This is a genomic window from Winslowiella toletana (genome assembly GCF_032164335.1).
Lineage (GTDB): Bacteria > Pseudomonadota > Gammaproteobacteria > Enterobacterales > Enterobacteriaceae > Erwinia > Erwinia toletana_A.
Genome location: NZ_CP134152.1, coordinates 1,209,134 through 1,265,098 on the forward strand (window position 1 = coordinate 1,209,134; position 55,965 = coordinate 1,265,098).

A 55,965-nucleotide genomic window follows, 5' to 3' on the forward strand; every position below is an offset into this window, starting at 1 on the left:
CTTCACTTTAGCGACCCACTGCTCAAATGCCGCATTGTCAGCAGTTGCGATGGCTTTAAACTTCATGCCAGAGAAGCCTTTACCACTAAAGTTGGAAGAGATGCCGTCAAACGTGCCGGGTTCATTCGCAATCAAGTGCAGTTTAGTCTGCATACCCGCCATAGCGTAAATCTGGCTACCAAGGGTAGGAATGAAGAAGGAGTTCATCACGGAATTAGAGGTGATCTTAAAGTTCACTGGCGTGTTCGCCGGGAAGGCGATCTGGTTTACGGTTGCAATACCCTGCTCAGGGTAGATAAACAGCCATTTCCAGTCCAGCGCCACCACATCAATTTCGATAGGCTTGACATCAGAGACCAGCGGTTTGCTTGGTTCCAGCGCGTGGGTTGATTTCCACGTCAGAATACCAAGGAACACGATGATCAGGATCGGCACAGTCCAGACTACGGCTTCCACTTTATTCGAGTGTGACCAGTTAGGGCTGTATTTTGCCTTGGTGTTGGACTCCCGATATTTCCAGGCGAACACCACTGCCATTAAGACTGCCGGAATAACGACGATCAACATCAAACCGAAAGCGGTCAGTATCAGCGAACGTTGCTCCAATGCAATCTGTCCTTTGGGATTTAACAATGCACTATCACAGCCACTTAACAATAAAGTGCCTGCAATTAATGACAAAATCCCCAAACTTTTATTGTATTTCATGAGTCTCATTTAACGACCTCAATGACAAGGGCTCTATTGTCGTTTAAGTGTGGCGGCATTTTACGGCAAGGTTTCGGCACTGTAAACCAGCTTAAGATTGTGTCAGGCCAGTGTTGACACCTTTTGCTAAGGGTGTCACAGATGTTACTCATAATGACAAAATATTAACGACCACAATGAGTTGGCGCTAATATAACAGAAATGGCTTATTTTTTCTGAGGAAAAAACCGTGGCGATATAACCATCGAATTTACTACTCAAATATTTAACAAATCTGTATCATTTGGGTGATATTAAATATACAAAAATAATAACGTACCGGTTTTTAATATAGTACAAAAAACAACATAGTTGCCGACGTCTTTTTTTTAAAAATAACCTGAACGGGGTAAATGATTTACAGCGGAAATTTTGTCTCGCTGGTGAAAAGATGAACGGCCCGTCATGTGGTAACAGGCCGAAATTTTCACTCAGTGGTTTTACGTTGTGCCAGATAATCCAGCAGCGAGCCGATAACAATGCCGGTCAGCGCCAGCACCATAGCCAGTTCAAACAGTGAAGTCAGTAAGCCACCACTCACCTCCCATCCCAACGCGTCGATAGCCAACAGCAGCAACCAGCCCGCCAGTATTACGCAGCCAGCGGTCAGCGCGCGTAGCGCCCAGCGATAACCACTGCGGAACGCCGTACGTGGCATAAAGCTGTCGGTAGCCTGAGTATATTCCAGCGTGCGTTTGCAACCGGCCAGCAGCAGCAGCCCGGGAAGCGCGGCGACCACCGAAAAGGCATAAAACGTCGGCCAGCCCCAAAGCTCGACAAACCATCCGGCAACCGGACCAACATACACCCGACCAACGGCCGACAGCGCAGAGAGCAGCGCAAATTGGGTAGCAGAAAAGGATTTGTTGCAGAGTGTCATCAGCAGCGCAACAAAAGCGGCGGTGCCCATGCCGCCACAAAGATTCTCAACAAATACCGCACTGGCCATGCTGAGCATCTGTTTATCAGTGACCGACAGTATCCAGTAGCCGAGATTTGAAACCGCCTGCAAAATACCAAAGATCATCAAGGCGCGAAACAGCGTCAGGCGCTGCATCAATACGCCGCCGTACAGGGCACCGATGATTGTCGCCAGCAGGCCAAGGGTTTTGTTAACCAGCCCGACCTCTCCGGCGTCAAAACCAACGCCGCGAATCAGGAAAGTGGTAGTCAGGCTGGCAGCAAACGCATCGCCGAGCTTGTACAACACAATTAAGGAAAGAATCAGCCAGGCATTGTTGCGGTTAAAAAAGTCGCGCAGCGGTTCCATGACGGCCTGTTCCAGGCTGCGCGGCTTGGGAATGGCATCCGTCGGTTCGCTGGCGCACAGCGTCGCAATCACTCCGGGCACCATCATCAGCGCCATCAGCCAGTAGGTCGCCTGCCAGCCGAGATAGCGATCGGCCAGCCACAGTGCCAGCCCGCCCGATACCAGCATTGCCAGCCGATAGCCTAAAACCGTAATCGCCGCGCCGCTGCCGCGCTCTTCCGCTGGCAGCACATCGGTTTTCCACGCGTCAAAAACAATATCCTGCGATGCCGAGCAGAAGGCGACCAGCACCGCCAGGGCAGCCAGCATCGTCAGATTGCGCGACGGCTCCATAAAGCCCATCGCCACTATGCCGGCAATTAACAGCAGCTGCGAGATCAATAACCAGCCGCGACGACGCCCGAGGAATGGCGGCGTGTAACGGTCCATCATCGGCGACCAGAGGAACTTGAATACATACGCCTGGCCGACCAGTGAGAAGAAACCAATGGTTTTCAGGTCGACATTCTCAACGGTCATCCACGCCTGCAGCGTGCCGGAGGTTAATGCAAGAGGTAAACCGGAAGCGAAGCCTAACAACAGCAGAAGGGCGGCGTTACGTTGAGTGAAAATGCGAAGGTAGTTATTGCCCATAAAATCTCGGTATCACATAACGGTCGGGCTATCGGAAACGCCGCAGAACATTATCATTACGGGCGGCGAAAAATACCGCCCGTGCATAGAATATCCGTCAGGGTGGCGTTTGCACCACCCGCAGCAACTTAACGTGCGTTTTGCTTAATAAAGGTATGGATGCTGGTGTCTTGCGCCATATCAGAAATCACGTCGCCAAGGGTTGCGTTAACCGCTTTAGTGATTTTTTCATTGTTAGCGCTGAAAGCGCCTTCAACACTGTAGGTCTGACGATAGTTTTTCACCTGCTTATTACCGTTTTTCGCCGTGGCGATAATAGAGATATCAGCTTTGGTGGTAATGCTGTAACGCACGCTGCCCTGAGTGACATCGGCATACAGATTGTTAACCACAATTTGCAGATCCACCGCGCCGTTCGGTCCAATCATATAGCCACGGGCGCCCATTTGTTTCTCAAGCACTTCCTGCAGCAGGAAGCGCAGATCGCGCGAAGGCGTCAGGGTAACCAGCTGGCCATCGCGATTCACTTTTGCCAGTGCCTGGTCGCTACGTTGATCGGCACCGTTGATGCTGACCGTGATGCCGGTCAGGCTTGGATCCTGCTGTGGCAGATCGATCTTAGGTGAAACGTTTAATGTATTGCTGTTGTTGGCACAGCCAGCCAGAATAAATACGGCCAGCAGCGGAAATAATAATTTTTTTAACATGCGTATTTTCTCATTCGCGTAAGTTGTATTGCTGACAAAACGTCGGCCATCATATCATTGGCAGGCGTGGAGGGAAGCCCTGAGAGGGCGTAAATTCATCAGCTTGCGGTAATTTAGGACTCCGCGAAGGGCAAGTGGTTCAGCGAAGCGCTGTTGATGACAACCTGAGAAAAGAACAGCTTGAGAAATTTTCTTCGCGAAACCGCGGGTTGGATTAAAAACCGACTATTATTTAAAGAGATGGGGCGCAGCTCGCTGCCGTAGAGGAGTGTAGTTATGATTCGCGGACAAATAGAAGAAAAGTTACGCACGGCGTTTAATCCGGTTCATCTGGAGGTCAACGACGAAAGTTACCGTCATAACGTGCCAGCTGGTTCGGAAAGTCACTTCAAAGTGATCATTGTCAGTGACAGTTTCACGAACCAACGTTTCCTGATGCGGCATCGTGCCATTTATGGTGTGTTAGCCGATGAGTTAGCAGGTAGTGTGCACGCGCTGGCGCTGCATACTTACACCGTTAAAGAGTGGGAAGGGTTGCAGGATACTGTACCCGCATCACCAAATTGTCGTGGTGCCGGTACCCTGGCCTGATTTCAGGGATGTTAATTAAAGAAAACGGCCTGCGGGCCGTTTTGTCGTTTTGTGCCGCATTATCTGTCCGCGTAAATAACGGGGCAATATTTTGCGATTTGTAGCGGAATTTGTAAAAAACGGTGGGTTTGGGGCGATTTTGCGTTCTCGACTCAGTCCGGCGATGCCGCTATAATGCTGCGTCTATTTTTCCGGAATGTCTTCGGGACGCTTCTGGTAACAGGGAATTCGGTTCTGACAACAGAGGCCGTCCCGGTTGTTAGAGAGCGCACACTATCGCCTGATGCGGTTTGTGTGCTGTCTGAAGTTGACCGAGCACGTGATTTTTTTTGAGGTAACAAGATGCAAGTTTCAGTAGAAACCACTCAGGGCCTGGGCCGTCGCGTTACGATTACTGTCGCTGCTGACAGCATCGAGAGCGCTGTTAAAAAAGAGCTGGTCGACGTGGCTAAAAAAGTACGTATCGATGGCTTCCGTAAAGGCAAAGTACCGATGACCGTTGTTGCACAGCGTTACGGTGCTTCTGTTCGTCAGGACGTGCTGGGCGAACTGATGCAGCGCAACTTTGTTGACGCGATCATCAAAGAAAAAATTAATCCGGCTGGCGCACCTAACTACGTGCCAGGCGAGTACAAAACGGGTGAAGACTTCACTTTTGCGGTTGAATTCGAAGTCTATCCGGAAGTTGAGCTGAAAGGTCTGGACGCAATCGAAGTTGAAAAACCGGTTGTTGAAGTGACCGATGCTGACGTCGATACCATGCTGGACACCCTGCGTAAGCAGCAGGCGACCTGGAAAGAGACCGATGCTGCTGCGACTGCTGAAGATCGCGCAACTATCGATTTCACCGGTTCTGTCGACGGCGAAGAGTTCGAAGGCGGCAAAGCGTCTGACTTCGTACTGGCAATGGGCCAGGGTCGTATGATCCCAGGTTTCGAAGAAGGTGTTGTTGGCCATAAAGCTGGCGAAGAGTTCACCATCGACGTTAACTTCCCGGACGATTACCACGCTGAAAACCTGAAAGGTAAAGCAGCGAAGTTCGACATCGTGCTGAAAAAAGTTGAAGAGCGCGAGCTGCCAGAATTCACCGAAGAGTTCATCAAGCGTTTCGGCGTTGAAGATGGCTCCGTTGAAGGTCTGCGTGCCGAAGTGCGTAAAAACATGGAGCGCGAGCTGAAAGGCGCAGTGCGTAACCGTGTGAAAACTCAGGCAATCGACGGTCTGGTTAACGCAAATGAAATCGACGTTCCGGCAGCACTGATTGACAGCGAAATCGACGTTCTGCGTCGTCAGGCTGCTCAGCGTTTCGGTGGTAACGAGAAACAAGCGTTTGAATTGCCACGTGAACTGTTCGAAGAGCAGGCAAAACGTCGCGTAGTGGTTGGTTTACTGCTGGGTGAAGTGATTCGTACCCATGAGCTGAAAGCTGACGAAGATCGCGTTAAAGCGCTGATCGAAGAGATGGCTTCTGCGTATGAAGATCCGCAGGAAGTTATCGAGTTCTACAGCAAAAACAATGAGCTGATGAACAACATGCGTAACGTTGCTCTGGAAGAACAAGCGGTTGAAGCGGTTCTGGCTAAAGCAAAAGTGACTGAAAAAGCGACTGGCTTCCAGGATCTGATGAATCAGACTGCTTCTGCCTGATCGGATTTTTCTGTCAGATAAATCAAGCCCGCAGCCGCAAGGTCGCGGGCTTTTTCTTGATCATTTTCTATCAAACGTCACCTTTTAACAGTTATTTGCTTAATTATGCGACGAATTATCGTCTATGCTGTTTTTCCTGGTTAGCGATTGACGAAAACGTTGTTATGCTTGAAATACCAGGGCAGCATCCCCAGATAGTTTATGCATATACCCGTTATTGAATGCTGGCTGATTGACCGTCCGGATGGCGTCGGCGAGTGAACCTCGGGAATCTTCGTATTCCCCGACTCACTCTAGTAGAATCGGTACAGAGTGTTGCCAAATGAAATTTATCCAGGAGACGGTAATGTCATACAGTGGCGAACGTGAACAAACTGCACCTCATATGGCTTTGGTGCCAATGGTGGTTGAACAAACTTCGCGCGGAGAGCGATCTTACGACATCTTTTCGCGCCTGCTGAAAGAGCGCATTATTTTCCTTACCGGTCAGGTTGAGGATCATATGGCAAATCTGATTGTGGCGCAGATGCTGTTTCTTGAAGCGGAAAATCCGGAAAAAGACATCCATCTCTACATCAACTCTCCTGGTGGCGTAATTACCGCAGGTATGTCGATTTACGACACCATGAAATTCATCAAGCCGGATGTCAGCACTATTTGTATGGGCCAGGCCTGTTCCATGGGCGCGTTCCTGCTGACTGCGGGCACTAAAGGTAAGCGTTACTGCCTGCCAAACTCGCGCGTAATGATTCACCAGCCGTTAGGTGGTTATCAGGGCCAGGCGACCGATATTGAGATTCATGCGCGTGAAATTCTGAAAGTGAAACAGCGCATGAACCAGTTAATGGCTGAACATACGGGTAAATCTCTTGAAGAAATAGAGAGAGACACTGAACGCGATCGTTTCCTCTCCGCGAGTGAAGCTGTAGAGTATGGTTTAGTCGATTCCATCCTGACGCATCGCGAATAAGGCTCAAATCCGCTGTTCGGACTATAGTTAGTGAGTCCAGCGCCGAGAGTTGCACTATCGAGGGCAGCGCCAGGCGTTGTCATCGCCGCAAAGCATGCGGACGAATAAATGAAGAGGTTAACTGATGACAGATAAGCGCAAAGACGGTTCAGGAAAGCTGCTGTACTGCTCTTTTTGCGGCAAAAGCCAGCATGAAGTGCGCAAGCTGATTGCCGGGCCGTCAGTGTATATCTGCGATGAGTGTGTCGATCTGTGTAATGACATCATTCGCGAAGAGATTAAAGAAGTGGCCCCGCACCGCGAGCGCAGTGCGCTGCCGACGCCGCACGAAATCCGCCATCACCTCGATGATTATGTTATCGGTCAGGAGAAGGCGAAAAAGGTGCTGGCCGTTGCGGTCTACAACCACTACAAGCGCCTGCGCAATGGCGATACCAGCAATGGTATTGAGTTGGGCAAGAGTAACATTCTGCTGATCGGTCCTACTGGTAGCGGTAAAACGCTGCTGGCAGAAACCTTAGCGCGTCTGTTGGATGTGCCATTTACTATGGCCGATGCCACCACCCTGACCGAAGCCGGTTATGTGGGTGAGGATGTCGAAAACATCATTCAGAAACTGTTGCAGAAGTGCGACTACGACGTGCAGAAAGCCCAGCGCGGCATCGTTTACATCGATGAGATTGATAAAATCTCACGTAAGTCGGATAACCCGTCAATTACGCGTGATGTTTCCGGTGAGGGCGTGCAGCAGGCATTGCTGAAGCTGATCGAAGGTACGGTTGCCGCGGTGCCGCCGCAGGGCGGGCGTAAACATCCGCAGCAGGAGTTCCTGCAGGTCGACACCTCGAAGATCCTGTTTATCTGTGGCGGTGCGTTTGCCGGCCTGGATAAAGTGATTTCGCAGCGTGTTGAAACCGGCTCCGGTATTGGTTTCGGTGCGACGGTAAAAGGTAAATCGCAGAAAGCGTCTGAAGGCCAGCTGCTTGAGCAGGTGGAACCGGAAGATCTGATCAAGTTTGGTCTGATTCCTGAGTTTATTGGTCGTCTGCCTGTTGTGGCAACGCTGAATGAGCTGAGTGAAGAAGCGTTGATCCAGATTCTGCGTGAGCCGAAGAATGCGCTGACTAAACAGTACCAGGCGTTGTTTAACCTGGAAGGCGTGGAGCTGGAATTCCGTGACGAGGCGTTAACGGCGATTGCCAAAAAAGCCATGTCGCGTAAAACCGGTGCGCGTGGTCTGCGTTCTATCGTCGAGGGTGCGCTGCTGAACACCATGTACGATTTGCCTTCAATGGATGACGTGGAGAAAGTGGTGATTGATGAATCAGTGATCGATGAGCAAACCGATCCGATGCTGATTTACGGTAAGCCTGAAGCACAACAAGCTTCTGGCGAATAAATAACCAAATCAATCCAGACAGTTATCTAAAAAGGGGAAAATTCTTTCCCCTTTTATTTTTCTCTCCAGCTTTACGTTGAATGTCTGACATTCATCCCCATATACTCAAATACCTGTGGGTTGACCGCACTTTTACTGCATTATGCGGTTCCCATCACCCTGGCGGACATTAAACTAAGAGAGAGCTCTATGAATCCTGAGCGTTCTGAACGCATTGAAATCCCTGTGTTGCCTCTGCGCGACGTAGTGGTTTATCCGCACATGGTAATTCCGTTGTTTGTTGGTCGGGAAAAATCGATTCGGTGCCTCGAAGCCGCCATGGATCACGATAAAAAGATCATGCTGGTTGCACAGAAAGAGGCTTCAACGGATGAACCTGGCATTAACGATCTCTTCTCGGTAGGGACCGTTGCCTCAATATTGCAAATGCTGAAGTTGCCAGATGGCACGGTAAAAGTGCTGGTGGAAGGCTTACAGCGTGCGCATATCACTACCCTGGCTGATAACGGCGACCACTTTACTGCACAGGCGGAATATCTGGTTTCACCAGAAATCGAAGAGCGTGAGCAGGAAGTGCTGGTACGCACCGCGATTAATCAGTTTGAAGGCTACATCAAACTGAACAAAAAAATTCCACCAGAAGTGCTGACGTCGCTGAACAGCATCGATGACGCCGCACGTCTGGCCGATACCGTTGCTGCGCATATGCCACTGAAGCTGGCGGATAAACAGTCGGTGCTGGAGATGTCAGACGTTAACGAACGTCTGGAATATCTGATGGCGATGATGGAATCTGAAATTGACCTGTTGCAGGTAGAAAAACGCATCCGCAACCGCGTCAAAAAACAGATGGAAAAAAGTCAGCGCGAGTACTATCTGAATGAGCAGATGAAGGCGATTCAGAAAGAACTGGGCGAAATGGATGACGCACCTGACGAAAATGAAGCCCTGAAGCGCAAAATCGATGCGGCAAAAATGCCAAAAGAAGCGCGCGAAAAAACCGAAGCTGAGCTGCAGAAGCTGAAAATGATGTCGCCGATGTCAGCAGAAGCGACCGTGGTGCGCGGTTACATTGACTGGATGGTTCAGGTTCCGTGGAACGCCCGCAGCAAGGTGAAGAAAGACCTGCTTAAAGCGCAGGAAACGCTGGATACCGACCACTTTGGTCTCGAGCGCGTCAAAGACCGCATTCTGGAATATTTAGCGGTACAGAGTCGCGTCAGCAAGATTAAAGGGCCGATTCTGTGTCTGGTAGGGCCGCCGGGTGTTGGTAAAACCTCACTGGGCCAGTCGATTGCCAAAGCCACCGGACGTAAATACGTGCGCATGGCGTTGGGTGGCGTGCGTGACGAAGCGGAAATCCGTGGTCACCGCCGTACCTATATCGGCTCTATGCCGGGCAAACTGATTCAGAAAATGGCGAAAGTCGGCGTTAAAAACCCGCTTTTCCTGTTGGATGAGATCGACAAAATGTCGTCAGATATGCGTGGCGACCCGGCTTCTGCACTGCTGGAAGTGTTAGATCCGGAGCAGAACATCGCGTTTAACGATCACTATCTGGAAGTGGATTACGATCTCTCCGATGTGATGTTTGTCGCGACGTCAAACTCCATGAACATTCCGGCTCCGCTGCTTGACCGTATGGAAGTGATTCGTCTGTCGGGTTATACCGAAGATGAAAAACTGAACATCGCTAAACAGCACCTGCTGCCAAAGCAGATTGAGCGTAACGCGCTGAAGAAAAATGAAATTTCGGTGGACGACAGCGCTATCGTCGGCATTATCCGCTACTACACCCGTGAAGCCGGGGTGCGTAGCCTGGAGCGTGAACTGTCGAAACTGTGTCGTAAAGCGGTGAAAGCGCTGCTGATGGACAAAGCTGTCAAACACATCGAAATCAACGGCGATAACCTCAAAGATTTCCTTGGCGTGCAGCGCTTTGACTATGGCCGCGCAGAAAGTGAAAACCGCGTTGGTCAGGTGACTGGACTGGCGTGGACCGAAGTCGGCGGCGATCTGCTGACCATCGAAACCGCCTGTGTTCCGGGTAAAGGCAAGCTGACTTACACCGGTTCACTCGGTGAAGTGATGCAGGAGTCGATCCAGGCAGCGTTAACCGTGGTACGCGCACGTGCGGAGAAACTGGGTATCAACGGTGACTTCTACGAAAAACGTGATATCCACGTGCACGTGCCAGAAGGCGCTACGCCAAAAGATGGCCCGAGCGCGGGTATTGCAATGTGTACCGCGCTGGTTTCCTGCCTGACCGGTAATCCGGTTCGTGCCGATGTGGCGATGACCGGTGAGATCACGCTGCGTGGTCAGGTTCTGCCGATTGGTGGCCTGAAAGAGAAACTGCTGGCGGCACACCGTGGTGGTATCAAAACCGTGCTGATTCCTGATGAGAACAAACGCGATCTGGAAGAGATTCCTGATAACGTGATTGCCGATCTGGAAATTCATCCGGTGAAGCGCATTGAGGAAGTGCTGGCGCTGGCGTTGCAAAATGCCCCATACGGCATGCAGGTTGCGACTGTAAAATAGTGATTTAAGACAAAAAGCGTCAAAAAGTGCAGCTGGTAAGTCAAATCGGGCTTGCCAGCTTTTTTTTGACTCGCTAATTTAGAGGGCTGCTGAGATGAAACTGTTAATGATTAAATATTGTTTCAGCACTTCAGGCTTGATATAACTTGCTGCGCGATCGTGCAGGGCGGGATGCTCGGGTACGATGTGAATAATAAAGAGGGGATGAATAGAGTGAATAAGTCACAGTTGATCGACAAAATTGCTGCGAATGCTGACATTTCCAAAGCAGCAGCTGGACGTGTATTAGATGCTTTTATGGTTTCCATTTCCGATTCTCTGAAAGCAGGTGAAGAAGTGGCGCTGGTTGGTTTTGGTACTTTCTCTGTTCGCGAGCGTTCAGAGCGTACTGGCCGTAACCCTCAGACGGGTAAAGAGATCACCATCCCAGCGGGTAAAGTTCCTGGCTTCCGTGCCGGTAAAGCGCTGAAAGACGCGGTAAACTGATAGCAGTTAATCCTACATTGAAGCAATTTCTTCGGTGGATTGAGGACTGACAAAGCGTTCTCATGTAACATAAGGGCACATCAGGCAATTGATGTGCCTTTTTTTATCGTTATCTGTGACAAACGCTGTTTGCGCGTGTCAAAACCTGGCCGAATGCTGCAGGCCTGAAGTGCAGCAGCGTCGAATTCCCGCGAGGATGCGGGATGAAAACGTAGGGTTTACATTCACACTACAGCGGAGTGTTGGCATACCATGATGGACAATTTACGCGCGGCGTCGAACCATGTCGTGCTCAAAATTATTTTGGGACTGATTATCCTGTCATTCGTGCTGACCGGGGTCGGCGACTTTTTGATTGGCGGTAACGGAGACTACGCAGCAAAAGTTAACGGTCAGGAGATCAGCCGGTCGCAATTAGAGCGAGCTTTTTCCACTGAGCGTAGCCGTCAGCAGCAGATGCTGGGCGAGCAGTTCTCTCAGCTGGCCAGTAACGAAGGCTATATGCAGCAGATGCGTCAGCAGGCGTTGTCTCAGCTGATTGATGAAGTGCTGCTGGGCCAGTACGCCAAAGATCTGAAACTGGGCATCAGTGATGACCAGATCAAACAGGCAATCTTCGAACAGCCAGCATTCCAGACCGATGGCAAATTTGATAATGCCAAATATCAGGCGCTGATCGGCAATATGGGCTTCAGCCCCGATCAATATGCCGAAGCACTGCGTAAGCAGCTGACCAGTCAGCAACTGGTGACGGCAGTGGCCGGTACCGACTTTATGCTGCAAGGTGAGTCAGACGCGCTGGCAGCATTAGTTTCACAAGAGCGCCTGGTGCGTACTGCGACTATCGACGTCAATAAGCTGGCGGCGCAGCAGACCGTCAGCGACGAAGAGAGCAAAAACTACTACCAGCAGAATCAAAACAGCTTTATGGCGCCAGAGCAGTTCCGTGTCAGCTATATCAAGCTGGATGCGGCAAGCATGCAGCAGCCGGCCAGCGACAGCGAAATTCAGAGCTGGTATGAAGATAATAAAGCTGACTATGGCCAACCGCAGCGTAATCGCTACAGCATCATTCAGACCAAAACCGAAGCAGAAGCGCAGGCGGTTCTCGATCAGCTGAAGCAGGGCGGTGACTTTGCTGCTCTGGCGAAAGAAAAATCAGTCGATCCGATCTCTGCACGCAAAGGCGGTGATATGGGCTGGCTGGAGCCTTCTACCACGCCTGATGAGCTGAAAGACGCTAACCTGACCAGCAAAGGCCAGCTCTCTGGAGTGATCAACTCTTCTGTTGGTTTCCTGGTGGCGCGTCTTGACGATATTCAGCCAGAGAAGATTAAACCGCTGTCTGAAGTCCGTGATGCTATCGCTGATAAAGTGAAGCAGGAAAAAGCTATCGACGCGTATTACAAACTGCAGCAGAAAGTCAGTGACGCAGCGAGTAATGATAACGAGTCACTGGCCAGCGCAGAAGAGGCGGCGGGTGTGAAGGCGGTTGAGACCAGCTGGTTTGGTAAAGACAATCTGCCAGCCGAGCTGAACTTCAAACCGGTAGAGCAGGCGATCTTCAACGGCGGCTTAGTTGGAGAAGGCGGCGCGCCGGGCAGCAACTCCGACATCATTACCGTTGATGGCGATCGTGCATTTGTTCTGCGCACCACCGAACATAAAGCCGAAGCGGTGAAACCGTTTGCTGAGGTTCAGGCGCAGATTGTTGATACCGTTAAGCACAATAAAGCGGTTAAGCAGGCGAAAGCGGATGCTGACAAAATCATTGCCGAGCTGAAAGCGGGCAAACAGGATGCGCTGAAAGCGGCAGGCCTGAGCTTTGGTGAAAGCAAAACCCTGACGCGTAACGGTCAGGACGCAATCACTCAGGCGGTGTTTGCGCTGCCGGAGCCGACGAAAGACCATGCCTCTTATGGCATCAGCGAAGATATGCAGGGCAATGTTGTGCTGCTGTCACTGGATAAAGTGCAGGCTGGCAGCATGCCGGAAGAGCAGAAGAAAGCAATGATCGAGGGCATGACCCAGAACAATGCGCAAATCGCTTTTGAAGCACTGCTGAGCAACCTGCGTAAAGACGCCAAAATTAAGTATGGCGCTGCTGCACAGGCACAGTAATCCTCGCAATTAAAATGCAACCCGTTGCAACAGAAAAGGCCGCTTATGCGGCCTTTTCCATTTTGGTTTTTTGCCGTTTGTTTCCTGCTAAGTAAACCACGTATGTTAGCCGTGCTGTCAAACACACGGAGGAATTACAGCATGAACAACAAATCACTTAATGCACTCTGTCTCTCGCTGGCGCTGCTGTTCGGTAGTGGAGTTGCGGTGGCCAGCGCGCAGCACGCCAGTTCACTGGGCGAGCCGCAAGCGCAGACCGAAGCAGAGGCTGCTACAGCCAGTTCCGCGGAAGCCATCAGTATCAACAATGCCAGCGCAGAACAGCTGGCTGCGGCAATGAATGGTGTGGGCATTAAGAAAGCAGAATCGATAGTCAGCTACCGCGAAAAATATGGCCCGTTCAGTGCAGTAGAACAGCTGAAAGAGGTGCCGGGTATCGGTAATGCACTGGTAGAGCGTAATCTGGCCCGGCTGAAATTGTGATCGCGCTCTCAGCCAGGCATGTTGCTGTCGAAAGCGGGAAACCAGGCTGCTAACCTGTAAGAGGTCATACCAGTCGGTATGGCCTTTTCTTCTGGCGGGGCGACAACGTTATGCAGACAACAATTAAAGTGCGCGGTTATCATCTGGATGTTTATCAGCATGTCAACAATGCGCGCTACCTGGAGTTTCTTGAAGAAGCGCGCTGGGAGTGGCTGGAGCGCAAACAGGCTTTTCAGTGGCTCAGCGACAACCATCTGGCGTTTATTGCGGTCAATATCAATATTAATTATCGTCGTCCGGCGGTACTGGGTGACGTACTGACTATCGACAGTCAGCTGCTGGAGCTGAAGGGCAAAAGCGGGGTGATGAGCCAAAAAGTATTGCTGGCCGACGGGACGCTGGTAGCGGATGCTGCGCTGACATTCGTATGTGTTGATCTGCGCACGCAAAAAGCGCTGCCGCTTGAAGAGGACATGAAAGCGCGGCTGCAGTCAATGTTAACAGAAGTGTAGTGGCGCGCCACTCGGCAGACCATCAGCAAGGGAGCCGAAAACGGCTCCCCATAATACCGGAAGCAAAATTAAATCAGGCCGGTTTTTTGCTGCATACTGGCCATCACTGTGGCGGCGTCAGCCTGATACTCTTTCAGGCCATTGGCACGCAAATGACAGGCGGCACATTCGCCACAGCCATCACCCTTAATGCCGTTATAGCAGGTCAGCGTCTGCTGGCGCACCAGCGGCAACTGCTGCCAGTAATCGGCCAGCGCCCAGGTTTCGGCTTTATTCAGCCACATCAGCGGCGTTTCAAAACGCACGCTGCGAGCCATACCCAGTTCGACGGCATGATTCAGCGCTTTAACAAATTCATCTCGGCAGTCGGGATAACCCGAAAAGTCGGTTTCACAGACGCCGGTGATCACCGCTTCTGCTTCTACCTGATAAGCATAAATTGATGCCAGCGTCAGAAACAGAATGTTGCGTCCCGGTACAAAGGTGCTGGGTAAACCGCCGGCATCCGGATCGAAGGCGGGAACCGGAATGTTATCACGCGTCAGGCTACTGACCGCCAGTTCATTCAGCAGGGTGACATCCAGCACCTTATGCGCCCGCGCACCCAGCTGCAGAGAGAGCGCCTGCGCAACCTCGATCTCTTCGCGATGGCGCTGACCATAATCAAAAGTGACGCAATGCACTTCGTCATATTGTTTGAGGGCCTGAATCAGGCAGGTTGTTGAATCCTGACCGCCGCTAAAAACCACTATTGCACGTTTCATAGTTGTCCTGAATATCGGGTTAAGCGCCTATGGTACTGCCTGCGGCACTCTCACTCAATCATCACCGGTGGGGGTATCCAGGCGCGGGTAAAATCAAACCAGCCCCAGCTGTTAAGATAAATTCCTTCTACGCCGGGCGGTGCGCTGACCTGATAGCGATAATTAAACAGCGGCGTGATAACCGCATCGCTCATCAGCTGCTGAAAAGTGTGTTGCAGGCCGTCAAAGCGATCGGATTCCTGCGCCAGCGCCTGGATCTGATCGAGGCTGGCGATCAACCTGCGATACTGTTCTGCGTCCAGAATGGCGGGCCAGAGTGAATCAAGGCGTAACCAGCTTTCCAGCGTAAATTGCGGCGCGTCGCCAATCAGGCGATCGCCCATGATCAGATCGGCGCTGGGCAGATCGTTGTAATTTTTCCAGCTTTTACCCGGATGAAAATGCAGCTGCAGCTGACAATCATGCATTGCCAACAGTTGCTGTAACTGATGCGCCATCGCATCCAGCTCCACCGGCAGGTGATAGTGGAGTTGCAGGATCGCCGGTAGCGAAATATGCGGATTCTCCGGCCAGCATGGTAGTGGCCAGCCCGGCAGCAATTCGCGACCCGGAGTAATCAGTCCCTCTTCCAGCGGCAGCCTGGCAACCATCTCCGCCTGCTGGATCAAATGCATCAGTTTTGCCGCCTGGGCAGGGCTCAACGCATCGCTTTGCCTGATCGCCAGATAACAGAAGCCGAGACTGATGCTGTTACTGACCGGGCGTAGCCGCGACAACTCATGCTGTGCGCCAATGGCAATCTGCACCGGATGGCGACAGCTGGTGCCCAGCTGGCTGTCGAACAGCTGTGGCGTAATCCAGTACTCAATCGCCTGCATCAGCGGATGTTGCAGGTGATACCAGCCGTGGCTTTCGATCCGCACCAGCGTTGGCGAAAAATGGCTGAGACGATACGGCCCGGCCCCCAACTTTTCATCCTGTGGATGGGGTAACAGACAGCTCACACTGGCCAGGCGGTGTGCCAGCCAGTTGTCAGGACAGTGCAGTTCAAAGCGCAGGCAGAGTGCATGCGCCAGCGTGATGCTTTTGACACTGGCAAGCAGTTTACTGCCGGTTTCACTTTGCAGAATGCGTTGCAGTTGCTGCTGTAACTGACCGGCATCGATCGCTTCGCCGCTGTGCCAGTGCAGCTGCGGGCGCAAAAAGAAAAACCACTCTTTCTGATTGTCACCGCACACCCAGTGATGTGCCAGATCGGCCACCGGCTGGTGGTCGGCAAAGCGGGTGAGTCCGGCATAAATATGCCGCGCCAGATGCTGCTCGGCACGTCCGTCAAGGCTTAGCGGCTGAATATCATCCAGTGGGCGGTAGTAGGGGATACGCAGCGTCGGTGCGTCATTCTGCCACTGTCCGCCCATAAACGGCTGCAACAGATGAGCAAGCTGCTCTGGTGCCAGTTGCACTAATTGCAGCGCATGCTGCGTTTGACCGCCATCCAGTTGCTGCTGTAGCAACGCGCTGCGTAACTGCTCAGGATTTTGCAGAAAGCGCAGCGTGCCGCGTTTACCGCGGCCGGATTGTGCCTGCCAGTCAAGCCATTCATTCTGTTGCCACTGGCGCAACAGAGTACGAACATGGCGCTCACTGCAAAAGCAACGTTCAGCCATCTCGGCCACGCTGGTTTGCTGTACCGCGCCCCGACTGTGTTGCCACAGTCTGGTAAACTGATTCAGACGATTGAGCTGGCGCATAATGAAACCCGGAAGTGATTTCACAAAGTATTCACTATTAGTTCCGTAAATACCAGGTGATACTCTACGATGATTATTTAATCGTTAGCAGGAGATGAGATGTCACGTTTAGCCGCTTTTGATATGGATGGCACCTTATTATTGCCTAACCACCAGTTAGGGGAAGAAACGCTGGCGGCACTGCGTGCGCTGCAGCAGAAAAAGGTGGTGCTGGCTTTCGCTACCGGCAGGCATCTGCTTGAAATGAAGATTCTGGCCGCCGATCTGGCTCTTGATGCCTGGCTTATCACCGGCAATGGCACACGTATCAACGGACTACAGGGCGAGCAATTGTTCGGCTGCGATTTGCCCGCGGAGATTGCGCACCTGGTGACCCACACCCAGTGGGACACCACGGCCACTCTGCATCTGTTTAATGATGATGGCTGGTTTACCGGCGCGGAGCTGCCGGAAATATTACAGGCGCATCTGCTGAGTGGCTTCAGTTATCAGCTGGGTGATGTACGCAATATTCCGGCCGATAAAGTAACTAAAATCTGCTTTATCGCTGAGCATGACGAGCTGTGCCGCCTCGAGATCCAGCTGCGCGAAGCGCTGGGCGATCGTGCGCATTTGTGTTTTTCGGCCTGGGAGTGTCTGGAAGTGCTGCCGCTTAACTGTAATAAAGGCACCGCGCTTAATTTTCTCAGCAACCATTTGGGGCTGACAATGGCCGACTGCATGGCTTTTGGTGATGCGATGAACGATCGGGAAATGCTGGAGAGCGTCGGGCGCGGATTTATTATGGGCAATGCAATGCATCAACTGAAAAACGAACTGCCGCATTTACCGGTGATCGGGCATTGTGCGACGCAGGGGGTATCACATTATCTGAATCACTGGCTGACAACTCCGGATCTCAGTTATACCCCGCGCTCCTGACGCGACAGCAACCCATCCCGCCAGTGTTAACTATCGCGAGCCGGTCACTTCGCACTGTTCGGCTTTTTTTCGCCCGGCATCACCTTAATGATTACGTAACATAATGATTAATTGAATTTAATTTTACTGGCTTCGCTTTGCTGTGGCTGAGATAACCTCAATCTTCTCAGGCTATTTTCAATGGAGCGAAATATGAACCCTTGTCGGGTGGGATTTAATGGCCAGCGTCTGGACCCAATCAGCGGAGCCAGCCATTTAGGTAACGGTTATCGCGCTTATCATCCCTCGCTGATGCGATTTAATCGCCCGGATGGCTGGGCGCCCTTTGGCGCTGGCGGCATCAATCCTTATCTCTACTGTGACGGCGATCCGCTGAATCGCGTTGACCCGTCGGGGCACGCAAGCTGGCTGGCTGGCCTGGGGATCGGACTGGGAATTTTGGGCATTGTCGCTGCGCTGTTAACCGGCGGTGCCGCTATCGCCGTAGCCGGAAGTCTCAGTGCGGCAATCGGCAGCGCCTCGCCGCTGTCATTGCTCAGCGGAATTGCAGGGCTGGTGGCAGATGTCAGCGGCATCGCCAGCACCGCCACCGCACACAGCAACCGCAGAGCGTCAACGGCGCTAAGCTGGATCTCTCTTGCAGCCGGAATGCTTTCCCTCGGGATGGGGCTGGCATCTATGGCCTGGCGAAGAGTGAATTCAGCAGTCAGACAACTGGGCAACTTGAGTTCAGCGAGATCCACATGGGGAAATGTCGACGATATAGAAAATATTCAGATGCTGGGAGTAGGAAGCTCAACTCGCCCCTCGAGGATCACAGACATCTATTACAGCTTTGATGACGTTAAAAAAGGCTCCCGACGTCTGAATATTGTTGCGCATGGCCGGTTTGAACAAAGTTTAAATTACGCGACCGTTGGATTCAGTCAGGTATCCACCCGCTATACCGGTGCAAGCTTTGCAGCTTATCTGTCGGATATGGGCATCAACTTCTCTGATTATGCTGACGGCGGCGTAAGACAGATCGTTTGCTATTCCGCGGATGGCGCTGACAGCTTTGCCGCCAGCTTTGCCCGGCAGTCGGGTTTATCGGTAAAAGCATTCAGCGGGCCGGTAACCACAGAAGGTGAATTGCAATCCATGGTCAATGCGCATGCGTCACCCACCCACCTTGAAAAGATGTTTAACGGTAATTTACTGGTAGCGGAAGAATCTTTAAATGAGGGGCTTGTCGAGCTGGAATCGAGAGATAATTTATTCCGTGTCATCAAAGAGAACCGGGGGATCAGCGGCGGGTATAATCCGCTGACCACTCGTCCGGCAAAAAGCTAACGGTCAGACGTTGCCGCTTGATAACGCCGCCTGCCAACTGCTGATATCACCGATATTGTCAGCCACCCATTTGGCGTTGTAGTAACTGTCGAGATAGCGTTCACCGCTGTCACACAGCAGAGTAACAATCGCCCCCTGACGCCCTTGCTCACGCATCTGTCGGGCGACCTGCAAGGCACCCCAAACGTTGGTGCCGGTGGACGCGCCGACTTTGCGGCCAAGCTGTTTTTCCATCCACAGCATGGTTGCGATGCTGGCGCCATCCGGCACCTTCAGCATGCTGTCAATTACGTCGGGAATAAACGACGGCTCGACGCGTGGGCGGCCAATCCCTTCAATTTTGCTGCCCACCGCGCTACGCAGGGCAGCATCACGCTGACGCCAGTAGTCATAAAATACTGAATTTTCAGGGTCGACCACCATCAATTGGGTATCATGACCCTGGTAACGTAAATAGCGGCCAATGGTGGCTGAAGTACCGCCGGTTCCGGCACTCATTACAATGGTATCAGGAATCGGGAAAGGCTCGCTGGACATCTGGCGGAAGATGCTTTCCGCGATATTGTTATTGCCACGCCAGTCGGTGGCACGCTCGGCATAGGTAAACTGATCCATAAAGTGACCATCGAGATCGCGCGCCAGCCGTTCTGATTCAGCATACAGCTGACAAGGATCGCTGACGAAATGACACTGCCCGCCATAAAAGGCAATCTGCTCAACTTTACGTCTGGCGGTGCTGGCCGGCATCACGGCAATAAAAGGTAACCCCAACAGCCGGGCAAAATAAGCTTCCGACACGGCGGTACTGCCCGATGATGCCTCGATAATCGGACGATCCTGTTTTATCCAGCCATTACTCAGGCCATACAAAAACAGGGAGCGTGCCAGCCGATGTTTCAGGCTGCCGGTCGGATGGGTGCTTTCATCTTTCAGATACAGCCAGATGCCAGGATAATCAGCCAGTGCCAGGCGGATCAGATGAGTATCGGCAGATCGCTGAAAGTCAGCGTTGATTTCTTTGATGGCGTGTTTGGTCCACTGGCTGTTCATGGGCTGGCTCCTGAAAATGATGAACAGAGAGTAAGGCATTTCCGGGAAAAAAGGTTTGCCTTCTTTCCTGTATAATCGCCAGATTAGAGAAATATTTTCTCCTGGATGGCCGTATGTTAGATAAAACTGACCGTAAACTGCTGGCGTTATTGCAGAATGACTGCACGTTGTCCTTACAGGCGCTGGCCGACGCGGTGAATCTCACCACCACACCGTGCTGGAAACGGCTGAAAAAGCTGGAAGATGACGGCATTATCCGTGGCCGGGTAGCGCTGCTTGACGGTGAAAAACTCGGGCTGTCGCTGACGGCGTTTATGCTGATTAAAACGCATCAGCACAGCAGCGAGTGGTATCAGCAGTTTGTTGATGTGGTACAGAGCATGCCAGAAGTCATGGCGTTTTATCGCATGGCCGGTGAGTATGATTATCTGCTGCGAATCCAGGTGGCTGACATGAAACGCTACGATGCGTTTTACAAACGTTTAGTGAACGGCATTCCAGGCTTAATCGATGTCACTTCGAGTTTTGCCATGGAAGAGATAAAATACACTACGGCATTGCCGGTAAATCCATAATCTGATGCGGTATCACCGCTTTCTCCAACCCCAGGAATTATTGCGTGCGATTGTTTAGCCAATTAAGTTGGTATTTTGCCCGGGAATGGCGTCGTTATCTCGGCGCGGTTTCATTGCTGATTGTGATAGCAATTTTGCAACTGCTGCCACCAAAAGTGGTGGGGGAGATTGTCGACGGCGTGACGCAACAGCAGATGAGCGCCGGGCAAATTATGATGTGGATCGGCTTGATGCTGGTAACCGCGCTGGTGGTCTATCTGCTGCGTTACGTCTGGCGCGTGCTGCTGTTCGGTGCCTCTTATCAACTGGCGGTGGAGCTGCGCGAAGATTTCTATCGTCAGCTGAGCCGGCAGCACCCTGAATTTTATCTGCGCCACCGCACCGGTGATCTGATTGCCCGCGCCACCAATGACGTCGACCGGGTGGTATTTGCCGCCGGCGAAGGAGTACTGACGCTGGTGGACTCTCTGGTGATGGGGCTGGCGGTGCTGATCGTAATGAGCACGCAAATCAGCTGGCAACTGACGCTGCTGGCGCTGTTACCAATGCCGGTAATGGCGCTGGTGATTAAACGCTACGGCGATCAGCTGCATAACCGCTTCAAACTGGCACAGGCTGCGTTCTCCTCATTGAATAACCAGACTCAGGAAAGCCTGACCAGTATCCGCATGATCAAAGCTTTTGGTCTGGAAGACCATCAGTCTGCCCAGTTTGCCGATATCGCCCGTGATACCGGCGAGAAAAACATGCGCGTCGCGCGCGTGGATGCGCGTTTTGATCCCACTATTTATATCGCAATCGGCATGTCTAACCTGCTGGCGATTGGCGGCGGCAGCTGGCTGGTATGGCATGGGGACATGACGCTGGGCCAGTTGACCAGTTTTGTGATGTATCTCGGCCTGATGATCTGGCCAATGCTGGCGCTGGCGTGGATGTTTAATATTGTCGAGCGCGGCAGCGCGGCGTGGAGCCGCATTCGCGCGCTGTTATCAGAAGCGCCAGCGGTCGCCGACGGCGATAAAACGCTGCCGGAAGGGCGCGGTATGTTGCAGGTGGCGATCCGTGAATTTAGCTGGCCGGGCAGTCAGCAGGCCGCGTTACGCAATGTGAATTTCAACCTGAAGCCGGGGCAGATGTTAGGGCTGTGCGGCCCGACCGGTTCCGGTAAAAGCACCTTGCTGAGTCTGATTCAGCGCCATTTCGATATTGCGCAGGGCGATATTCGCTATCACGGTATTCCGCTGACTCAGCTACGCATTGACAGCTGGCGTGGGCGACTGGCGGTGGTCAATCAGACGCCGTTCCTGTTTTCTGATAGCGTCGCCAATAATATTGCGCTGGGTCGTCCGGGGGCGACGCAGAGCGAAATTGAAGAGGCGGCGCGTCTCGCCAGCGTGCATGACGATATTTTGCGGCTGCCGCAGGGTTATGAAACTGAGGTGGGCGAGCGCGGTGTGATGCTGTCCGGCGGACAAAAACAGCGTATTTCTATCGCGCGCGCGCTGCTGCTTAACGCCGAAATCTTGCTGCTGGATGATGCACTGTCGGCGGTGGATGGTCGCACTGAGCATCAGATTCTGCATAATCTGCGCAGCTGGGGTGAAGGACGCACGGTGATTATCAGTGCCCATCGCCTGTCAGCTCTGACCGAGGCCAGTGAAATTCTGGTGATGCAGCACGGCGTGGTGGCGCAGCGCGGTAGCCATGAGCAGTTAACGGAACAGTCGGGCTGGTACAGCGATATGTATCGTTATCAGCAGCTGGAAGCGGCGCTTGATGAAGATGAGAATGAGAAGGGCGTGCCACATGAATAGTTTGCCGCAGATTTGGCCTACCTTAAAGCGCCTGCTCTCCTACGGTAAACCCTGGCGTAAATCGCTGGGTATTGCGGTAGTGCTGTTATGGATCGCGGCGGCGGCGGAAGTGATGGGACCGATCCTGATCAGCTACTTTATCGATAATATGGTGGCGAAACACCATATGCCGCTGGGGATCGCGCTCGGACTGGTGGTCGGTTACATCTTGCTGCAGGTGCTGGCGGCCTCACTGCATTACGCTCAGTCACTGCTGTTCAGTGAGGCGGCGGTCGGTGTGGTGCAACGCCTGCGCAGTGATGTGATGGATGCGGCGCTGCGTCAGCCACTCAGCGCGTTCGATACTCAACCGGTTGGGCAAATTATTTCGCGTGTGACCAATGACACCGAAGTGGTGCGCGATCTGTATGTCACCGTGGTGGCGACGGTACTGCGTGCCGCGGCGCTGATTGGTGCCATGCTGGTGGCGATGTTCAGCCTTGACTGGCGCATGGCGCTGGTGGCAATCACGATTTTCCCGGCGGTAATCACCGTAATGCTGATTTATCAGCGCTACAGCACGCCAATCGTGCGTCGGGTACGCAGCTATCTGGCGGATATTAACAACGGCTTTAATGAAGTAATTAACGGTATGAGCGTTATTCAGCAGTTTCGCCAGCAGGCTCGCTTTGGCGAGCGCATGGGCGAAGCCAGCCGTTCACACTATCTGGCGCGGATGCAAACGCTGCGGCTTGATGGCTTTTTACTGCGTCCGTTACTCAGCCTGTTCTCGGCTCTGATACTGTGCGGCCTGATGATGCTGTTTGGCTTCTCTTCGGTCGGCAGTATTGAGGTTGGCGTGCTGTATGCCTTTATTAACTACCTTGGACGACTCAACGAGCCGCTGATTGAGCTGACCACGCAACAATCAATGTTGCAGCAAGCGGTGGTCGCCGGCGAGCGTATTTTTGAACTGATGGATGCGCCGCGCCAGCAATACGGTCACGACCGGCGGCCGCTGACCAGCGGCCGCATTGAGGTTGACCAGCTCAGCTTTGCCTATCGCGACGATCGTAATGTACTCAGTGACATTAATTTGCAGGTGCCTGCGCGCGATTTTGTCGCGCTGGTCGGGCATACCGGCAGCGGCAAGAGCACGCTGGCTAATTTACTGATGGGTTATTATCCGCTGAAGCAGGGCGAAATTCGCCTCGATGGCCGCCCGTTGAGCAGCCTCAGCCACCAGACGCTACGTCAGGGCGTGGCGATGGTACAGCAGGATCCGGTGGTGCTGGCGGATACCTTTTTTGCCAATGTCACGCTGGGGCGCGATATCAGCGAGCAGCAGGTGTGGCAGGCACTTGAGACCGTACAGCTGGCCGAACTGGCGCGCGGCCTGGCCGAGGGGATCCATACCCGGCTGGGCGAGCAGGGTAATAATTTGTCAGTCGGCCAGAAACAGCTGCTGGCCATGGCGCGTGTGCTGGTGGCGGCACCGCAGATTCTGATTCTGGATGAAGCGACTGCCAATATTGATTCGGGTACTGAGCAGGCGATTCAGCGCGCGCTGCGGGCGATTCGTCAGCACACCACGCTGGTGGTGATTGCCCATCGCCTGTCCACCATTATCGAAGCCGATACCATTCTGGTGCTGCATCGCGGCCAGGCAGTCGAGCAGGGTAATCACCGCGAATTACTGGCGCAGCAGGGGCGTTACTGGCAAATGTATCAGTTGCAGCTGGCCGGCGATGAACTTAACTCGGGCATCACGGCCGAAGCCTGAGGACTGATTGCACCTTTTTTGCGCAATTTTTTCGGCATGTTTCACCTTGATGCACTTTCCTGAACAGCTGACGCACCGAAATGGTGCGTTTTGTCCTTATTGCCCGCCAGTACGCTGCGGCGCTTCCCATCCTGATGCCCGGTATTACCCGGTTGCAGACCGTCTTATTCGCTGAAATTTCCCGGTTTTTAATTTATGGCACAGCCTTTGCTTTATACATCCCGGGTTGGGTGTAACTGACATTTTCCAATAGCTGGAGGGGATCGTATGAAGCTGGTTACCGTGGTAATCAAACCGTTCAAACTGGAAGACGTGCGTGAAGCACTGTCCTCTATCGGCATTCAGGGCCTGACCGTCACCGAGGTGAAAGGTTTTGGTCGCCAGAAAGGTCATGCAGAACTCTATCGCGGTGCTGAGTACAGCGTGAACTTCCTGCCAAAAGTAAAAATTGATGTGGCTATCGCCGACGATCAGATCGATGAAGTGATCGACGTGATTAGCAAAGCCGCTTACACCGGCAAAATTGGCGACGGTAAGATCTTCGTTGCAGAACTGCAGCGTGTCATCCGTATTCGTACCGGTGAAACTGACGAAGCCGCGCTGTAATTTCGGGGTCTGAACTGTGATGGGATGGAATAAAATGAAAAAAGTACTGACGACGTTGGGTTTGGCAAGCCTGGCACTGTTACCATCGCTCGCGATGGCTGCACCTGCCGTTGCAGATAAAGCTGATAACGCCTTTATGATGATTTGCACCGCGCTGGTGCTGTTTATGTCTATACCAGGTATTGCATTGTTTTACGGCGGTCTGATTCGCGGTAAAAACGTGCTGTCGATGTTGACGCAGGTGGCGGTTACTTTTTCGCTGGTTTGCGTGCTGTGGATGCTGTATGGCTACTCGCTGGCGTTCAGCGAAGGTAATGCTTTCTTCGGTGGTTTCAGCATGGCAATGCTGAAAAATATCGAACTGACGGCCTTGTCGGGTTCCTTCTATCAGTATATTCACGTGGCGTTTCAGTGTTCATTCGCTTGTATTACCGTGGGGCTGATTGTTGGTGCCATCGCCGAGCGTATTCGCTTCTCGGCGGTACTGATCTTTGTGGTGATTTGGCTGACGCTGGCTTATTTGCCGGTGGCGCATATGGTGTGGGGCGGTGGTTTCCTGGCACAGGATGGCGCGCTGGACTTCGCCGGTGGGACAGTGGTGCACATCAATGCCGCGGTTGCCGGTCTGGTTGGCGCTTACCTGCTGGGCAAACGTGCTGGCTTCGGTAAAGAAGCTTTCAAACCACACAACCTGCCGATGGTATTTATCGGTACGGCGATTCTGTATGTTGGCTGGTTTGGTTTCAACGCCGGTTCGGCAAGCTCTGCCAACGAAATCGCCGCGCTGGCGTTCCTCAATACCGTAATGGCAACAGCGGGCGCGGTACTGGCGTGGACCTTTGGCGAGTGGATGTTCCGCGGTAAGCCTTCACTGCTGGGTGCTTGTTCAGGCGTCATTGCCGGTCTGGTCGCAATAACGCCAGCCTGCGGTTATGTCGGCGTCGGGGGTGCTCTGATTATTGGTATCGCCGGTGGTATCGCTGGCCTGTGGGGTGTCACCATCCTGAAGAAATGGCTGCGCGTTGACGATCCCTGCGATGTGTTCGGTGTGCACGGCGTTTGTGGTATTGTCGGCTGCATCCTGACCGGTGTGTTCGCCTCTACCTCACTGGGCGGCGTTGGCTACGCAGAGGGCGTGACCATGGGCCACCAGGTGCTGATTCAGTTGCTGAGTGTGGTAGTGACGATTGTCTGGACCGCAGTGGTTGCCTTTATCGGCTTCAAAATTGCCGACATGATTGTTGGCCTGCGTGTACCGGAAGAGCAGGAGCGTGAAGGTCTGGACGTTAACAGCCACGGCGAGAATGCTTACAACCACTAAGCGTAATGGCTGACTAAGAAAAGCAGTGCAATAAAAAACAGAAGAAAAAAAAGGGGCGATGTCACTGACATCGCCCCTTACTATTTGCCTCCGGCCAGCTTAACTGCGATGACGCATAACCCCTTCCTGCACCGTCGATGCCACCAGCGTGCCATCCTGAGTATAGAATTCACCGCGTACAAAGCCGCGAGCGCCTGAAGCTGAGGTGCTGACTACGTTATACAGCAGCCACTGATTCAGATCGAAAGGGCGGTGGAACCACATCGAGTGGTCGATGGTTGCCACCTGCATTCCCGACTCAAGGAACCCCTTACCATGTGGCTGTAATGCCACCGGCAAAAAGTTGAAATCCGAAGCATAACCCAGCAGATACTGATGAATACGGATATCCTCGGGCATCTGACCATTTGCGCGAAACCACACCTGACGTTCAGGCAGATCCACATGCCCTTGCAGCGGGTTGTGAAACTTCACCGGGCGAATTTCCAGTGGTTTTTCAGCAAGAAATTTTTCGCGCGCCTTTTCCGGAATAAATTCCGCCAGCTGTATGGCGATATCGGTCTCTGAGGGCAGATTTTCCGGCCCCGGAACCTGCGGCATGCTGTTTTGATGTTCGTAACCGCTTTCCGGCGACTGGAATGAAGCGGTCATATAGAAAATCGGCTGGCCATTCTGAATCGCGCTGACGCGGCGCGCGCTGAAGCTATTGCCGTCACGCAGGGTTTCGACATCGTAGATTATCGGCTTCTGGCTGTCGCCGGGGCGTAAGAAATAGCTGTGAAAAGAGTGGATCATCCGGTCGGCAGGCACCATCTGTTTAGCCGCGTACAGCGCCTGGCCGACAACCTGGCCTCCAAAGACCTGGCGCAGGCCTAAGTCCTCGCTCTGACCACGAAACAGGCCTTCTTCTAATTTTTCTAATTTGAGCAGATCTAACAGGTTTTGCAGTGCCTGGCTCATAGCAACATCCTCGAAAATGGTTCAGCAGTTAGTTTGCGAGATCCGACCAGTTACCGTCAACTGCGTTCAAAGCTAATGCGCTGTTTTTTGCATTTCACGCTGATGAAACTGCTGTCCCAGGCAAAAATCAGTAAGTTGTGCCAGAATTAACTCTGTGACGCTGTTAATAGCGTAGTTTCCGGCAGGTTTACCGGCAAACATTGATCATAAGGAGCAGAAATCAATGAAACTTTGGCATGTAATGAGTGGCGCTGCGCTGGCTGTGGCACTGGCTGGTTGTGCAGATAAAAGCAATGATATTCCTACTCCAACGCTGGGATCGCCGACGGCTGGGCAGCAGGCGGCCATAGCGCAACCAAATGTCAGCGGCTCGGTGTATATCCGCCAGCGCATTGCCTTGCCACCTGACGCGGTACTGACGGTAACGCTGTCAGACGCTTCACTGGCTGACGCGCCGTCTAAAGTGCTGGCGCAGCGTGCGGTTCGTACCGATGGCAAACAGTCGCCATTCCAGTTCGTGCTACCGTTTAATCCGGCAGATATCCAGCCTAACGCGCGTATCCTGTTAAGTGCCGCAGTGACAATTGATGGCAAATTGGCATTTATTACCGATACGGTTAAACCGGTTATTAACGGTGGTGGAACCAAAGCGGAGCTGATTATGGTGCCGGTGCCGTCAGTGGCGATGCCAACCCAAAACGGCGCGACCCGCACGGTACCGTCAACTTCACCAACGCAGGTGACGCCTTCAACTTCAGTACCGGCTCCGACAATGTACTGATAATTCTTGTGGGCAGTGAGAACATTACTGCGGTGTAGTCATTTGCAAGGGAGCCGTTTTCGGCTCCCGTCTTAACTTAAAGTTTCCAGCGGTAATCTGCCAGTGACACTTTCCCGTCGTTGCTGACTTCAACCCCTTCGGCCTCCAGCGCATCACGCTGGCGACTGAGATCGTCACCCACCAAAGATATCTCACCCTTACGATTGATAACCCGATGCCAGGGAAGTTTGCTGCCCTGCGGCAGACGGCGCAGCACGCCGCCTACTTGTCTGGCGGCACGCGGTGAGCCGGCCAGACGGGCGATTTCACCATAAGTGGTGACGCAGCCGAAGGGAATCGATGCCACTATCTGCCAGACACGTTGTTGAAAGCTGTCATTGTCGAACATGCGAATTATCCGAAGGAATAATTACAAAACCTTAATCGATAACTTATGGATACTAAAGCAATTTTAATCAGCGAGCCCGGCAGCCTGCGGCAGCATTGCTGCGATAATCGCCAGTATGATCAATTAACCGTCAAAGTCGGCTGCGGATATTTTAGGCAGTAACCGGCAGTGCAACGCCGTTAAATTTGACTAAAATGCATCAGTTGTTCAAGAAAGCAACGGTCGCCTGGGGTTCGCTTGCAATTGATGAAGGCATCATTGATAATGCCTGCGCTCTGAACGTTAGAGCCGTCAATGGAGGCCCTGTTGGTGCTCCCGCAACGCTAACTTGTGAACTCGGTCAGATCCGGAAGGAAGCAGCCGCAGCAGGTAACGCGTGTGCCGGGATGTCGCTGGCAGGGCCTCCACCAATTTCAGCCCTTCGCATTACTTTTCCCGTCACAATATTTAAAGTTGCCTTTAACGTACATATTTCCAGACTGATACCGGAATTTTATCGTACAGCTTATTCATGGTCAATTCAGCCAGTCGATGGTCCGCCGCAGAATTAAACACTTCTAATTCATCATCAGATAATTCGTACTTATTTTTTTCAATTACGCGCTCAAGAGTATCAATTGAACGACAACGTCTTAAACGCATCAGATAATCAGTTTTGGTCAGAATTTTGTCTGTCATTGTTAAACCGTAGTAAAAATAATGGGTTGCTAAAATGAATGGCTAGCTGATAAAGGTCGCTGAGCGCATTCTTCGATGAAGATGTTAAAAAGTCGCCGGGCTGATTTCTGCCAACGTTGAAGATCCTGCACATTAATACCGTAGTTACTAAAAAGCATAAATGTGTCATCAAGATATTCATCAATTTGAGCAATCAGATCCGTATCTTCAACGTGTTTAATTTTGTAATTCATGGTGAAAGAAGCGATATGCTCAATCAATTCGTTAAGTTGTAAATTGACGGCTGACGTCGGGTCGTTGACCCACCCATGGTGACTGTCGCCCAGGGTTGCCATACTCTCGTCATACAGATTTTCACACAAGAATTTCAATTGAGCAATATCATGCCTTTTCGGTGAGTATTCGTCCATCTCTTTCCCCTCCATAGCGAATGACAAAAGCCGTTACTTGGGCTGAGCTGAAGGTATGCGGCCTGGAAGCGATTATAAAAAAATACTTTATAAACGGACATATTGAATATAACGCAGATTAATTAATATTGCCTGAGGATATTACCAAAAATTACAATTCATCGGCGGTTGTTGGATAGTGGTTGTCAATCAGTTCAAAAACCAGATGGCCCGGAATAATCTGGAAACAGACGCTTTCAGCAACGGTCTGGCCAGCATCAATATCTAAACAGGCATTGAATATGTTCCATGTAAACTGATAACGCATCTTATAACGCAAACTTTCCAGTGGATCGACTGAAATAATTTTCAGGCTGTCGGGAACAAAACGCGCATCTTGCGAATACCAGGTTAAATCGCCAACTAACTGTGGTTGTATTTTGAGAATATTCTGTTGAATGACTTGCATCAATAATAGCGGGTTAACTTCATCCTGCGAATAATTGCACGGGATCAATTTGCGCATTTTTCCCTCATTAAGTTAATTTCACCTTAATGTTTATCATTGTGCCGCGCAGCCGATAAAGCAAGATGCAAAAAAAGATAATTATCTATCGTTATGATTTTTATGTGATTTATCTTGAAAGGTCAAGGCTTTTTCTCTGATAGCTTAAAGCATGAATATTAATTTATTTTACCAGATAAGCAAACCGTGCTGAATATCGCTGGCGTAACACCTCGAAACAGTTTTTTTGCCGTGTATAAATAACCGCCCGGAAGATTTAATGTTATGTTATAACATAATAAATCTGTCGGATCATCGTCATGCCTTACTCTTTTACCACCAAACCCACGCTGTTTACCCGCTCTGCGGCAGTCAGGCTGTTACTGAGTCTGATACCCATTGCCTTGCTGTGCGCGGCACTGGGCTGGGCAATGTCACAATGATTAGCCTGGATAAGTTACAGGCGGGATACCGGCATCAGTCGGTGACACCGCCGATCAGTGGACGCTTTTTACCGGGATCGATGACTGCGCTGGTTGGTGCCAACGGCTGTGGTAAGTCGACGTTACTGAAGACTCTGGCGGGGTTACTGCCGCCGGTGAACGGCTCATATCAGTTATCGCTGCCGCCCTCTGCCGTTGGCTGGCTACCGCAGCAGACGGAAATCGAACGCCAGTTCCCGATCACCGTGTTTGATCTGGTGGCGATGGGGTGCTGGCAGCGCACCGGCTGGTTTGGCTGCATTGGCCGTCAGCTGCGTCAGGAGATTATGCAAACGTTGCGTAAGGTGAGAATGGACGATTTTGCCGATGCGCAACCCGGAATGCTGTCTGGTGGCCAGTTACAGCGGGTGCTGTTTGCGCGTTTACTGATGCAACAGGCTTCTCTGCTGCTGCTGGACGAGCCGTTTACCGGCATTGACAGCCAGACCATTGCATTGCTGCTGGACTTACTGGCCGATCGCCATCGTCAGGGCTGCACCTTAATCGTGGTGCTGCACGATATGAGCATGGTCGATACCTGGTTTCCGCAAGTTCTGCGTTTACAGGACGATGCTGCCGAATGGCGTTCGCGCGACGTGCAGGCCGCGTCGCTGCGCCAGATGGGAGAGCGATAATGGTTATCTCGCTGCTGCAACCTTTTATCGAATTTGGTTTTATGCGCCGGGCGTTAGTGGCCTGTATTGCGTTATCGATTAGCGCCACTCCGCTAGGGGTATTTTTACTGCTGCGGCGTATGAGCCTGGTTGGCGACGCGTTATCACATGCGGTGTTGCCGGGTGCGGCGATTGGCTACCTGATTTCCGGCCTATCGCTGGTAGCGATGGGCGTGGGCGGTTTTATCGCCGGGTTGTCGGTGGCACTGCTTTCCGGCGCAGTCAGCCGCTTAACCCCGTTGCGTGAAGACGCCAGCTTTGCCGGTTTTTATCTGGGTTCGCTGGCTTTAGGCGTCACGCTGGTGTCGCTGCGCGGATCGAGTGTCGATCTGCTGCACGTGCTCTTTGGATCGCTTTTGGCGGTTGATAATCAATCGATCCTGCTGGTAGGTAGCATTGCCGCGATTACCCTGATGGCACTGGCCTTGATCTATCGTCCACTGGTTATCGATGCCTTCGATGCCAGTTTTCTGCGTGCGCAAAGCCGCTGGAGCTCACCGCTGGTCAACGGCATTTTTCTGATACTGGTGGTGATGAATCTGGTGGCCGGATTTCAGGTGCTCGGTACTTTGATGTCGGTTGGACTGATGATGTTGCCCGCTACCAGCGCCCGCTTCTGGAGTATTCGCCTGCCGGGAATGCTGACCGCCGCAATAATTCTGGCGGTGATCGCCAGCTTCAGTGGCCTGTTTGCTTCATTTTATCTCTCACTGCCTGCCGGTCCGGCGGTGGTGCTGAGTGCCGCAATACTGTTTTTTATCTCAATTTTATTGGGGCCATGCGGTGGTCTGCTCAGCAGCCGCCGCTTTTTAACGACAGGCAAGGAGAAAGTATGAAGAAGTTATCATTGGCGCTGGCGGTTGCGGCACTGCTCAGCAGCCCGCTGGCGCTGGCGAAAACGGTAGAAACCGTTGCCAGTTTTACCGTGTTAGCCGACATCGTGCAGCAGGTTGGCGGCGAACACGTCCGGGTAAGAAGTCTGGTTGGACCGAACGGCGATCCGCACAGCTTTGAGCCAACGCCACAGGACAGCCAGGCTTTATCAAAAGCGCAGGTAGTCTTTGTCAGCGGCCTCGGGCTGGAAGGCTGGATGGATCGACTGGTCAGCGCCTCAGGTTATCAGGGCAAAGTCGTGGTTGCATCTCAGGGTATTGATACGCGCAAAATGACAGAAGATGGGCACACTATTACCGATCCACATGCGTGGAACAGCATGCACAACGGCACGGTGTATGCTACTAACGTGATGAATGCGCTGATCGCTGCCGATCCAGATAATGCGGACTACTTCCGTCAGCACGGTGCGGCCTATATCAGCCAGCTCAACCAGCTGGATAGCTGGGCGGAACAGACCTTTGACGCGATTCCTGAGGCGAAACGTCAGGTGCTGACCAGTCACGATGCGTTCGGCTATTTTGGTCAGCGTTATGGCGTACGTTTTCTTGCGCCGGTTGGTTTTTCTACCGAGTCGGAAGCCAGTGCTGGCGATGTGGCGGCGTTAATTAAGCAGCTTAAAACCGGGGATATTCATCGCTACTTTATTGAGAACCAGACCGATCCGCGGCTGGTTAAGCAGATTGCCTCTGCCACCGGCGCACAGCCGGGCGGGGAACTGTATCCTGAAGCGTTATCAGAAAAAGATGGGCCAGCAGCCAGCTATATTGCGGCATTTAAGCACAACGTTGAGGCGATGGCAGGCAGTATGAAGTAATAAAAAAGGGCCGGATGGGAAGTCCGGCCCAAAAGGACAACATGACACAACAACACTATCGTTTTTTCTTTCTGCCCTGAACCGCTTTAAAGCGTGGGTTAGTTTTGCAAATCACATAGATGCGACCGTGGCGACGCACTACCTTGCAGTCTTTATGGCGCTTTTTGGCTGAACGTAATGAACTCAGTACCTGCATGAGACAGTTCCTTATTTATTGCTGTTACCAAGAAAACTGCCAAAACGCTTATTAAAGCGAGCTGCGCTGCCTTCCTTGTTGAACTCTTTCTGCTTGCCGGTGTAATACGCATGGGAAGCGGAGGAGACATCAAGCGTTACGTAAGGATAAGTTGCCCCTTCGAACTCGACGGTGCGGTCGGTTTTGATGGTCGATCCTACTTTGAAGTAATGATCGGCACTGGTGTCATGAAAAATCACCGGGCGATAGTGGGGATGGATATCAGCTTTCATGGTTGCTCCAAAATGGTATGTTATAACATAACAATTATTATGCGCGTCGCTTAGCTGAAATGCAACCCGATCCGCAGGCAAAAAAAAGAGGCCGCATTTGCGGCCTCTTTCAGTCACTGAGAAAACTTAGTGATCTTGTGATTTATGCTCGACAGGATGTCCGTGCTCAACTTCTTCTTTGTGTTTACTGAAGCGGCGACGAACCACGACAAAGAACACCGGTACGAAGAAGATTGCCAGCACCGTCGCGGTGACCATGCCGCCCATTACGCCAGTACCTACGGCGTTCTGAGAGCCGGAACCCGCACCGGTACTGATGGTCAGAGGCAGTACCCCGAGGATAAACGCCAGTGAGGTCATCAGAATTGGACGTAAACGCATACGAACTGCATCCAGCGTCGCTTCTACCAGACCTTTGCCTTCTTTCTCCATCAGATCTTTGGCGAATTCTACGATCAATATCGCATTCTTCGCCGACAAGCCAATGGTTGTCAGCAGGCCTACCACAAAGTAAACGTCATTACTGAGACCACGCAGGGTGGTAAACAGCAGCGCACCGATAACCCCGAGTGGCACTACCAGCATGACTGAGAACGGAATTGACCAGCTTTCATACAATGCCGCCAGACAGAGGAATACCACAATCAGCGAGATGGCATACAGGGCAGGGGCCTGGTTACCGGACAGACGTTCCTGATAGGACATACCCGTCCAGTCATAGCCGATACCGGTTGGCAGCTTAGACGCCAGCTCTTCCATCAGATTCATCGCGTCACCAGAGCTTTTGCCCGGTGCAGCCTGGCCAAGAATCTCCATGGATGGCAGACCGTTATAGCGTTCCAGACGCGGCGAGCCATATTCCCACTTCGCCGAAGAGAAGGCGCTGAATGAAACCATGCCACCGCTGCTGTTACGCACATACCAGTCACCAATGTCGCTTGGCAGCATACGGTAAGGCGCTTCACCCATTACGTAAACTTTCTTCACGCGACCGCGGTCGATAAAGTCGTTAACGTAACTTCCGCCCCAGGATGCACCCAGCGTGGTGTTGATATCAGAGATAGAAACACCTAATGCCTGTGCTTTCTCCTGGTCGATATTCAGCTTGAACTGTGGCGTATCTTCCAGACCGTTTGGACGCACACCCACCAGCTCATCGCTGTGTTGCGCGACCATACCCAGTAACTGATTACGCGCCTGAGTAAGTTTTTCGTGACCCAGGTTAGCCTGATCGATCAGCTGGAAGTCAAAACCGGTTGCCGTACCCAGCTCGACAATTGCCGGCAGGTTAAACGGAATGACCATCGCATCTTTAATTGACGAGAGGGCACCCATTGCACGTCCGATAATCGCCGGGACTTTGTTTTCTGAACCAGAACGTTCATCCCACGGTTTCAGACTGACGAAGGCAATACCGGTGTTCTGACCACGACCTGCAAAGCCAAAGCCGTTAACGGTAAACACGGATTGTACGGTGGCTTTTTCTTTTTCCAGGTAGTAATCAGTGATCTGATCCAGCACCTTCTGAGTACGTTCCTGAGTCGCACCCGCTGGCAGCTGAGCCATGGTCAGAAATACCCCCTGGTCCTCTTCCGGCAGGAACGAGCTTGGCAGGCGCAAGAACAGAAACGCCATGCCGACTACGATCAGCAGGTAGATAACCAGATAACGACCGGTACTGCGAATGATATGGCCCACACTATCGGTGTAGTGATTGGTGCTCTTATCAAACATGCGGTTAAACCAGCCGAAGAAGCCAGTGGTCTTACCGTGGTCGCCTTTTTTAACCGGCTTCAGCATGGTGGCACAAAGTGCCGGAGTCAGGATCAGTGCAACAACGACCGACAGAACCATCGCCGAGACGATAGTGATCGAGAACTGACGATAGATAACACCGGTCGAGCCGCCAAAGAACGCCATCGGAATAAATACCGCTGACAGCACCAGCGCAATACCCACCAACGCGCCCTGAATCTGGCCCATTGATTTACGCGTGGCTTCTTTCGGTGGCAGTCCTTCTTCCACCATCACGCGTTCGACGTTCTCCACCACCACGATGGCGTCATCCACCAATAGCCCGATTGCCAGCACCAGACCAAACATCGTCAGGGTGTTTATCGAATAGCCAAAGGCGTTAATGATGGCAAATGTACCCAGCAGAACTACCGGCACCGCAATCGTTGGGATCAGGGTTGCGCGGAAGTTTTGCAGGAACAGGTACATGACCAGGAACACCAGCACGATAGCTTCAACGAGGGTTTTCACCACTTCATTGATAGAGATCTTAACAAACGGCGTGGTGTCGTACGGGTAAACCACCTGTAGACCAGACGGGAAGAACGGTTCCAGTTCAGCCAGCTGCGCTTTTACCGCGGCAGCGGTATCCAGTGCGTTAGCACCGGTCGCCAGTTTAATCCCCAGACCGGAGGCCGGCTGGCCATTAAAACGGGCAATGATCTCGTAGTTTTCACCGCCGAGTTCGATTTTCGCAACGTCACTCAGGCGAACCTGAGAACCATCCTCGTTGACTTTCAGCAAGATTTTGCCGAACTCATCGGTTGAGGTCAGACGGGTCTGCGCGATAATCGAGGCGTTAAGCTGCTGGCCTTTCACCGGTGGCGTACCACCAAGCTGGCCGGCTGCAACCTGTGAGTTCTGGTTGTTAATAGCGCTAATCACATCAACCGGAGTTAATGCATAGTTGTTCAGCTTGTGCGGATCCATCCAGATACGCATCGCATACTGCGCACCAAACAGCTGAGTATCACCAACGCCGTTAACACGACTGATAGGATCTTTAATGTTGGAGCCAACGTAGTCCGAAATATCGTTCTGCGTCATGCTGCCGTTAGTGTTGATGAAACCTGCCACCATCAAGAAGCTGCTGGACGATTTCTGAACCCTGATCCCCTGTTGCTGAACTTCCTGCGGCAGCAACGGCGTTGCCAACTGCAGTTTGTTCTGCACCTGAACCTGAGCGATATCCGGATCGGTTCCCGATTCAAAGGTAATCGTCAGCGTAACCGTACCTGAGGAGTCACTACTGGAACTCATATACATCTGGCCATCAAGGCCATTCATATTCTGTTCGATTACCTGTGTGACCGAGTCCTGCAAGGTTTTCGCATCCGCACCTGGGTAGGTTGCTGTGATCTCAATCGCAGGTGGAGCAACATTAGGATATTGCTCAATCGGCAGTTTGAGAATCGACAGCGCACCCGCCAGCATAATGATGATGGCGATGACCCATGCAAATATGGGGCGATCGATAAAGAACTTAGCCATGTATCAGCGGCTCCTGTTTAAGACTTGCCTGGTTCAGACTGCTGCTGCGAATCTTGTTTCTTCGCCTCGTCTGAACTCATTTCTTGCGGAGTCACCTTAGCGCCGGGTTTCGCACGCTGAATGCCGGTAACAATCACGCGATCGCCATCCTTCAGGCCTGCAGTCACTAACCACATATTGCCAATCGCCTTCTCAGCGGTCAGCTTGCGCTCTTCCACTTTATTGTCTGCACCAACGATCATCGCGGTAGCTTCACCGGTTGGCGTCCGCGTTACACCTTGCTGTGGAACCAGCAGGGCATTTGGATTGGTACCTTCATCCAGACGTGCACGAACGAACATACCCGGCAGCAAACTTTTGTCAGGGTTAGGGAACATAGCGCGCAGCATAATCGAGCCGGTGGTCTCATCCACGGTAACATCAGAGAATTCTAATGTTCCCGCCTGCGGGTGAGTATTACCATCCTGCGTTAACAGTTTGACGCTGGCTTTGCCGTCAGTCTGTTTCAGTTTGCCGGATTGCAGCTCTTCACGCAGGCGCAGGAAATCACCGCTGGATTGCGTCACATCGACATAGATCGGGTCGAGTTGTTGCACGGTTGCCAGTGCGGTAGTCTGACCGCTCTGCACCAGTGCACCTTCCGTCACTGTCGATTTACCAATGCGTCCGCTAATTGGCGAAGTCACTTTGGTATAGGCGAGATTGATACGCGCGCTTTCGACATTGGCTTTAGCAGCCTGAACTGCGGCAGCAGTCTGGCTCTGGGTCGCAATCGCCTGGTCGTAATCCTGCTGACTGATGTATTTGGTGCCGAGCAGTGGCTTATAGCGTTTCACCGTTACAGCGGCGATTTGCGCGTTTGCCTGAGCCTGCGCGAGGTCGCCCTTAGCGCTGTCATAGGCAGCCTGATAGGTAGCCGGATCGATCTGATACAGCGATTCCCCGGCTTTAATCTCACTTCCCTCAACGAAATTCCGTTTCAAAATAATGCCCGAAACCTGCGGGCGCACTTCTGCAATACGGTAAGATGAGGTTCTTCCCGGTAGGTCAGTAGTAATGGTCAACGGTTCACTTTTCAGGGTGACGATGCCAACTTCTGGTGCTTGTTGCTGGCCGGCTTCCTGGGATTTATTTTCATCACATCCTGTTAGCACTAAGCTGCCTGATAGCATCAGGACGGCCGCCAGAGGCGTTAACCCTCTGTTTTTGTTCATAAATAAACCTCGAGTGTCCGATATCGATTGTTCAATGGATCACAAACCGTTAAACCCATTGCTGCGTTTAAATTATGGTCGTGCTATGTTACATACATTCGCAAATGTATGTAAATCTAACCTTTTGTAAATACCCCACTTATGGCACGAAAAACCAAAGAACAAGCCCTTGAAACGCGGGGCCAAATCATTGATGCGGCAATTGCCCGGTTCTCTGAACATGGTGTCTCTGCAACGTCACTGGCAGATATTGCTCATGCTGCCGGCGTGACACGTGGTGCGATTTACTGGCATTTCAAAAACAAAGCCGACTTACTGAATGAGATTTGGGCGCAGTCTGAGTCCGGAATGGAGGACTTAGAACATGAGTATCAAATAAAATACCCAGGTGATCCACTATCAGTTATGCGCGCAATGCTTAACTATGTCTTTGAGGCAACAGCACGCGACCAGCGCAGAAGGTCACTTATGGAAATCATTTTCCACAAGTGTGAGTTTGTCGGTGAAATGACAACTCTGCAAATGGTGCAGCAAAATTTATATCTGGAATGCTACGAAAAAATTGAAGAAGTCCTGCGCGACTGCATCGGACACCAGCAGTTACCGGCTGACCTTGATACCCGACGCGCGGCGGTAATCATTCGCGGCTACGTCAGCGGTATTATGGAAAACTGGCTGTTTATGCCGGAGAGTTTCGATCTGGCGGCGGATGCGCCACTTTTAGTGGAAACCCTAATCGAAATGCTGACCAGCAGCCCGTCGCTCCGTCAGCCTGCCAATGGCAAATAATCTATGCCTGCGCCAGCTTATTTTCGAAATCGCGTCTGATGATCTCCAGTGCCGCCAGCACCGTTTGCGGTGCCACCTGGTTCTCTTCCAGCAGCATAATCAGATCGACTGCCAGTTTGACCTCATCGGGGGCATTTTCTAAAGACATCCTTCACTCCGTTAAATTCGTAATTTTTTAACCACCAGTAGCATCAGCAGTGAGCCGAGCAGGGCGAACAACAGCGCCCGTGGGTGCAGTTGAGTCAGTGAGCCCCAGCTGAAGTAGCTGCTGATATAGCCGCCAATCAATCCACCGATCATCGCCAGCACCAGCGTCGGAATTAATCCCCCCGGTCGGCCAGGGAAAAATTTACGCACCACAAAACCGGCGAGCAGGCCGATAATAATCCAGCTGACAATTCCCATTGTGCTTCCCCCGATGTCACCAGGCTGTGATTATAGTTAAAAACCCTGTTCACGTTGAGCAATCTCCTGCTCAATCTGCTTCAGCGCCGCACGGCAGCGCTGTAAACGCGCTTCCAGCGCCACCATCTCCTGCTGAATTTTTTGCTGTTGCAGCAGCGTTTCCTGTTGCCCAAGTTGGCGCTCGCGTTCCATCAGCATTGCCAGCAGACGCCGCTCAAATTCATGATGGTCGGCCAGTTTCTGATGCAATTTTTCCGCCGGGCTTTGCTTCACGCCCTCCTGGCTGCGCAGCGTCTGCGTGGCAACCTCACGCTGTAGCGCGCCAGTTTGCAGCACCACCCGTTCTGCCAGCCAGCTGAGACGCTCAGGCTGGGTTCCGGCCACGCACTGTTTTAATTGTGCCAGCGTTTGCTGCACTTCCTGTAGATAATCCCCAAGGCGCGTGCTCTTGCAATAAAACAGCTGATTGTCGAAGCGAGCCCGGCGAGTGCGACGCTCCGCCAGTGGCGAGATGCTACGCGCCAACTGATTGAGCCGCGCATCCAGCTGTTGCAGTAAAAGGGTGGTTTTCATTAAGGTTTCCGGTCACTGTGGTAAAATAATCGCAGTTCGACGTATTCAGGTCACTCTATGCAGCGCATCTTACTCTTGATCATCGGCTGGCTGGCAATTGCGCTCGGCACGCTTGGCGTTATTTTGCCGCTATTACCGACTACGCCGTTTATTCTACTGGCGGCATGGTGTTTTGCACGTTCTTCTCCGCGCTTTCACCACTGGTTACTATATCGCTCATGGTTTGGCGGCTATATTCGTCACTGGCAACAACATCGCGCCCTACCGCCCAAGGCAAAAGGCCGGGCGATACTGTTTATTGTGATTACCTTTGCCGTTTCACTGTGGCTGGTAAAACTGCTGTGGTTACGTGTTCTGCTGGCACTCATGCTCTGCGGATTAATCTGGTTTATGCTGCGCCTGCCGGTGGTTGCGTCAGAGCAAGAAAATCGCTGATGTGGCGGATGATGGTTGCAATTATCCGGCACTTTGCTTAGATTTGAACGTTTTCGTGCGCGGCTCCCCTGTTTGACCCGATCTCTCTCTGCGGCTGTAGACTGCCAGAGAGGTCCGGAGCTGCGCGAGTCAGATTCGTTTTTACCAGGCATAACATTATGACCGCGACTGCGCAGCAGCTTGAATTCCTTAAAGACAGTATCAAAAGCATCCCGGACTATCCTAAGCCGGGCATCCTCTTTCGTGATGTAACCAGCCTGCTGGAAGACCCGAAAGCGTATGCCATCTGCATTGAACTGTTAGTTGATCGCTATCGCAATACTGGCATCACCAAGGTGGTGGGCACCGAAGCGCGTGGTTTCCTGTTTGGTGCACCCGTCGCGCTGGGGCTGGGCGTTGGTTTTGTACCGGTGCGTAAACCGGGCAAATTGCCACGCAAAACCTTCAGTGAAAGCTACGAGCTGGAATACGGCACCGACAGCCTTGAACTGCATTGCGACGCGATTGGCGCCGGCGATGTCGTGCTGGTGGTTGATGACCTGCTGGCAACTGGCGGCACGCTGGAAGCCACGGTGAAACTGATCCGCCGCGCCGGTGGTGAAGTGAAAAACGCCGCTTTTGTGATCAACCTGTTTGATCTGACCGGTGAAGCGCGCCTGAAAGCGATGGGCGTTGACTGCTATAGCTTAGTCAATTTCCCCGGCCACTAAGATCCCAGATACTTCAGGCGGCAGTGGCGTTGGCTGCCGCTCGAATGATATTGGGCATTCTGTACCTACCATCTTCAGCCTCGCTGTAAAACTGCGGCTGTGTTAGCATTAACCTCTGTTTCACTGACAAATTCTGCGAATTAATGAGCTATCAGGTACTTGCCCGCAAGTGGCGTCCACAAGCGTTTACTGATGTTGTCGGTCAGGAGCATGTCCTGACAGCGCTGGCAAATGGCCTGTCGCTCGGCCGCATCCATCACGCTTATCTTTTTTCCGGCACCCGCGGTGTGGGAAAGACCACCATTGCGCGCCTGCTGGCGAAAGGACTGAACTGTGAAACCGGCATTACTGCCACCCCCTGCGGCCAGTGCGATAACTGCCGTGAAATTGAGCAGGGGCGCTTTGTCGATCTGATCGAGATCGATGCGGCTTCACGCACCAAAGTTGAAGACACCCGCGATCTGCTGGACAACGTCCAGTACGCTCCGGCACGCGGGCGTTTTAAAGTTTACCTGATTGACGAAGTGCACATGCTGTCGCGGCACAGTTTCAACGCCCTGTTGAAAACGCTGGAAGAGCCGCCGTCACACGTCAAATTCCTGCTTGCCACGACCGATCCGCAAAAGCTGCCGGTGACTATTCTGTCACGCTGTCTGCAGTTCCATCTGAAAGCATTGGATGTCGAGCAAATTCGCGGCCAGCTGGAGCATGTATTAAAACAGGAAGCGATACCGGCGGAAAACCGTGCTCTGCAGCTGCTGGCGCGTGCCGCCGATGGCAGTATGCGTGATGCGCTCAGCCTGGCCGATCAGGCGATCGCCATGGGACTGGGGCAGGTCAGTACCGAGACGGTTAACGCCATGCTTGGCACGCTCGATGACGAACAGCCACTGGCACTGATTGAAGCGTTAGTGGATGCTGAAGGTCAGCAGATGATGGCGCTGCTGAACCAGGCTGCGTCACGCGGCGTAGAATGGGAAGCGTTGCTGGTTGAAATGTTGCGTCTGCTGCACCGTATTGCGATGTTGCAGCTGTTGCCTTCGGCGATCGGCGACGATCAAGCCGCTATAGAACAGCGGTTGCGCGAGCTGGCCCGAGTGTTGCCACCTGCGGATGTGCAGCTTTACTATCAGACGCTGTTAGTCGGACGTAAAGAGCTGGCGCTGGCACCGGATCGGCGTATGGGCGTTGAAATGACGTTACTGCGCGCGCTGGCGTTTCATCCGCGCCAGGTGATTGCCGAACCGGTATCCCGGCCGGTGATGACGCCGCAAGCTCAGCCACAGCTGAGTGCATCGACCAGCGCGCCGTCACAGCCGCCAGCACCTCATACCGTGCCGGACAGCGCACCGCCGGATAATTTGCCCGATGCTACCAGTCAGCTACTGCAGGCGCGCACCCAACTGATGCGTCAGCAGGGAGCGACCAAAGCAAAAAAGAGTGAGCCGGCGGCGCCAGGTGCGCGGCCGGCAAGTTCGGCACTGGAGCGACTGGCTTCAGTTACCGAGCGCGGTCAGAAGCGACAGCAAGCCGCTGCCGCTGAGGCTGGCGCGGCGGTAAAAAAAGAGGCGTACCGCTGGAAAGCGCTGAACCCGGTCGAGGCGAAGCCGGAGCCGGTCGCCACGCCGAAAGCATTGCGCTCGGCGTTAGAGCACGAGAAAACGCCGGAGCTGGCCAACCGACTGACAGAAGAGTCGCAGCAGCGCGATGCCTGGGCGGCAGAAATTGCCGCAATGACGCTGCCTAAACTCGTCCAGCAGCTGGCATTAAACGCCTGGAAAGAACAGACTGAGCAGGGCGTTTGTCTACACTTACGTGCCGGACAGCGCCACCTTAATTCGCCATCGGCACAGAAAGTGCTGGCGGAAGCATTAAGCCTGGCGGCAGGCCAGACAGTTGAACTGACGATTATCGAAGATGATAATCCTTCGGTGCTAACCCCACTGGAGTGGCGACAGGCAATTTATGAAGAAAAGCTGGCGCAGGCGCGCCAGTCGATAATCGCGGATACTCACATCCAGACCCTGCGTCGGTTTTTTGATGCCGATCTGGATGAAGAGAGTATTCGCCCCGTTTGAACCGCCGCCTAAGCGTATCCGACGATTACGCGGCCTGAGCTGAGAGAGAAGACTATGTTTGGTAAAGCCGGTTTGGGCAACCTGATGAAGCAGGCCCAGCAAATGCAGGACAAAATGGCCCAGGTGCAGGAAGAGATTGCTGCAATGGAAGTTACCGGTGAATCCGGTGCCGGTCTGGTAAAAGTGACCATTAACGGCGCACATAACTGCCGTCGTGTTGAAGTCGATCCAAGCTTGCTGGAAGATGACAAAGACATGCTGGAAGATCTGGTCGCTGCGGCATTCAACGACGCGGCGCGCCGTGTTGGTGAAGCGCAGAAAGAGAAAATGGCAGCAGTTTCCAGCGGAATGCAGTTGCCGCCGGGCTTTAAGATGCCATTCTGATGCAAACCAGCCCGCTCCTCGAAACACTGATGGAGTCGCTGCGCTGTTTACCCGGTGTCGGGCCTAAATCAGCGCAGCGCATGGCATTCCAGCTGTTGCAGCGCGATCGCAGCGGCGGAATGCGGCTGGCGCAGGCGCTGACCCGCGCGATGTCTGAAATCGGTCACTGTAAGGATTGCCATACTTTTACCGAGCAGGACATTTGCACCATCTGCGCCAATCCGCGACGTCAGCAGAATGGTCAGATCTGCGTGGTGGAAAGCCCGGCTGATATTCACGCCATTGAGCAAACCGGCCAGTTTGGCGGTCGCTACTTTGTGCTGATGGGCCATCTTTCACCGCTGGACGGTATCGGCCCTAATGATATCGGACTGGATCGCCTTGAACAGCGACTGGAACGTGAAACTCTTCAGGAAGTGATTCTTGCTACCAATCCGACGGTAGAAGGTGAGGCGACTGCTAACTATATTGCGGAGCTTTGCGGGCAGTATGGTGTCGATGCCAGCCGCATCGCTCACGGTGTACCGATGGGTGGCGAACTGGAAATGGTCGATGGCACCACCCTGTCACACTCGCTGGCGGGACGTCAAAAGATTAAATTCTGAACATTTGCAGGTACGGCGTAATCGTGCCTGCTTGAAAAGTTTTATTTCATCCCCATCTCCTCCTCAACATTCAATAAACCTGATTTGTTGAGGTATCAATGACCATGAAAGGACAAGAGACACGTGGCTTCCAGTCAGAAGTAAAACAGCTTCTGCATTTGATGATCCACTCCCTCTATTCAAATAAAGAAATCTTCCTGCGCGAGCTGATCTCCAACGCTTCAGATGCTGCGGACAAGCTGCGTTTCCGCGCGCTCTCTTCCCCTGAACTGTATGAAGGTGATGGCGAGCTGCGGGTCCGGGTTTCGGTGAACAAGGAGCAACGTACCATTACGCTGAGCGATAACGGTATTGGTATGCGTCGTGATGAAGTCATTGAAAACCTGGGGACGATTGCCAAATCTGGCACCAAATCTTTCCTCGAGTCGCTCGGTTCCGACCAGGCGAAAGACAGCCAACTGATTGGTCAGTTTGGTGTCGGTTTCTACTCGGCGTTTATCGTGGCGGATAAAGTCTCGGTGCGCACCCGTGCGGCCGGTGCTGCTGCCGATGAAGGGGTATTCTGGGAGTCGGAAGGTGAGGGTGACTACACCATTGCTGATATCGAAAAAGCCGATCGTGGCACCGAAATCACTCTGCATCTGCGTGAAGGCGAAGATGAGTTCCTTGATGCGTGGCGCGTGCGTGGCATTATCAGCAAATACTCTGACCACATTGCTCTGCCGGTAGAGATTGAGACGCACAACGAAGAAGACGACACCACCCACTGGGAAAAAATCAACAAAGCGCAGGCGTTATGGACGCGTAATAAGTCCGACGTCAGCGACGACGAATACAAAGAGTTCTACAAGCATATTGCCCACGACTTTACCGATCCGGCGGCCTGGAGCCACAACCGCGTCGAGGGCAAGCAAGAGTACACCAGCCTGCTGTATATTCCGGCACAGGCACCGTGGGATATGTGGAACCGCGATCATAAGCATGGCCTGAAACTGTATGTTCAGCGCGTGTTTATCATGGATGACGCTGAGCAGTTTATGCCGAACTACCTGCGCTTTGTGCGTGGACTGATCGACTCCAACGACCTGCCGCTGAACGTGTCTCGTGAAATCCTGCAGGACAGCCGTATCACCCAGAACCTGCGCAGTGCGCTGAGTAAGCGTGTGTTGCAGATGCTGGAGAAAATGGCGAAGGATGATGCGGAAAAATATCAGCAGTTCTGGCAGCAATTTGGCCTGGTCCTGAAAGAAGGCCCGGCAGAAGATGCCAGCAACGGTGAAACTATCGCTAAACTGCTGCGCTTTGCTTCAACCAGCAGTGAAGGTTCAGCGCAGACCGTGTCGCTGGAAGACTACGTCAGCCGGATGGTTGAAGGTCAGGATAAAATTTACTACATCACTGCCGACAGCTATGCAGCGGCGAAAAGCAGCCCGCACCTTGAGGTGTTCCGCAAGAAGGGCATCGAAGTCCTGTTGCTTTCAGACCGCATTGACGAATGGATGATGAGCTACCTGACTGAGTTTGACGGTAAGTCCTTCCAGTCGGTCAGCAAGGCGGACGATTCTTTAAGCAAGCTGGCTGATGAAGAGAGCGACGAGCAGAAAGAAGCGGAAAAAGCGCTGGAGCCGTTTATCGAGCGGGTGAAAACCTTGCTTGGCGAACGAGTGAAAGAAGTGCGCCTGACCCATCGTCTGACTGATACGCCGGCAATCGTGACTACCGAAGCCAACGACATGAGTACCCAAATGGCGAAACTGTTTGCCGCGGCGGGGCAGGCGGTGCCGGAAGTGAAGTATCTGTTTGAGATCAATCCGGATCACGCGCTGGTGAAACGCGCTGCCGACACGCAGGACGAAGCGCGCTTTGCCGAGTGGATCGAGCTGTTGCTGGATCAGGCGCTGTTTGCTGAGCGCGGTACGCTGGACGATCCAAACCAGTTTATCCGCCGGATGAATCAGCTGCTGATTGCCTGAGGCCGGTTGTAAAGCGGCGGCGTTTTCGCCGCCCATGCCCGGAGGTGGCATCCTGCATGTCATCATAACCGGATCTGAAGGCGGCTAAGGCCGCCTTTTTTACTCTGCGCCAGCCGCTTCAGCCAGTAACCAGCGGCGAAAAATCACAATGTCCGGCTCATCTTCCCTTGCCTGCTTCACCATCATCCAGGTGGCACGAGCCATCGCAGTGAATCCCACCGGCGCAATCAGCGTGCCATCTTCCAGCTCTTTTTTTACCAGAATCCGTGGCGTAATCATCAGGCCTAATCCGTTGCGCGCCGCCTGAATACCGAGCGTCAGGTTATCGAAATATCTGCCAGCCCAGAAGTCTCCGCGTGCGCCGCTTTTTTCCGCCCATTCAGCCCAGGCATGACGCTTGGTATCGGCATGCAGCAGTGGCAGGGTGGTGAAATCGGTGTCGAAGTCGACCTGCCGATCAAAATCGGCTGAGCAAACCGGGCCAATATAATCAACGGTAATCAGCGTAGTGGCAATATCCTGATGAGTGGTCTGCTCGTGGCTTAGAATCAGCACGTCAGTCTGATCGCTGCGCACTTTATCAATATCCATATGCGTCTGAAAATTAAGAGCAATATTGGGGTGCTGCCGGCTGAAATCACTGATGCGTGGGATCAGCCACTGGGAAAGAAAACTGGGGGCACTGGATACCGTCAGGCTGCTGCTGGTGCGTTGCGATATTTTCTCACAGGTGATTTCAATTTCGTTAAATGCCTGCGTACAGGTTTTCTTCAGGCGCTCGCCGTCTGCTGTCAGCTGAACCCGACCATTCGCCCTGATAAACAACGGTTTACCCAGCCACTCCTCCAGCTGTTTGATCTGATGGCTGACGGCGCTGTGGGTAACATTCAGTGACTGAGCCGCAAGGCTGAAGCTGTTGTGCAGTGCCGCCTGCTGAAAATAACGCAGTGCGCGTAATGAGGGAAGTCCCGCCATTGATGACTACCTGTTAGAAAAACTAACAAGAAGTGTCTGTTTATATCATTTCAAAGTCCAGCTGCAATTTCATACTCTTGGCGACGGAAGTTAACGAAACACGGCGAGAATAAGCCGTGGCCGCTAATTACTTCGCCAGCACCGGGGAATCAGTAACGTGCTTTCTGGCACTGCTGGCCGCAAAAAAATAACAACCATGCACTCTCTCCGCGGCTGCACACAGCAATCAGCCGCAAAGCAGTTTTTTACCGGCAAGAGTTAATCAATAATGGATAAATCCTCGCTCTCTCCTTTGCGGCAAAAAATTGCAGATGCATCGTCCGAAAAGGACGCAAAGACGCTGCACAATCAGCTGCGCCAGGCCCTTTCCCGCCTGTATAAGCTGGAAAATCACGATCTCTTTTTTGTGAAATCAGTCACAGCCGGACGGGTGATCTTATCGCATCTGTTTCATAAGCAGGAGGTGGCGCGCTGTGTGGCGCGACAAACCAGCCAGCTGCCAGCCAGTGAACTGTTGAACCACCGCACCGCACGTCTTGGCGAACCGGGAAAAGTGCCGATGATCACCCATGTAAATCCCCGCACCGGTAAGGTCAACAGCCTGCGCGGCTGTGAGGGAAAGGGAGTGGTCGATGCCTCCGACAGTTTTGCCACCTCGCTGCATGAGGAGCTGGTGCGCGACAGCGCTATTTTTATTACGCCACTTCACCGGCATGCTTCGTTGTCGTCTGGCCTGGCGATGATTGCGCTGCGCACCACCGCCTTCAGTACCCTGATGCGCAGTGAACTGCGGCTGTTTGAAGCCTCAACGGTTCCGGCGAGGCCGCTGGCCGATGCGCTAGGGATAATACGCAGCAGTCACTGGCAGCCGTATAATCTGGCGTAGCTGAAAGCGCACGCTGAATAAAACGGATAAATGCAGTGACGATAAACACGCCAACCCCCGAAGGTGTTACCGAGAACAAGCTTGTTAAGTTGCTGTAATAATGATGGATTTATCTATTAATTCACAATATGGCAGCATAAATGTTACTGCCGCTTAACTGCCCGCTTTCTTGTGGATACCTGGGCTTAATGGTATGTTCTTGGCCTTATTAGTTAGATCAATGCGATTCGCAAGGGGATTTACGCAATGCGTATTATTCTGCTCGGCGCTCCGGGCGCAGGAAAAGGTACTCAGGCTCAGTTCATTATGGAGAAATACGGCATTCCGCAAATCTCCACCGGTGACATGTTACGTGCAGCAGTCAAAGCTGAAAGTGAGCTGGGTAAACAAGCCAAAGAGATTATGGATGCTGGCAAGCTGGTGACCGATGAGCTGGTCATTGCGCTGGTTAAAGAGCGAATTGCGCAGGATGATTGCCGTAACGGTTTTCTGCTCGACGGCTTCCCGCGTACCATTCCACAAGCTGATGCTATGAAAGAAGCCGGCATCAAAGTGGATAACGTGCTGGAGTTCGCCGTACCTGATGAACTGATCGTTGAGCGTATTGTGGGTCGCCGTGTGCATGCGCCATCAGGCCGCGTTTACCACGTCACCTTCAATCCACCGAAAGAAGAAGGCAAAGACGACGCGACCGGCGAAGAGCTGACCACGCGTAAAGACGATCAGGAAGAGACCGTGCGTAAGCGCCTGGTGGAATACCATCAGATGACTGCTCCGCTGATTGCTTATTACAGCAAAGAAGCGGCAGCCGGTAACACCGCTTACCACAAAATTGACGGCACGCGCAAAGTGTCTGAAGTCAGCGCCGAGCTGGCAAAAATCCTCGGTTAATCGTTTCTGGGCCGGGTTTCACCTGGCCCTTTTGCAGCAATCGGTTCATCCCCCGCAATTTTTAGCTACAATCATTCTCGTTTTCATTTATACCCACCTTTATGCCAATAAAAGGAATAAAAATGAGGCAAGATAAACCCGGCGTATTGCTGGTAAATCTCGGCACGCCTGATGCGCCAACCGCCGCTGCGGTAAAGCGCTACCTGAAACAATTTCTTAGCGATCCGCGCGTTGTTGATACGCCGCGCTGGTTGTGGTGGCCGCTCCTTAACGGCGCGATCCTGCCGATTCGCTCTCCGCGCGTGGCAAAGCTGTACGCTTCGGTATGGATGGATGACGGTTCTCCGCTGCTGGTTTACAGCAAACGTCAGCGTGACGCGCTGGCAGCCCGTCTGGATATGCCGGTTGCGCTCGGCATGAGCTACGGTAATCCCAGCCTGAAAAGCGCGGTGGACAGCCTGATGCAGCAGGGCGTCACGCGCCTGATCGTGCTGCCGCTCTATCCGCAATTCTCCTGCTCGACCGTAGCGGCGGTGTGGGATGGCTTAACCAAAGTGTTTGCCGGCTACCGTTCGCTACCGGACGTGCAGTTTATCCGCGATTATGCCACTCATCCTGGCTACATTGCCGCGCTGAAGGCGTCGGTGGAACGCTCTTTTGCTGCCCACGGTAAACCCGATCTGCTGGTGATGTCTTTTCACGGCATTCCACAGCGTTTTGCCGACGAAGGTGATGATTATCCGCAGCGCTGCCACGATACGGCCGATGCACTGGCGGCGGCGCTGGGACTGGGTCCGAACGAAGTGATGTTGACCTTCCAGTCGCGCTTCGGTCGCGAACCCTGGTTAACGCCGTATACCGATGAAACGCTGAAAGGTTTACCGGCTAAGGGCATTAAGCATATTCAGATTATGAGCCCTGGCTTCTCAGCAGACTGCCTGGAAACGCTGGAAGAGATTAGCGAACAGAACCGTGAATTCTTTATGCATGCTGGTGGTACGCAGTTTGAATATATTCCGGCGCTAAATGATGACGCCGAACATATCGATATGATGGTGGATTTAGTCAACCGCCAGCGTTAATCACTCTGGCTAAGTGGGGCCGTGAATATGTTATGATTCACGGCCTGAATTCTTCCAAAGTTATTAATCATGAAATTTCCCGGCAAACGTAAATCCAAACACTACTTCCCCGTTAGCGCACGCGATCCGTTACTGCAACCTCAACTCCAGCCAGAAAATGAAAACGGCAGCAGCTGGGTAGTGGGTATCGATCAGACGCTGGTGGATATCGAAGCCAAAGTGGATGATGCTTTTGTCGCGCGTTATGGTCTCAGCGCCGGTCACTCGCTGGTGATTGACGATGACGTTGCTGAAGCGCTGTACAGCGAGCTGATGCGCGAGCAGTTAATCAGCCATCAGTTTGCCGGTGGCACCATCGGTAACACCCTGCATAACTACTCGGTGCTGGCGGATGACCGCTCGGTGCTGCTGGGTGTGATGTGCAGCAACGTGCAGATTGGTGGCTATGCCTATCGCTACCTGTGTAACACCTCCAGCCGTACCGATCTCAACTACCTGCAAGGCGTCGATGGTGCGATTGGCCGCTGCTTTACCCTGATTGGCGATAACGGTGAGCGGACCTTTGCCATCAGCCCGGGGATGATGAATCAGCTGCGCGAGGAGAATATTCCGGAACAGGTGATCGCCGGTGCTTCTGCGCTGGTGCTGACTTCTTACCTGGTGCGCTGCAAGCCGGGTGAGCCGATGCCGGCTGCCACCATGAAAGCGATTGAATATGCGAAAAAGCATAATGTGCCGGTGGTTCTGACGCTCGGCACCAAATATGTGATTGCCGATAACCCACAGTTCTGGCGCGACTTCCTGCGCGACCACGTATCTATTGTGGCGATGAATGAAGATGAAGCGCAGGAGCTGACCGGCCTCAGCGATCCGCTACTGGCGTCAGATAAGGCACTGGACTGGGTTGACCTGGTATTATGTACCGCCGGGCCAAACGGGCTGTATATGGCAGGTTTTACCGAGGATGAAGGCAAACGCAAGACCAATCATCCGCTGCTGCCGGGGGCAATTGCCGAGTTTAACCAGTATGAATTCAGCCGTGCGATGCGCCATCAGGATTGTCAGCAGCCGCTGCGCATTTTCTCGCATATCGCTCCCTATATGGGCGGCCCTGAGAAGATAATGAATACCAACGGGGCAGGGGATGGAGCGCTGGCGGCGTTACTGCACGATATTACCGCCAACAACTATCACCGGACCAATGTGCCGAATTCCAGCAAGCATGCACGCAGTTATCTGACCTACTCCTCGCTGGCACAAGTATGTAAGTACGCTAATCGCGTCAGCTATCAGGTGTTAAATCAGCACTCACCACGCCTGACGCGGGGATTGCCGGAACGTGAAGACAGCCTGGAAGAGTCTTACTGGGAAAGGTAACTACCGGTTAATTCAGTGAATGGGCGGCTAAATGCCGCCCATATTGCTTTATAGCGATTAAATTGGGCACTGCTGGGGTTGCGGCTCGGTTTCCAGGTCCAGCTTAAGCATATTCAACATGCTGTTAGCGATTTCACGCTCGCCCATCACCACGCGATCGGCTCCGCGCTCCATGATGTATTCCACTTCATCGTCGTAATGCGCACGGGCAATAATCTCGATATTAGGGCGCTTTTCGCGAGCGGCGGTGACGATCTCTCCGGCTTCATAACCATTTGGAATTGTCAGTAACAACCAGCGGGCACAATCCAGCCGCGCCAGTTCCATGGTGTCGGCGCGCGCCGCATTGCCCAGCACCGCTTTGATTCCCTGTTCACGCAACGCCTCGACGCGTGGCCGGGAGTTTTCAACCACCACAATCGGTACGCCAGCTTCAATCAGGCGCGAGCCAAGCAGGCTGCCGACGCGCCCGTAGCCGACCACCAGCGCGTGATTACACAGGTCGACCGGAATCTGTTTCTCATCTTCGATGGCTTCTTCCATTGTCTGTTCATCGATGGTTTCTGTTTTTTCCAGAAAACGCTCCAGCAGGGTAAACAGAATCGGGTTGAGCATAATCGACAGAATCGCCGCTGCCAGCACCAGATTACGCCCCTCTGCTGAGAGAAGATTGAGAGAAATACCCAGTCCAGCCAGAATAAAGGCGAACTCGCCGATTTGTGCCAGACTTGCCGAAATGGTCAGCGCGGTACGACGCGAGTGTCCAAACAGTGTCACCAGGAAATAGGCAACGATGGATTTGCCGAGCACGATAATGGCCAGCGCACCAAGAACCGCCAGCGGCTCCTGTACCAGAATCATCGGGTCAAACAGCATACCAACCGAGACGAAGAACAGCACCGCAAACGCATCGCGCAGCGGCAGCGTATCGTGGGCAGCACGGTGGCTCAGCTCTGACTCATTCAGCACCATACCGGCAAAGAAGGCGCCCAACGCGAAGGAGACATCAAAGAATTCAACGGCGCCAAAGGCAATACCCAGCGCCAATGCTAATACTGCGAGAGTGAACAGCTCACGTGAACCGGTAGCGGCGCTTTTTGCCAGAATCCATGGTACTACGCGGCGGCCAACCACCATCATCAGCACCATAAATGCCACCACTTTACCGATGGTCAGCACCAGATCCCACGCCAGCATTGAGATACTGGCATTGCCTTGCTCCAGCATACCGGCAATAGCAGGCAGCAGAACCAGGGTTAATACCATGACCAGGTCTTCAACAATCAGCCAGCCAATGGCAATTTGACCGCGCTGGCTGTCAATTAACTGACGTTCTTCCAGCGCGCGCAGTAACACCACGGTACTGGCGGTGGAGAGACAGAGGCCAAACACCAGGCCGGTCATCAGCGACCAGCCCATACTCCACGACAGCGCCATACCCAACAGAGTGGCGACCGCAATCTGCGCAATAGCGCCGGGAATGGCGATGGATTTGACGGACATTAAATCTTTAAGCGAGAAGTGCAGACCAACACCAAACATCAGCAGAATAACGCCGAGTTCAGCCAGCTCCGGGGCGAGGTTGGTGTCAGCGACGAAGCCTGGCGTAAAAGGGCCAGCCAGTACCCCTGCTAACAAATACCCGACTAACGGCGAGATGCGCAGGCGGTTGGCCAGCATGCCAAGGAGGAAGGCAAGAACCAGGCCTCCGACAATTGTCGTGATAAGCGGTGTGGTGTGATGCATGCCTGTCTCCTTGTGTCTCCCGGAATAACTGAAGCTGTAACGGCATCAGGCGCGGATGGGCGGCGAATACCAACCCTGCATCGCGGTGGGTAATCTGACCGCCTTGCTGCATATTCAGTCACTACGGGTGTATGCAAATGTGTCCGGTTGTAAGCATTAAGTTTATTGCATATTTCAGACGCGCGCTTGTCAATAATGGTGATAATTGCAAAAAATATGAAAAATCAGTGAAAACCCGTCAATGAGTGAGATTTCTGCCACTCATCATAATTCAGACTATATATTATCACGCTGAGGTGCGACGCAATTCACAGATATCCATAGCACTGGCAGGCTATTTTCGCCGATTATCCGGCAGGAAAGCCGTCAGAATGCCAATAAGTGGCAGATAAGCACAGATTTGGTAGACCAACTCAATGCTGGTGCGATCGGCAACCAGACCTAACACTGCGGCACCCAGCCCGCCCATCCCAAAAGCAAAGCCAAAGAACAGGCCGGAAACCATGCCGATGCGTCCCGGCATCAGCTCCTGCGCGTACACCAGAATGGCGGAAAAGGCCGAGGCGAGAATCAGACCAATAATCACGCTCAGGATGCCGGTCCACGCCAGCGAAGCGTGGGGCAACAGCAGGGTAAAGGGTGCAACGCCGAGGATTGAACCCCAGATAACGTATTTACGGCCAATCTTATCGCCCAGCGGCCCGCCAATTACCGTACCGGCGGCTACCGCAAACAGAAAGGCGAACAGGTGGAACTGTGCATCCTGTACTGACAGGCCAAATTTATGGATCAGATAAAAGGTGTAATAACTGCTGATACTGGACAGATAAAAATATTTAGAGAAGATCAGCAGCAGCAGAATGCTGACCGCCAGCACCACTTTCTTACGCGGCAGCGGATTGATAATTACGCTGACCGGACGGCTTTTCGCCACCCGATTCTGATGCTGATACCAGCGGCTAATCTGCAACAGCACCACAATCGCCAGCAGCGCCGCCAGCGTAAACCAGGCAACGTTACCTTTACCGTAAGGGGCGATAATCAATGCAGCCAGCAGCGGCCCGAGTGAACTGCCGAGATTACCACCGACCTGAAACAGCGACTGTGCCAGACCGTGACGTCCGCCGGATGCCATACGCGCCACCCGGGAAGATTCCGGGTGAAACACCGACGAACCGGTGCCAACCAATGCGGCGGCCAGCAAGATTAATGGGAAGTTATGCGCCATTGCCAGCAATATCAGGCCGGAAAGGGTAAAACCCATACCAATCGGCAATGACCAGGGCTGAGGATGCTTATCGGTAAAATGACCAATCAGCGGCTGAAGCAGCGAGGCTGTGACCTGAAAAGTCAGAGTTATCAGCCCGATTTGCACAAAACTGAGTGAAAACTCACTGCGCAGCAGCGGATAAATCGCCAGAATCAGCGACTGAATCATATCATTTAATAAATGCGCCAGGCTGATGGCACCCAGCACGCCAAAAGCGGTGCGTGGGGATGCCGCCGGAGTTGCAGAAACCGTTTGATCGCTTGCCATAAATTAACCTGATTTCGTTAGAATTTTTTTGTGTCTCGCGGGATATTCAACCGGGTTACCCGACAGATTGCAATCACTGAAACCGTGATCGCTAACATATCTATAACAATCCTGACTGGGTGCGGTAATCAAATTGCGGGATAATAAGTCACCAGGAGTAAAAAATTGAAAGCATTGATGTTATCGCACGCGGCGACTTACACTGGCGCGATGACCAGATGGCGTTGCAGACAAGGAGATTGATTTTGCGTTTCACTACCAAAGCCTTACCGGGCATTTTATTGTTGTCATTAATGGCGACGCCATTGCTGGCGCAGGCGTGGGAAAAAGACCGCAGCTATAAGTTCACCGTACTGCACACCAACGATCACCACGGGCGTTTCTGGAATAACGATCGCGATGAGTATGGCCTCGCGGCACAGAAAACCCTGGTCGACAGTATTCGTTACGATGTGCAGGCGCACGGGGGGTCGGTACTGATCCTCTCCGGCGGAGATATTAATACCGGCGTGCCGGAGTCCGATTTACAGGACGCTGAACCTGATTTTCGCGGCATGAACCTGATTGGTTATGATGCGATGGCGATCGGTAATCATGAGTTTGATAATCCGCTGTCGGTATTGCGTCAGCAGCAAAAGTGGGCCAAGTTTCCGCTGCTGTCTGCCAATATTTATCAGAAAAGCAGCGGCGAGCGCCTGTTTCAGCCTTACGCGTTATTTAACCGTTCTGGACTGAAAATCGCGGTTATCGGCTTAACCACCGACGACACCGCCAAAATCGGCAATCCGGAATACTTCACCGATATGGAGTTCCGTAAGCCTGCTGCGGAAGCAAAAGCCGTGGTAGAGGCGCTGCGCGCCAGTGAAAAGCCGGATGTGATTATTGCGGCGACCCATATGGGCCATTACGACAATGGTCATCATGGTTCAAATGCCCCGGGTGATGTTGAAATGGCACGCGAGCTGCCGACAGGCTATCTCGATATGATCGTCGGCGGTCATTCGCAGGATCCGGTCTGTATGGCAAAAGACAATGTTAAACAGGCTGACTATGTGCCCGGCACGCCGTGCGTACCGGATCAGCAAAACGGCACCTGGATCGTGCAGGCTCATGAGTGGGGCAAATATGTTGGTCGGGCAGATTTCACTTTCCTCAACGGCAAGCTGACGATGGATCACTATCAGCTGATCCCGGTTAACCTGAAGCATAAAGTCAAAAACAGTGATGGCACTGAGACTTGGGTGAACTATACCCAGCCAATCGAAAAACATCCGGGGATGATGAAATTACTGACGCCTTTCCAGAAAAAAGGCGAGGCACAGCTTGGCGTGAAGATCGGTAGCGTGAATCAGCATCTGGAAGGCGATCGCAGCAAAGTACGCTTTGTTCAGACTAACCTGTCGCGGGTGATCCTTGCCGGACAGATCGATCGCACCAACGCGGATTTTGCCGTGATGAGCGGAGGTGGCGTGCGTGATTCCATCGAAAAGGGCGATATCACCTATAAAGATGTGCTGAAGGTGCAGCCGTTTGGCAATACCCTGACTTATGTCGATATGAAAGGTAGCGATGTCGAAAAGTATCTGGCGGTGGTCGCCAATATGCAGGTCGATTCCGGAGCCTATGCGCAATTTGCTAATGTCAGTCTGGTTGCCGACGGTAAAGGCGTCAGCGAGGTCAAAATCAAAGGTGAGCCGTTGCAGCAGGACAAAACTTACCGCATGGCGTTACTCAGCTTTAACGCGACCGGCGGTGACGGTTATCCGGTGGTCAGCAATCTGGCAAGTTACGTTAATACCGGTTTTGTTGATGCGGAAGTATTGAAACAGTATATCGAGCAACATTCACCGCTGGATGCGGAGAAATATGCACCGAAGGGCGAAATTGTTTATAAAACAGTAAACTGACGCGTTTTATTGCACGGGCGGCGATTTCGTCGCCCGTGACATGGCGTTGCGGTTCTCAGGCCTGACACTCG

Annotated in this window: 55 protein-coding genes, 1 other RNA gene and 1 other annotated feature (2 of these 57 only partly in view); of the genes, 34 read left to right on the plus strand and 22 right to left on the minus strand. The window is 52.8% G+C overall.

Going from position 1 to position 55,965, the window contains the following annotated elements:
* The 3 genes from cyoA to RIN69_RS05600 form a co-directional block, all read right to left on the minus strand.
* Nucleotides 1-717, minus strand: partial view of a cytochrome o ubiquinol oxidase subunit II gene (cyoA, locus tag RIN69_RS05590; protein ID WP_313856116.1) — the 5' portion only. 210 nt of this gene lie to the left of the window's left edge; only the first 717 of its 927 coding nucleotides appear in the window; its start codon is at nt 715-717; its stop codon lies beyond the left edge, outside the window.
* A 457-nt stretch (nt 718-1,174) separates the two neighbouring features.
* The gene (ampG, locus tag RIN69_RS05595; protein WP_313856117.1) at nt 1,175-2,650 is read right to left on the minus strand and encodes a muropeptide MFS transporter AmpG; all 1,476 of its coding nucleotides are present in this window, start codon (nt 2,648-2,650) and stop codon (nt 1,175-1,177) included.
* Between the two features lie 128 nt (nt 2,651-2,778).
* The gene (locus RIN69_RS05600) at nt 2,779-3,357 is read right to left on the minus strand and encodes a lipoprotein (protein WP_313856118.1); all 579 of its coding nucleotides are present in this window, start codon (nt 3,355-3,357) and stop codon (nt 2,779-2,781) included.
* Nucleotides 3,358-3,633: 276 nt separating this feature from the next.
* Here RIN69_RS05600 and bolA point away from each other — a divergent pair, with 276 nt between their 5' ends.
* From bolA to RIN69_RS05645, 9 genes are all read left to right on the plus strand, one after another.
* On the plus strand, nt 3,634-3,948 hold the full coding sequence (bolA, locus tag RIN69_RS05605) for a transcriptional regulator BolA (RefSeq protein ID WP_052899271.1): 315 nt from the start codon (nt 3,634-3,636) through the stop codon (nt 3,946-3,948).
* A 342-nt stretch (nt 3,949-4,290) separates the two neighbouring features.
* On the plus strand, nt 4,291-5,595 hold the full coding sequence (gene tig / locus RIN69_RS05610) for a trigger factor (RefSeq protein ID WP_313856120.1): 1,305 nt from the start codon (nt 4,291-4,293) through the stop codon (nt 5,593-5,595).
* Nucleotides 5,596-5,941: 346 nt separating this feature from the next.
* On the plus strand, nt 5,942-6,565 hold the full coding sequence (gene clpP / locus RIN69_RS05615; RefSeq protein WP_313856121.1) for an ATP-dependent Clp endopeptidase proteolytic subunit ClpP: 624 nt from the start codon (nt 5,942-5,944) through the stop codon (nt 6,563-6,565).
* Nucleotides 6,566-6,689: 124 nt separating this feature from the next.
* A complete protein-coding gene (gene clpX / locus RIN69_RS05620) occupies nt 6,690-7,964 on the plus strand; it encodes an ATP-dependent protease ATP-binding subunit ClpX (RefSeq protein ID WP_267141425.1) in 1,275 nt (424 codons plus the stop codon).
* A 189-nt stretch (nt 7,965-8,153) separates the two neighbouring features.
* Complete coding sequence (lon, locus tag RIN69_RS05625; protein ID WP_313856122.1) at nt 8,154-10,508, plus strand: endopeptidase La; 2,355 nt, start codon at nt 8,154-8,156, stop codon at nt 10,506-10,508.
* Nucleotides 10,509-10,721: 213 nt separating this feature from the next.
* Nucleotides 10,722-10,994, plus strand: a complete 273-nt coding sequence (gene hupB / locus RIN69_RS05630; protein ID WP_313856124.1) for a nucleoid-associated protein HU-beta — start codon at nt 10,722-10,724, stop codon at nt 10,992-10,994.
* 252 nt (nt 10,995-11,246) lie between these two features.
* Nucleotides 11,247-13,115 carry a peptidylprolyl isomerase gene (gene ppiD / locus RIN69_RS05635; RefSeq protein ID WP_313856125.1) on the plus strand — a complete coding sequence of 623 codons (1,869 nt, stop codon included), beginning with the start codon at nt 11,247-11,249 and terminating at the stop codon, nt 13,113-13,115.
* A gap of 141 nt (nt 13,116-13,256) precedes the next feature.
* Nucleotides 13,257-13,598: a helix-hairpin-helix domain-containing protein gene (locus tag RIN69_RS05640; RefSeq protein ID WP_313856127.1), complete on the plus strand. Its 342-nt coding sequence runs from the start codon at nt 13,257-13,259 to the stop codon at nt 13,596-13,598.
* A 110-nt stretch (nt 13,599-13,708) separates the two neighbouring features.
* The gene (locus tag RIN69_RS05645; RefSeq protein WP_313856129.1) at nt 13,709-14,110 is read left to right on the plus strand and encodes a YbgC/FadM family acyl-CoA thioesterase; all 402 of its coding nucleotides are present in this window, start codon (nt 13,709-13,711) and stop codon (nt 14,108-14,110) included.
* Between the two features lie 68 nt (nt 14,111-14,178).
* Here RIN69_RS05645 and queC read toward each other — a convergent pair whose 3' ends face one another.
* Together queC and RIN69_RS05655 are read right to left on the minus strand one after the other, a co-directional pair.
* Nucleotides 14,179-14,874, minus strand: coding sequence for a 7-cyano-7-deazaguanine synthase QueC (queC, locus tag RIN69_RS05650; RefSeq protein ID WP_313856131.1), 696 nt, complete (start codon nt 14,872-14,874; stop codon nt 14,179-14,181).
* Nucleotides 14,875-14,924: 50 nt separating this feature from the next.
* Nucleotides 14,925-16,625 (minus strand): SgrR family transcriptional regulator, encoded by a 1,701-nt coding sequence (locus RIN69_RS05655; RefSeq protein WP_313856132.1) that lies wholly within the window; start codon nt 16,623-16,625, stop codon nt 14,925-14,927.
* A gap of 99 nt (nt 16,626-16,724) precedes the next feature.
* Between RIN69_RS05655 and cof the strand changes: the two genes are divergently transcribed.
* Nucleotides 16,725-17,546 carry an HMP-PP phosphatase gene (gene cof, locus RIN69_RS05660; RefSeq protein ID WP_313856134.1) on the plus strand — a complete coding sequence of 274 codons (822 nt, stop codon included), beginning with the start codon at nt 16,725-16,727 and terminating at the stop codon, nt 17,544-17,546.
* Nucleotides 17,547-17,726: 180 nt separating this feature from the next.
* Complete coding sequence (locus tag RIN69_RS05665) at nt 17,727-18,878, plus strand: RHS repeat-associated core domain-containing protein (RefSeq protein WP_313856136.1); 1,152 nt, start codon at nt 17,727-17,729, stop codon at nt 18,876-18,878.
* Nucleotides 18,879-18,881: 3 nt separating this feature from the next.
* Here RIN69_RS05665 and RIN69_RS05670 read toward each other — a convergent pair whose 3' ends face one another.
* On the minus strand, nt 18,882-19,928 hold the full coding sequence (locus tag RIN69_RS05670; RefSeq protein WP_313856139.1) for a PLP-dependent cysteine synthase family protein: 1,047 nt from the start codon (nt 19,926-19,928) through the stop codon (nt 18,882-18,884).
* Nucleotides 19,929-20,041: 113 nt separating this feature from the next.
* On the opposite strand from RIN69_RS05670, the gene RIN69_RS05675 reads away from it, so the two are divergent.
* The 5 genes from RIN69_RS05675 to amtB all read left to right on the plus strand — a co-directional run bounded on the left by RIN69_RS05675 (nt 20,042) and on the right by amtB (nt 26,006).
* Complete coding sequence (locus RIN69_RS05675) at nt 20,042-20,503, plus strand: Lrp/AsnC family transcriptional regulator (RefSeq protein WP_313856141.1); 462 nt, start codon at nt 20,042-20,044, stop codon at nt 20,501-20,503.
* A gap of 44 nt (nt 20,504-20,547) precedes the next feature.
* Nucleotides 20,548-22,317, plus strand: a complete 1,770-nt coding sequence (locus RIN69_RS05680) for a SmdA family multidrug ABC transporter permease/ATP-binding protein (protein ID WP_313856143.1) — start codon at nt 20,548-20,550, stop codon at nt 22,315-22,317.
* Complete coding sequence (locus RIN69_RS05685) at nt 22,310-24,079, plus strand: SmdB family multidrug efflux ABC transporter permease/ATP-binding protein (RefSeq protein ID WP_313856144.1); 1,770 nt, start codon at nt 22,310-22,312, stop codon at nt 24,077-24,079. Before RIN69_RS05680 ends, RIN69_RS05685 begins: the two co-directional genes overlap by 8 nt.
* A 267-nt stretch (nt 24,080-24,346) precedes the next feature.
* Entirely contained in the window at nt 24,347-24,685 is a 339-nt protein-coding gene (glnK, locus tag RIN69_RS05690) for a P-II family nitrogen regulator (protein WP_313856146.1), read from the plus strand.
* A 34-nt stretch (nt 24,686-24,719) separates the two neighbouring features.
* Nucleotides 24,720-26,006 carry an ammonium transporter AmtB gene (amtB, locus tag RIN69_RS05695; protein WP_313856149.1) on the plus strand — a complete coding sequence of 429 codons (1,287 nt, stop codon included), beginning with the start codon at nt 24,720-24,722 and terminating at the stop codon, nt 26,004-26,006.
* Nucleotides 26,007-26,105: 99 nt separating this feature from the next.
* On the opposite strand, the gene tesB is transcribed toward amtB, so the two are convergent.
* On the minus strand, nt 26,106-26,966 hold the full coding sequence (tesB, locus tag RIN69_RS05700; RefSeq protein ID WP_313856151.1) for an acyl-CoA thioesterase II: 861 nt from the start codon (nt 26,964-26,966) through the stop codon (nt 26,106-26,108).
* Between the two features lie 223 nt (nt 26,967-27,189).
* Between tesB and RIN69_RS05705 the strand changes: the two genes are divergently transcribed.
* Nucleotides 27,190-27,747 (plus strand): YbaY family lipoprotein, encoded by a 558-nt coding sequence (locus RIN69_RS05705; RefSeq protein ID WP_313856153.1) that lies wholly within the window; start codon nt 27,190-27,192, stop codon nt 27,745-27,747.
* 76 nt (nt 27,748-27,823) lie between these two features.
* Here the strand turns inward: RIN69_RS05705 and RIN69_RS05710 are convergent, their stop codons facing one another.
* Nucleotides 27,824-28,135, minus strand: a complete 312-nt coding sequence (locus tag RIN69_RS05710; protein ID WP_313856155.1) for an MGMT family protein — start codon at nt 28,133-28,135, stop codon at nt 27,824-27,826.
* A 304-nt stretch (nt 28,136-28,439) separates the two neighbouring features.
* On the opposite strand from RIN69_RS05710, the gene ffs reads away from it, so the two are divergent.
* Nucleotides 28,440-28,536: signal recognition particle sRNA small type (gene ffs, locus RIN69_RS05715), an RNA gene on the plus strand.
* Nucleotides 28,537-28,594: 58 nt separating this feature from the next.
* On the opposite strand, the gene RIN69_RS05720 is transcribed toward ffs, so the two are convergent.
* The 3 genes from RIN69_RS05720 to RIN69_RS05730 all read right to left on the minus strand — a co-directional run bounded on the left by RIN69_RS05720 (nt 28,595) and on the right by RIN69_RS05730 (nt 29,728).
* Nucleotides 28,595-28,813, minus strand: a complete 219-nt coding sequence (locus RIN69_RS05720; protein ID WP_052899294.1) for an HHA domain-containing protein — start codon at nt 28,811-28,813, stop codon at nt 28,595-28,597.
* Between the two features lie 29 nt (nt 28,814-28,842).
* On the minus strand, nt 28,843-29,223 hold the full coding sequence (gene tomB / locus RIN69_RS05725; protein ID WP_313856157.1) for an Hha toxicity modulator TomB: 381 nt from the start codon (nt 29,221-29,223) through the stop codon (nt 28,843-28,845).
* Nucleotides 29,224-29,374: 151 nt separating this feature from the next.
* Nucleotides 29,375-29,728 (minus strand): hypothetical protein, encoded by a 354-nt coding sequence (locus RIN69_RS05730; protein WP_313856159.1) that lies wholly within the window; start codon nt 29,726-29,728, stop codon nt 29,375-29,377.
* A 299-nt stretch (nt 29,729-30,027) separates the two neighbouring features.
* Here RIN69_RS05730 and RIN69_RS05735 point away from each other — a divergent pair, with 299 nt between their 5' ends.
* Genes RIN69_RS05735 through RIN69_RS05750 form a run of 4 tightly spaced genes read left to right on the plus strand, consistent with a single transcriptional unit; the run spans nt 30,028 to nt 32,574 of the window.
* Nucleotides 30,028-30,150, plus strand: a complete 123-nt coding sequence (locus RIN69_RS05735) for a hypothetical protein (RefSeq protein ID WP_313856160.1) — start codon at nt 30,028-30,030, stop codon at nt 30,148-30,150.
* Nucleotides 30,147-30,824, plus strand: a complete 678-nt coding sequence (locus RIN69_RS05740) for a metal ABC transporter ATP-binding protein (protein ID WP_313856161.1) — start codon at nt 30,147-30,149, stop codon at nt 30,822-30,824. Before RIN69_RS05735 ends, RIN69_RS05740 begins: the two co-directional genes overlap by 4 nt.
* Nucleotides 30,825-30,829: 5 nt before the next feature.
* Nucleotides 30,830-31,699 (plus strand): metal ABC transporter permease, encoded by an 870-nt coding sequence (locus RIN69_RS05745; protein WP_313857615.1) that lies wholly within the window; start codon nt 30,830-30,832, stop codon nt 31,697-31,699.
* On the plus strand, nt 31,696-32,574 hold the full coding sequence (locus tag RIN69_RS05750) for a metal ABC transporter substrate-binding protein (protein WP_313856162.1): 879 nt from the start codon (nt 31,696-31,698) through the stop codon (nt 32,572-32,574). Before RIN69_RS05745 ends, RIN69_RS05750 begins: the two co-directional genes overlap by 4 nt.
* A gap of 55 nt (nt 32,575-32,629) precedes the next feature.
* On the opposite strand, the gene ykgO is transcribed toward RIN69_RS05750, so the two are convergent.
* The 4 genes from ykgO to RIN69_RS05770 all read right to left on the minus strand — a co-directional run bounded on the left by ykgO (nt 32,630) and on the right by RIN69_RS05770 (nt 37,541).
* Nucleotides 32,630-32,770: a type B 50S ribosomal protein L36 gene (gene ykgO, locus RIN69_RS05755; RefSeq protein WP_072133188.1), complete on the minus strand. Its 141-nt coding sequence runs from the start codon at nt 32,768-32,770 to the stop codon at nt 32,630-32,632.
* An 11-nt stretch (nt 32,771-32,781) separates the two neighbouring features.
* Nucleotides 32,782-33,042 (minus strand): type B 50S ribosomal protein L31, encoded by a 261-nt coding sequence (locus RIN69_RS05760; protein ID WP_052899300.1) that lies wholly within the window; start codon nt 33,040-33,042, stop codon nt 32,782-32,784.
* 126 nt (nt 33,043-33,168) lie between these two features.
* A complete protein-coding gene (gene acrB / locus RIN69_RS05765; RefSeq protein WP_313856163.1) occupies nt 33,169-36,327 on the minus strand; it encodes a multidrug efflux RND transporter permease subunit AcrB in 3,159 nt (1,052 codons plus the stop codon).
* Nucleotides 36,328-36,344: 17 nt separating this feature from the next.
* Entirely contained in the window at nt 36,345-37,541 is a 1,197-nt protein-coding gene (locus tag RIN69_RS05770) for an efflux RND transporter periplasmic adaptor subunit (RefSeq protein ID WP_313856164.1), read from the minus strand.
* Between the two features lie 141 nt (nt 37,542-37,682).
* Here RIN69_RS05770 and acrR point away from each other — a divergent pair, with 141 nt between their 5' ends.
* Nucleotides 37,683-38,330 carry a multidrug efflux transporter transcriptional repressor AcrR gene (gene acrR, locus RIN69_RS05775; RefSeq protein ID WP_313856166.1) on the plus strand — a complete coding sequence of 216 codons (648 nt, stop codon included), beginning with the start codon at nt 37,683-37,685 and terminating at the stop codon, nt 38,328-38,330.
* A 1-nt stretch (nt 38,331) separates the two neighbouring features.
* Here the strand turns inward: acrR and rsmS are convergent, their stop codons facing one another.
* The 3 genes from rsmS to priC are packed head-to-tail and all read right to left on the minus strand — an operon-like array spanning nt 38,332 to nt 39,308.
* Nucleotides 38,332-38,478 carry a pleiotropic regulatory protein RsmS gene (rsmS, locus tag RIN69_RS05780; protein WP_313856167.1) on the minus strand — a complete coding sequence of 49 codons (147 nt, stop codon included), beginning with the start codon at nt 38,476-38,478 and terminating at the stop codon, nt 38,332-38,334.
* Between the two features lie 11 nt (nt 38,479-38,489).
* Nucleotides 38,490-38,735: a GlsB/YeaQ/YmgE family stress response membrane protein gene (locus RIN69_RS05785; protein WP_313856169.1), complete on the minus strand. Its 246-nt coding sequence runs from the start codon at nt 38,733-38,735 to the stop codon at nt 38,490-38,492.
* Between the two features lie 36 nt (nt 38,736-38,771).
* The gene (gene priC / locus RIN69_RS05790; RefSeq protein ID WP_313856170.1) at nt 38,772-39,308 is read right to left on the minus strand and encodes a primosomal replication protein; all 537 of its coding nucleotides are present in this window, start codon (nt 39,306-39,308) and stop codon (nt 38,772-38,774) included.
* A gap of 57 nt (nt 39,309-39,365) precedes the next feature.
* On the opposite strand from priC, the gene RIN69_RS05795 reads away from it, so the two are divergent.
* The 6 genes from RIN69_RS05795 (at nt 39,366) to htpG (ending at nt 45,493) form a co-directional block, all read left to right on the plus strand.
* Nucleotides 39,366-39,743: a DUF454 family protein gene (locus RIN69_RS05795; RefSeq protein WP_313856173.1), complete on the plus strand. Its 378-nt coding sequence runs from the start codon at nt 39,366-39,368 to the stop codon at nt 39,741-39,743.
* Between the two features lie 158 nt (nt 39,744-39,901).
* A complete protein-coding gene (gene apt, locus RIN69_RS05800) occupies nt 39,902-40,453 on the plus strand; it encodes an adenine phosphoribosyltransferase (RefSeq protein WP_313856174.1) in 552 nt (183 codons plus the stop codon).
* Between the two features lie 143 nt (nt 40,454-40,596).
* Nucleotides 40,597-42,531, plus strand: coding sequence for a DNA polymerase III subunit gamma/tau (gene dnaX / locus RIN69_RS05805; protein WP_313856175.1), 1,935 nt, complete (start codon nt 40,597-40,599; stop codon nt 42,529-42,531).
* Nucleotides 41,867-41,928, plus strand: a sequence feature (DnaX frameshifting element). Its footprint overlaps the gene before it by 62 nt.
* Nucleotides 42,532-42,585: 54 nt before the next feature.
* Nucleotides 42,586-42,915 (plus strand): YbaB/EbfC family nucleoid-associated protein, encoded by a 330-nt coding sequence (locus tag RIN69_RS05810; RefSeq protein ID WP_313856177.1) that lies wholly within the window; start codon nt 42,586-42,588, stop codon nt 42,913-42,915.
* Entirely contained in the window at nt 42,915-43,520 is a 606-nt protein-coding gene (gene recR / locus RIN69_RS05815; protein WP_313856179.1) for a recombination mediator RecR, read from the plus strand. The genes RIN69_RS05810 and recR overlap by 1 nt, the downstream gene beginning before the upstream one ends.
* 104 nt (nt 43,521-43,624) lie before the next feature.
* Nucleotides 43,625-45,493: a molecular chaperone HtpG gene (gene htpG / locus RIN69_RS05820; protein WP_313856181.1), complete on the plus strand. Its 1,869-nt coding sequence runs from the start codon at nt 43,625-43,627 to the stop codon at nt 45,491-45,493.
* A gap of 99 nt (nt 45,494-45,592) precedes the next feature.
* Here the strand turns inward: htpG and RIN69_RS05825 are convergent, their stop codons facing one another.
* The gene (locus RIN69_RS05825) at nt 45,593-46,468 is read right to left on the minus strand and encodes a LysR substrate-binding domain-containing protein (protein ID WP_313856183.1); all 876 of its coding nucleotides are present in this window, start codon (nt 46,466-46,468) and stop codon (nt 45,593-45,595) included.
* Nucleotides 46,469-46,736: 268 nt separating this feature from the next.
* Here RIN69_RS05825 and RIN69_RS05830 point away from each other — a divergent pair, with 268 nt between their 5' ends.
* From RIN69_RS05830 to RIN69_RS05845, 4 genes are all read left to right on the plus strand, one after another.
* Nucleotides 46,737-47,354 (plus strand): DUF6024 family protein, encoded by a 618-nt coding sequence (locus RIN69_RS05830; RefSeq protein WP_313856185.1) that lies wholly within the window; start codon nt 46,737-46,739, stop codon nt 47,352-47,354.
* A gap of 246 nt (nt 47,355-47,600) precedes the next feature.
* Nucleotides 47,601-48,245, plus strand: coding sequence for an adenylate kinase (gene adk / locus RIN69_RS05835; RefSeq protein ID WP_313856186.1), 645 nt, complete (start codon nt 47,601-47,603; stop codon nt 48,243-48,245).
* 122 nt (nt 48,246-48,367) lie between these two features.
* Entirely contained in the window at nt 48,368-49,327 is a 960-nt protein-coding gene (hemH, locus tag RIN69_RS05840; RefSeq protein WP_313856187.1) for a ferrochelatase, read from the plus strand.
* A 69-nt stretch (nt 49,328-49,396) separates the two neighbouring features.
* Nucleotides 49,397-50,704 (plus strand): inosine/guanosine kinase, encoded by a 1,308-nt coding sequence (locus RIN69_RS05845; protein WP_313856189.1) that lies wholly within the window; start codon nt 49,397-49,399, stop codon nt 50,702-50,704.
* 57 nt (nt 50,705-50,761) lie between these two features.
* Here the strand turns inward: RIN69_RS05845 and ybaL are convergent, their stop codons facing one another.
* A complete protein-coding gene (gene ybaL, locus RIN69_RS05850) occupies nt 50,762-52,450 on the minus strand; it encodes a YbaL family putative K(+) efflux transporter (RefSeq protein ID WP_313856190.1) in 1,689 nt (562 codons plus the stop codon).
* Between the two features lie 334 nt (nt 52,451-52,784).
* A complete protein-coding gene (locus RIN69_RS05855) occupies nt 52,785-53,987 on the minus strand; it encodes an MFS transporter (protein ID WP_313856191.1) in 1,203 nt (400 codons plus the stop codon).
* A 293-nt stretch (nt 53,988-54,280) separates the two neighbouring features.
* On the opposite strand from RIN69_RS05855, the gene ushA reads away from it, so the two are divergent.
* Nucleotides 54,281-55,894, plus strand: coding sequence for a bifunctional UDP-sugar hydrolase/5'-nucleotidase UshA (gene ushA, locus RIN69_RS05860; RefSeq protein ID WP_313857616.1), 1,614 nt, complete (start codon nt 54,281-54,283; stop codon nt 55,892-55,894).
* Between the two features lie 55 nt (nt 55,895-55,949).
* On the opposite strand, the gene RIN69_RS05865 is transcribed toward ushA, so the two are convergent.
* Nucleotides 55,950-55,965 carry the final stretch of a multidrug/biocide efflux PACE transporter gene (locus RIN69_RS05865; protein WP_313856192.1) on the minus strand. The gene runs 419 nt beyond the window's last position, so 16 of the gene's 435 nt are visible here — the last part of the coding sequence; the start codon falls outside the window, past its right edge; its stop codon occupies nt 55,950-55,952.

What these genes read in the sequence shown, in the direction of transcription:
- ampG (WP_313856117.1), bottom strand. Translation starts at nt 2,650, where the DNA reads ATGGGCAATAACTACCTTCGCATTTTCACTCAACGTAACGCCGCCCTT.
- RIN69_RS05600 (WP_313856118.1), bottom strand. Translation starts at nt 3,357, where the DNA reads ATGTTAAAAAAATTATTATTTCCGCTGCTGGCCGTATTTATTCTGGCT.
- bolA (WP_052899271.1), top strand. Translation starts at nt 3,634, where the DNA reads ATGATTCGCGGACAAATAGAAGAAAAGTTACGCACGGCGTTTAATCCG.
- tig (WP_313856120.1), top strand. Translation starts at nt 4,291, where the DNA reads ATGCAAGTTTCAGTAGAAACCACTCAGGGCCTGGGCCGTCGCGTTACG.
- clpP (WP_313856121.1), top strand. Translation starts at nt 5,942, where the DNA reads ATGTCATACAGTGGCGAACGTGAACAAACTGCACCTCATATGGCTTTG.
- clpX (WP_267141425.1), top strand. Translation starts at nt 6,690, where the DNA reads ATGACAGATAAGCGCAAAGACGGTTCAGGAAAGCTGCTGTACTGCTCT.
- lon (WP_313856122.1), top strand. Translation starts at nt 8,154, where the DNA reads ATGAATCCTGAGCGTTCTGAACGCATTGAAATCCCTGTGTTGCCTCTG.
- ppiD (WP_313856125.1), top strand. Translation starts at nt 11,247, where the DNA reads ATGATGGACAATTTACGCGCGGCGTCGAACCATGTCGTGCTCAAAATT.
- RIN69_RS05640 (WP_313856127.1), top strand. Translation starts at nt 13,257, where the DNA reads ATGAACAACAAATCACTTAATGCACTCTGTCTCTCGCTGGCGCTGCTG.
- RIN69_RS05645 (WP_313856129.1), top strand. Translation starts at nt 13,709, where the DNA reads ATGCAGACAACAATTAAAGTGCGCGGTTATCATCTGGATGTTTATCAG.
- queC (WP_313856131.1), bottom strand. Translation starts at nt 14,874, where the DNA reads ATGAAACGTGCAATAGTGGTTTTTAGCGGCGGTCAGGATTCAACAACC.
- RIN69_RS05655 (WP_313856132.1), bottom strand. Translation starts at nt 16,625, where the DNA reads ATGCGCCAGCTCAATCGTCTGAATCAGTTTACCAGACTGTGGCAACAC.
- cof (WP_313856134.1), top strand. Translation starts at nt 16,725, where the DNA reads ATGTCACGTTTAGCCGCTTTTGATATGGATGGCACCTTATTATTGCCT.
- RIN69_RS05665 (WP_313856136.1), top strand. Translation starts at nt 17,727, where the DNA reads ATGGAGCGAAATATGAACCCTTGTCGGGTGGGATTTAATGGCCAGCGT.
- RIN69_RS05670 (WP_313856139.1), bottom strand. Translation starts at nt 19,928, where the DNA reads ATGAACAGCCAGTGGACCAAACACGCCATCAAAGAAATCAACGCTGAC.
- RIN69_RS05675 (WP_313856141.1), top strand. Translation starts at nt 20,042, where the DNA reads ATGTTAGATAAAACTGACCGTAAACTGCTGGCGTTATTGCAGAATGAC.
- RIN69_RS05685 (WP_313856144.1), top strand. Translation starts at nt 22,310, where the DNA reads ATGAATAGTTTGCCGCAGATTTGGCCTACCTTAAAGCGCCTGCTCTCC.
- glnK (WP_313856146.1), top strand. Translation starts at nt 24,347, where the DNA reads ATGAAGCTGGTTACCGTGGTAATCAAACCGTTCAAACTGGAAGACGTG.
- amtB (WP_313856149.1), top strand. Translation starts at nt 24,720, where the DNA reads ATGAAAAAAGTACTGACGACGTTGGGTTTGGCAAGCCTGGCACTGTTA.
- tesB (WP_313856151.1), bottom strand. Translation starts at nt 26,966, where the DNA reads ATGAGCCAGGCACTGCAAAACCTGTTAGATCTGCTCAAATTAGAAAAA.
- RIN69_RS05705 (WP_313856153.1), top strand. Translation starts at nt 27,190, where the DNA reads ATGAAACTTTGGCATGTAATGAGTGGCGCTGCGCTGGCTGTGGCACTG.
- RIN69_RS05710 (WP_313856155.1), bottom strand. Translation starts at nt 28,135, where the DNA reads ATGTTCGACAATGACAGCTTTCAACAACGTGTCTGGCAGATAGTGGCA.
- RIN69_RS05720 (WP_052899294.1), bottom strand. Translation starts at nt 28,813, where the DNA reads ATGACAGACAAAATTCTGACCAAAACTGATTATCTGATGCGTTTAAGA.
- tomB (WP_313856157.1), bottom strand. Translation starts at nt 29,223, where the DNA reads ATGGACGAATACTCACCGAAAAGGCATGATATTGCTCAATTGAAATTC.
- RIN69_RS05730 (WP_313856159.1), bottom strand. Translation starts at nt 29,728, where the DNA reads ATGCGCAAATTGATCCCGTGCAATTATTCGCAGGATGAAGTTAACCCG.
- RIN69_RS05735 (WP_313856160.1), top strand. Translation starts at nt 30,028, where the DNA reads ATGCCTTACTCTTTTACCACCAAACCCACGCTGTTTACCCGCTCTGCG.
- RIN69_RS05740 (WP_313856161.1), top strand. Translation starts at nt 30,147, where the DNA reads ATGATTAGCCTGGATAAGTTACAGGCGGGATACCGGCATCAGTCGGTG.
- RIN69_RS05750 (WP_313856162.1), top strand. Translation starts at nt 31,696, where the DNA reads ATGAAGAAGTTATCATTGGCGCTGGCGGTTGCGGCACTGCTCAGCAGC.
- ykgO (WP_072133188.1), bottom strand. Translation starts at nt 32,770, where the DNA reads ATGCAGGTACTGAGTTCATTACGTTCAGCCAAAAAGCGCCATAAAGAC.
- RIN69_RS05760 (WP_052899300.1), bottom strand. Translation starts at nt 33,042, where the DNA reads ATGAAAGCTGATATCCATCCCCACTATCGCCCGGTGATTTTTCATGAC.
- acrB (WP_313856163.1), bottom strand. Translation starts at nt 36,327, where the DNA reads ATGGCTAAGTTCTTTATCGATCGCCCCATATTTGCATGGGTCATCGCC.
- RIN69_RS05770 (WP_313856164.1), bottom strand. Translation starts at nt 37,541, where the DNA reads ATGAACAAAAACAGAGGGTTAACGCCTCTGGCGGCCGTCCTGATGCTA.
- acrR (WP_313856166.1), top strand. Translation starts at nt 37,683, where the DNA reads ATGGCACGAAAAACCAAAGAACAAGCCCTTGAAACGCGGGGCCAAATC.
- rsmS (WP_313856167.1), bottom strand. Translation starts at nt 38,478, where the DNA reads ATGTCTTTAGAAAATGCCCCCGATGAGGTCAAACTGGCAGTCGATCTG.
- RIN69_RS05785 (WP_313856169.1), bottom strand. Translation starts at nt 38,735, where the DNA reads ATGGGAATTGTCAGCTGGATTATTATCGGCCTGCTCGCCGGTTTTGTG.
- priC (WP_313856170.1), bottom strand. Translation starts at nt 39,308, where the DNA reads ATGAAAACCACCCTTTTACTGCAACAGCTGGATGCGCGGCTCAATCAG.
- RIN69_RS05795 (WP_313856173.1), top strand. Translation starts at nt 39,366, where the DNA reads ATGCAGCGCATCTTACTCTTGATCATCGGCTGGCTGGCAATTGCGCTC.
- apt (WP_313856174.1), top strand. Translation starts at nt 39,902, where the DNA reads ATGACCGCGACTGCGCAGCAGCTTGAATTCCTTAAAGACAGTATCAAA.
- dnaX (WP_313856175.1), top strand. Translation starts at nt 40,597, where the DNA reads ATGAGCTATCAGGTACTTGCCCGCAAGTGGCGTCCACAAGCGTTTACT.
- RIN69_RS05810 (WP_313856177.1), top strand. Translation starts at nt 42,586, where the DNA reads ATGTTTGGTAAAGCCGGTTTGGGCAACCTGATGAAGCAGGCCCAGCAA.
- recR (WP_313856179.1), top strand. Translation starts at nt 42,915, where the DNA reads ATGCAAACCAGCCCGCTCCTCGAAACACTGATGGAGTCGCTGCGCTGT.
- htpG (WP_313856181.1), top strand. Translation starts at nt 43,625, where the DNA reads ATGAAAGGACAAGAGACACGTGGCTTCCAGTCAGAAGTAAAACAGCTT.
- RIN69_RS05825 (WP_313856183.1), bottom strand. Translation starts at nt 46,468, where the DNA reads ATGGCGGGACTTCCCTCATTACGCGCACTGCGTTATTTTCAGCAGGCG.
- RIN69_RS05830 (WP_313856185.1), top strand. Translation starts at nt 46,737, where the DNA reads ATGGATAAATCCTCGCTCTCTCCTTTGCGGCAAAAAATTGCAGATGCA.
- adk (WP_313856186.1), top strand. Translation starts at nt 47,601, where the DNA reads ATGCGTATTATTCTGCTCGGCGCTCCGGGCGCAGGAAAAGGTACTCAG.
- hemH (WP_313856187.1), top strand. Translation starts at nt 48,368, where the DNA reads ATGAGGCAAGATAAACCCGGCGTATTGCTGGTAAATCTCGGCACGCCT.
- RIN69_RS05845 (WP_313856189.1), top strand. Translation starts at nt 49,397, where the DNA reads ATGAAATTTCCCGGCAAACGTAAATCCAAACACTACTTCCCCGTTAGC.
- ybaL (WP_313856190.1), bottom strand. Translation starts at nt 52,450, where the DNA reads ATGCATCACACCACACCGCTTATCACGACAATTGTCGGAGGCCTGGTT.
- RIN69_RS05855 (WP_313856191.1), bottom strand. Translation starts at nt 53,987, where the DNA reads ATGGCAAGCGATCAAACGGTTTCTGCAACTCCGGCGGCATCCCCACGC.
- ushA (WP_313857616.1), top strand. Translation starts at nt 54,281, where the DNA reads ATGGCGACGCCATTGCTGGCGCAGGCGTGGGAAAAAGACCGCAGCTAT.